51 protein-coding genes and 1 pseudogene (2 of these 52 cut by a window edge) are annotated in these 56,275 nt (G+C 72.2%); 26 read left to right on the top strand and 26 right to left on the bottom strand.

Annotated features, from left to right (window positions below; genetic code table 11):
- Positions 1–836, bottom strand: the 5' portion of a protein-coding gene (locus KM933_RS00755) for a sigma-70 family RNA polymerase sigma factor (protein ID WP_221347759.1). It extends 178 nt beyond the left edge of the window; 836 of the gene's 1,014 nt are visible here — the first part of the coding sequence; the start codon lies at positions 834–836; its stop codon lies beyond the left edge, outside the window.
- A gap of 233 nt (positions 837–1,069) precedes the next feature.
- Entirely contained in the window at positions 1,070–2,386 is a 1,317-nt protein-coding gene (locus KM933_RS00750; protein ID WP_221347758.1) for an MFS transporter, read from the bottom strand.
- Between the two features lie 62 nt (positions 2,387–2,448).
- On the opposite strand from KM933_RS00750, the gene KM933_RS00745 reads away from it, so the two are divergent.
- The gene (locus KM933_RS00745; protein ID WP_430727257.1) at positions 2,449–3,402 is read left to right on the top strand and encodes a LysR family transcriptional regulator; all 954 of its coding nucleotides are present in this window, start codon (positions 2,449–2,451) and stop codon (positions 3,400–3,402) included.
- A gap of 129 nt (positions 3,403–3,531) precedes the next feature.
- Here KM933_RS00745 and KM933_RS00740 read toward each other — a convergent pair.
- Both KM933_RS00740 and KM933_RS00735 read right to left on the bottom strand, forming a co-directional pair.
- Positions 3,532–4,091 (bottom strand): annotated as a pseudogene (locus tag KM933_RS00740) (DUF5753 domain-containing protein); the annotation flags it as partial.
- A gap of 95 nt (positions 4,092–4,186) precedes the next feature.
- Positions 4,187–4,798: a TetR/AcrR family transcriptional regulator gene (locus tag KM933_RS00735; protein WP_221347757.1), complete on the bottom strand. Its 612-nt coding sequence runs from the start codon at positions 4,796–4,798 to the stop codon at positions 4,187–4,189.
- 135 nt (positions 4,799–4,933) lie between these two features.
- Between KM933_RS00735 and KM933_RS00730 the strand changes: the two genes are divergently transcribed.
- Entirely contained in the window at positions 4,934–5,722 is a 789-nt protein-coding gene (locus tag KM933_RS00730; protein WP_221347756.1) for an SDR family NAD(P)-dependent oxidoreductase, read from the top strand.
- Positions 5,723–5,918: 196 nt separating this feature from the next.
- Here KM933_RS00730 and KM933_RS00725 read toward each other — a convergent pair whose 3' ends face one another.
- On the bottom strand, positions 5,919–6,680 hold the full coding sequence (locus KM933_RS00725) for an alpha/beta hydrolase family protein (protein WP_221347755.1): 762 nt from the start codon (positions 6,678–6,680) through the stop codon (positions 5,919–5,921).
- Positions 6,681–6,793: 113 nt separating this feature from the next.
- Between KM933_RS00725 and KM933_RS00720 the strand changes: the two genes are divergently transcribed.
- Positions 6,794–7,909: an adenosine deaminase gene (locus tag KM933_RS00720; RefSeq protein ID WP_221347754.1), complete on the top strand. Its 1,116-nt coding sequence runs from the start codon at positions 6,794–6,796 to the stop codon at positions 7,907–7,909.
- 163 nt (positions 7,910–8,072) lie between these two features.
- Entirely contained in the window at positions 8,073–8,423 is a 351-nt protein-coding gene (locus KM933_RS00715) for an ATP-binding protein (protein ID WP_221347753.1), read from the top strand.
- Between the two features lie 110 nt (positions 8,424–8,533).
- Here the strand turns inward: KM933_RS00715 and KM933_RS00710 are convergent, their stop codons facing one another.
- From KM933_RS00710 to afsQ1, 5 genes are all read right to left on the bottom strand, one after another.
- Complete coding sequence (locus KM933_RS00710; RefSeq protein WP_221347752.1) at positions 8,534–8,737, bottom strand: PspC domain-containing protein; 204 nt, start codon at positions 8,735–8,737, stop codon at positions 8,534–8,536.
- Between the two features lie 83 nt (positions 8,738–8,820).
- Positions 8,821–9,417, bottom strand: a complete 597-nt coding sequence (locus KM933_RS00705; protein ID WP_221347751.1) for a VanZ family protein — start codon at positions 9,415–9,417, stop codon at positions 8,821–8,823.
- 277 nt (positions 9,418–9,694) lie between these two features.
- Positions 9,695–10,384, bottom strand: a complete 690-nt coding sequence (locus tag KM933_RS00700; RefSeq protein ID WP_260332845.1) for a hypothetical protein — start codon at positions 10,382–10,384, stop codon at positions 9,695–9,697.
- Positions 10,384–11,985 (bottom strand): ATP-binding protein, encoded by a 1,602-nt coding sequence (locus KM933_RS00695; RefSeq protein WP_221347881.1) that lies wholly within the window; start codon positions 11,983–11,985, stop codon positions 10,384–10,386. The genes KM933_RS00700 and KM933_RS00695 overlap by 1 nt, the downstream gene beginning before the upstream one ends.
- 50 nt (positions 11,986–12,035) lie before the next feature.
- A complete protein-coding gene (gene afsQ1 / locus KM933_RS00690) occupies positions 12,036–12,713 on the bottom strand; it encodes a two-component system response regulator AfsQ1 (protein ID WP_099505496.1) in 678 nt (225 codons plus the stop codon).
- Between the two features lie 349 nt (positions 12,714–13,062).
- Here afsQ1 and KM933_RS00685 point away from each other — a divergent pair, with 349 nt between their 5' ends.
- Positions 13,063–13,839: a SigE family RNA polymerase sigma factor gene (locus KM933_RS00685; RefSeq protein WP_221347750.1), complete on the top strand. Its 777-nt coding sequence runs from the start codon at positions 13,063–13,065 to the stop codon at positions 13,837–13,839.
- Between the two features lie 404 nt (positions 13,840–14,243).
- On the opposite strand, the gene KM933_RS00680 is transcribed toward KM933_RS00685, so the two are convergent.
- A complete protein-coding gene (locus tag KM933_RS00680; protein ID WP_308013191.1) occupies positions 14,244–14,960 on the bottom strand; it encodes a uridine kinase family protein in 717 nt (238 codons plus the stop codon).
- Between the two features lie 127 nt (positions 14,961–15,087).
- Between KM933_RS00680 and KM933_RS00675 the strand changes: the two genes are divergently transcribed.
- On the top strand, positions 15,088–15,513 hold the full coding sequence (locus KM933_RS00675; protein ID WP_221347749.1) for a hypothetical protein: 426 nt from the start codon (positions 15,088–15,090) through the stop codon (positions 15,511–15,513).
- Positions 15,514–15,608: 95 nt separating this feature from the next.
- Here KM933_RS00675 and KM933_RS00670 read toward each other — a convergent pair whose 3' ends face one another.
- From KM933_RS00670 to deoC, 3 genes are read right to left on the bottom strand one after another with little or no spacing between them, the layout of a single operon-like run.
- Positions 15,609–16,553 carry an aldehyde dehydrogenase family protein gene (locus KM933_RS00670; RefSeq protein ID WP_221347748.1) on the bottom strand — a complete coding sequence of 315 codons (945 nt, stop codon included), beginning with the start codon at positions 16,551–16,553 and terminating at the stop codon, positions 15,609–15,611.
- Positions 16,546–17,982 carry an aldehyde dehydrogenase family protein gene (locus KM933_RS00665; RefSeq protein ID WP_221347747.1) on the bottom strand — a complete coding sequence of 479 codons (1,437 nt, stop codon included), beginning with the start codon at positions 17,980–17,982 and terminating at the stop codon, positions 16,546–16,548. Before KM933_RS00665 ends, KM933_RS00670 begins: the two co-directional genes overlap by 8 nt.
- Positions 17,983–17,988: 6 nt before the next feature.
- Positions 17,989–18,948 carry a deoxyribose-phosphate aldolase gene (deoC, locus tag KM933_RS00660; protein WP_221347746.1) on the bottom strand — a complete coding sequence of 320 codons (960 nt, stop codon included), beginning with the start codon at positions 18,946–18,948 and terminating at the stop codon, positions 17,989–17,991.
- A 240-nt stretch (positions 18,949–19,188) separates the two neighbouring features.
- Between deoC and KM933_RS00655 the strand changes: the two genes are divergently transcribed.
- From KM933_RS00655 to KM933_RS00645, 3 genes are all read left to right on the top strand, one after another.
- Positions 19,189–19,863, top strand: coding sequence for a PH domain-containing protein (locus KM933_RS00655; RefSeq protein WP_221347745.1), 675 nt, complete (start codon positions 19,189–19,191; stop codon positions 19,861–19,863).
- A gap of 222 nt (positions 19,864–20,085) precedes the next feature.
- Entirely contained in the window at positions 20,086–21,804 is a 1,719-nt protein-coding gene (locus tag KM933_RS00650; RefSeq protein ID WP_221347744.1) for a hypothetical protein, read from the top strand.
- Positions 21,805–21,949: 145 nt separating this feature from the next.
- Positions 21,950–22,813, top strand: a complete 864-nt coding sequence (locus KM933_RS00645; RefSeq protein ID WP_221347743.1) for a hypothetical protein — start codon at positions 21,950–21,952, stop codon at positions 22,811–22,813.
- A 46-nt stretch (positions 22,814–22,859) separates the two neighbouring features.
- Here KM933_RS00645 and KM933_RS00640 read toward each other — a convergent pair whose 3' ends face one another.
- The 3 genes from KM933_RS00640 to KM933_RS00630 form a co-directional block, all read right to left on the bottom strand.
- Positions 22,860–24,509: a phospho-sugar mutase gene (locus KM933_RS00640; protein ID WP_221347742.1), complete on the bottom strand. Its 1,650-nt coding sequence runs from the start codon at positions 24,507–24,509 to the stop codon at positions 22,860–22,862.
- 73 nt (positions 24,510–24,582) lie between these two features.
- A complete protein-coding gene (locus KM933_RS00635) occupies positions 24,583–25,407 on the bottom strand; it encodes a purine-nucleoside phosphorylase (protein WP_221347741.1) in 825 nt (274 codons plus the stop codon).
- 150 nt (positions 25,408–25,557) lie between these two features.
- Entirely contained in the window at positions 25,558–25,995 is a 438-nt protein-coding gene (locus tag KM933_RS00630) for a gamma-glutamylcyclotransferase family protein (RefSeq protein ID WP_221347740.1), read from the bottom strand.
- Positions 25,996–26,149: 154 nt separating this feature from the next.
- Here KM933_RS00630 and KM933_RS00625 point away from each other — a divergent pair, with 154 nt between their 5' ends.
- Both KM933_RS00625 and KM933_RS00620 read left to right on the top strand, forming a co-directional pair.
- On the top strand, positions 26,150–27,598 hold the full coding sequence (locus KM933_RS00625) for an NAD(P)H-quinone dehydrogenase (RefSeq protein WP_221347739.1): 1,449 nt from the start codon (positions 26,150–26,152) through the stop codon (positions 27,596–27,598).
- A 189-nt stretch (positions 27,599–27,787) separates the two neighbouring features.
- Positions 27,788–28,750: a DeoR/GlpR family DNA-binding transcription regulator gene (locus KM933_RS00620; protein WP_221347738.1), complete on the top strand. Its 963-nt coding sequence runs from the start codon at positions 27,788–27,790 to the stop codon at positions 28,748–28,750.
- A gap of 99 nt (positions 28,751–28,849) precedes the next feature.
- Here the strand turns inward: KM933_RS00620 and KM933_RS00615 are convergent, their stop codons facing one another.
- Both KM933_RS00615 and KM933_RS00610 read right to left on the bottom strand, forming a co-directional pair.
- Complete coding sequence (locus KM933_RS00615) at positions 28,850–29,428, bottom strand: TetR/AcrR family transcriptional regulator (RefSeq protein WP_260332843.1); 579 nt, start codon at positions 29,426–29,428, stop codon at positions 28,850–28,852.
- A gap of 236 nt (positions 29,429–29,664) precedes the next feature.
- Positions 29,665–31,437: an acetyl/propionyl/methylcrotonyl-CoA carboxylase subunit alpha gene (locus KM933_RS00610; protein ID WP_221347737.1), complete on the bottom strand. Its 1,773-nt coding sequence runs from the start codon at positions 31,435–31,437 to the stop codon at positions 29,665–29,667.
- Positions 31,438–31,810: 373 nt separating this feature from the next.
- On the opposite strand from KM933_RS00610, the gene KM933_RS00605 reads away from it, so the two are divergent.
- Positions 31,811–32,311: a hypothetical protein gene (locus KM933_RS00605; RefSeq protein ID WP_221347736.1), complete on the top strand. Its 501-nt coding sequence runs from the start codon at positions 31,811–31,813 to the stop codon at positions 32,309–32,311.
- A gap of 82 nt (positions 32,312–32,393) precedes the next feature.
- Here the strand turns inward: KM933_RS00605 and KM933_RS00600 are convergent, their stop codons facing one another.
- Together KM933_RS00600 and mmpB are read right to left on the bottom strand one after the other, a co-directional pair.
- Entirely contained in the window at positions 32,394–33,014 is a 621-nt protein-coding gene (locus KM933_RS00600; protein ID WP_221347735.1) for a nucleoside triphosphate pyrophosphatase, read from the bottom strand.
- 76 nt (positions 33,015–33,090) lie between these two features.
- Positions 33,091–33,219, bottom strand: a complete 129-nt coding sequence (gene mmpB, locus KM933_RS38920; protein ID WP_260332841.1) for a morphogenic membrane protein MmpB — start codon at positions 33,217–33,219, stop codon at positions 33,091–33,093.
- A gap of 150 nt (positions 33,220–33,369) precedes the next feature.
- Here mmpB and KM933_RS00595 point away from each other — a divergent pair, with 150 nt between their 5' ends.
- The gene (locus tag KM933_RS00595; RefSeq protein ID WP_221347734.1) at positions 33,370–34,500 is read left to right on the top strand and encodes a GDSL-type esterase/lipase family protein; all 1,131 of its coding nucleotides are present in this window, start codon (positions 33,370–33,372) and stop codon (positions 34,498–34,500) included.
- A 96-nt stretch (positions 34,501–34,596) separates the two neighbouring features.
- Here KM933_RS00595 and KM933_RS00590 read toward each other — a convergent pair whose 3' ends face one another.
- Positions 34,597–34,806: an acyl-CoA carboxylase epsilon subunit gene (locus KM933_RS00590; protein ID WP_221347733.1), complete on the bottom strand. Its 210-nt coding sequence runs from the start codon at positions 34,804–34,806 to the stop codon at positions 34,597–34,599.
- 23 nt (positions 34,807–34,829) lie between these two features.
- Positions 34,830–36,428, bottom strand: coding sequence for an acyl-CoA carboxylase subunit beta (locus tag KM933_RS00585; protein ID WP_221347732.1), 1,599 nt, complete (start codon positions 36,426–36,428; stop codon positions 34,830–34,832).
- Between the two features lie 173 nt (positions 36,429–36,601).
- Here KM933_RS00585 and KM933_RS00580 point away from each other — a divergent pair, with 173 nt between their 5' ends.
- Positions 36,602–37,486, top strand: coding sequence for a biotin--[acetyl-CoA-carboxylase] ligase (locus KM933_RS00580; protein ID WP_221347731.1), 885 nt, complete (start codon positions 36,602–36,604; stop codon positions 37,484–37,486).
- Positions 37,487–37,765: 279 nt separating this feature from the next.
- Entirely contained in the window at positions 37,766–39,073 is a 1,308-nt protein-coding gene (locus KM933_RS00575) for an adenylate/guanylate cyclase domain-containing protein (protein ID WP_221347730.1), read from the top strand.
- Positions 39,074–39,203: 130 nt separating this feature from the next.
- Here the strand turns inward: KM933_RS00575 and KM933_RS00570 are convergent, their stop codons facing one another.
- Positions 39,204–40,040: an enoyl-CoA hydratase/isomerase family protein gene (locus KM933_RS00570; protein WP_221347729.1), complete on the bottom strand. Its 837-nt coding sequence runs from the start codon at positions 40,038–40,040 to the stop codon at positions 39,204–39,206.
- A gap of 122 nt (positions 40,041–40,162) precedes the next feature.
- On the opposite strand from KM933_RS00570, the gene KM933_RS00565 reads away from it, so the two are divergent.
- The 4 genes from KM933_RS00565 to KM933_RS00550 all read left to right on the top strand — a co-directional run bounded on the left by KM933_RS00565 (position 40,163) and on the right by KM933_RS00550 (position 45,155).
- On the top strand, positions 40,163–41,329 hold the full coding sequence (locus KM933_RS00565) for a GGDEF domain-containing protein (protein ID WP_260332840.1): 1,167 nt from the start codon (positions 40,163–40,165) through the stop codon (positions 41,327–41,329).
- 64 nt (positions 41,330–41,393) lie between these two features.
- On the top strand, positions 41,394–42,932 hold the full coding sequence (hutH, locus tag KM933_RS00560; RefSeq protein ID WP_221347878.1) for a histidine ammonia-lyase: 1,539 nt from the start codon (positions 41,394–41,396) through the stop codon (positions 42,930–42,932).
- 189 nt (positions 42,933–43,121) lie between these two features.
- Positions 43,122–43,325: a cold-shock protein gene (locus tag KM933_RS00555; protein ID WP_006126182.1), complete on the top strand. Its 204-nt coding sequence runs from the start codon at positions 43,122–43,124 to the stop codon at positions 43,323–43,325.
- 165 nt (positions 43,326–43,490) lie between these two features.
- On the top strand, positions 43,491–45,155 hold the full coding sequence (locus tag KM933_RS00550; protein WP_221347728.1) for a DEAD/DEAH box helicase: 1,665 nt from the start codon (positions 43,491–43,493) through the stop codon (positions 45,153–45,155).
- 112 nt (positions 45,156–45,267) lie between these two features.
- Here KM933_RS00550 and KM933_RS00545 read toward each other — a convergent pair whose 3' ends face one another.
- Positions 45,268–45,726 carry a hypothetical protein gene (locus KM933_RS00545; RefSeq protein WP_308013190.1) on the bottom strand — a complete coding sequence of 153 codons (459 nt, stop codon included), beginning with the start codon at positions 45,724–45,726 and terminating at the stop codon, positions 45,268–45,270.
- Positions 45,727–45,836: 110 nt separating this feature from the next.
- Between KM933_RS00545 and KM933_RS00540 the strand changes: the two genes are divergently transcribed.
- The 6 genes from KM933_RS00540 to KM933_RS00515 all read left to right on the top strand — a co-directional run bounded on the left by KM933_RS00540 (position 45,837) and on the right by KM933_RS00515 (position 54,415).
- Positions 45,837–46,178: a hypothetical protein gene (locus KM933_RS00540; protein ID WP_221347727.1), complete on the top strand. Its 342-nt coding sequence runs from the start codon at positions 45,837–45,839 to the stop codon at positions 46,176–46,178.
- A gap of 209 nt (positions 46,179–46,387) precedes the next feature.
- Positions 46,388–47,656 carry a L,D-transpeptidase gene (locus KM933_RS00535; protein ID WP_221347726.1) on the top strand — a complete coding sequence of 423 codons (1,269 nt, stop codon included), beginning with the start codon at positions 46,388–46,390 and terminating at the stop codon, positions 47,654–47,656.
- A 133-nt stretch (positions 47,657–47,789) separates the two neighbouring features.
- Positions 47,790–49,274: an ABC transporter permease gene (locus tag KM933_RS00530; RefSeq protein WP_221347725.1), complete on the top strand. Its 1,485-nt coding sequence runs from the start codon at positions 47,790–47,792 to the stop codon at positions 49,272–49,274.
- A 114-nt stretch (positions 49,275–49,388) separates the two neighbouring features.
- Complete coding sequence (locus tag KM933_RS00525) at positions 49,389–50,072, top strand: ABC transporter ATP-binding protein (protein ID WP_221347724.1); 684 nt, start codon at positions 49,389–49,391, stop codon at positions 50,070–50,072.
- Positions 50,073–50,222: 150 nt separating this feature from the next.
- A complete protein-coding gene (locus tag KM933_RS00520) occupies positions 50,223–53,540 on the top strand; it encodes a S8 family peptidase (RefSeq protein WP_430727256.1) in 3,318 nt (1,105 codons plus the stop codon).
- A gap of 104 nt (positions 53,541–53,644) precedes the next feature.
- A complete protein-coding gene (locus KM933_RS00515) occupies positions 53,645–54,415 on the top strand; it encodes a group II truncated hemoglobin (RefSeq protein WP_221347723.1) in 771 nt (256 codons plus the stop codon).
- Between the two features lie 112 nt (positions 54,416–54,527).
- Here the strand turns inward: KM933_RS00515 and KM933_RS00510 are convergent, their stop codons facing one another.
- Positions 54,528–55,460 (bottom strand): helix-turn-helix transcriptional regulator, encoded by a 933-nt coding sequence (locus tag KM933_RS00510; RefSeq protein ID WP_221347722.1) that lies wholly within the window; start codon positions 55,458–55,460, stop codon positions 54,528–54,530.
- A gap of 181 nt (positions 55,461–55,641) precedes the next feature.
- Here KM933_RS00510 and KM933_RS00505 point away from each other — a divergent pair, with 181 nt between their 5' ends.
- Positions 55,642–56,275: the 5' portion of an NAD(P)-dependent alcohol dehydrogenase gene (locus tag KM933_RS00505; RefSeq protein WP_221347721.1), read on the top strand. Its footprint extends 407 nt past the window's final position; the window shows 634 of its 1,041 coding nt (coding positions 1–634); its start codon is at positions 55,642–55,644; the stop codon falls past the right edge of the window.

The following is a 56,275-nucleotide window of genomic DNA, read 5'->3' as shown; positions in this document are numbered from 1 at the left end:
CCCGGCAGGCCGTTCACCGCGACCGGGACCAGGTGGGAGTGCGCACAGGGCGCGCCGAGCGTCGTCATGAAGCCCGTGATGTCGTCGGCACCGGCCAGCCACAGGTCGAACGGCGGCATCGTCATCACGGCGTCCTCGTGCAGGAGGGCCGTCAGCGCCGTCATGTCGTACCCCTCGAAGGCGGCCACGTAGCGCTCCAGGAGCTTCTGCTGCTCCGCGTCGAGCGGGTCGGAGGTGGCGGCCCGGGCCGCCGCGCTCCTGTTCTCGCTCTCGCCGAGCGTCGCACGGGCCCGCTGGAGCGCGCTGTTCACGGAGGCGACCGTGGTGCCGAGCAGCTCGGCCACCTCGCTCGCCCTCCACGCCAGGACCTCGCGCAGGATGAGCACGGCCCGCTGCTTGGGCGGCAGCTGCTGCAGGGCCGCCATGAAGGCCAGGCGCACCGACTCCTTGGCCACGGCGGCCTCGGCCGGGTCGGCGACCGTCGGCAGCACGCGCGCGTCCGGCATCGGCTCCAGCCAGGTGTGGTCCGGGCGCGGGTGCAGAGCGGCCTGCGCGAGCGGTGTGGGGTCCGTCAGGTCCATGGGGCGGGCCCGCTTGTTGCCCGCGGTCAGCATGTCGAGGCAGACGTTCGTCGCGATGCGGTACAGCCACGAACGCAGCGAGGAGCGGCCCTCGAACCTGTCGTAGCTGCGCCAGGCACGCACCAGCGTGTCCTGCACCGCGTCCTCCGCCTCGAAGGACGAGCCGAGCATGCGGTAGCAGTACCCCGTCAGCTCGACCCGGTGCTTCTCCAGCCGGACGTCGAGGTCCTCCACCGTCGCCGTACCGTCGCTCATAGCCAACCCACCCCTGTGGCCTTGTCCGTCGTGCGGGCACCGCCTCGTTGCGGCCCAGCACTCCGGAAGCTATCGCAGCCCACTGACAACGGCCCCTCAAGATGAAAAAGGTGCAGGTCAGGACTGTTCCTGTCCTGGCCTGCACCCGCATGTGCGCCAACTACCCCCCGTGGGCCCGGGGTCGGCGCCGGTGGGTCGGCGGGGAGTCACCGGCGGACGTCCGCCGTGAGCGGTCAGCGGTGGACGGGCACGAGCCGCCGCCGCGTCCGGGCCGCGTGCGACCCGACCGCCGTGATCCCCACGACCCCGACGACCGCCAGCAGCCCGAGCGCCACCGTCCCGGCCCAGCCGCCCGAGTGGTAGGCGACCGCACCGAGCGTGCCGCCCGCGCTGGAGCCCAGGTAGTAGGCGGACTGGTACAGCGCCGAAGCCTGTGCGCGGCCCTCCTTCGCCGTGTGGCTGACCGCGGAGGACGCCACCGCGTGACCGGCGAAGAAGCCCGCGGTGATCAGTACCAGGCCGAGCAGCACGAGGGGCAGCGGTTCGGCCAGCGACAGCAGCAGGCCCGCGGCCGTCGTGCCGCCGCCCAGGTACAGCGCGCCGCGCCGGCCGAGCCGGTCCACCAGCTTCCCGGCAGCCGAGGCCGAGACCGTACCGACCAGGTAGACGAGGAAGATCGAGCCGACGATGCCCTGCGGCAGGGAGAAGGGGGCGTCGGTGAGGCGGTACCCGATCACCGTGTAGACGGCGCCGAACACGGTCATGAACAACGCGCCGATCGCGTACAGCCTGCGCAGCAGCGGGTTCGCGAGGTGGCCGCGGACGGCGCGGACCAGCACCGCGGGGCGCAGCGAACCGGCCCTGAAGTGCTTCGGCGCCGGGAGCAGCAGCCGGAAGGCCACCGCGCAGCCCACCGCGATCACGCCGATCGTCCCGACGGCCACCCGCCAGCCCCACTCCTGCGCCACCCAGCCGGTGATGACACGGCCGCTCATCCCGCCGACGCTGTTGCCCGCGACGAACAGGCCGATGGCGGTGATCAGCGCCTTCGGGCGGACCTCCTCCGCCAGGTAGGCCGTCGCCGAGGCCGGCAGTCCGGCCAGTGCCGCGCCCTGCACGGCGCGCAGCGCGATCAGCCAGCCGACCGACGGGGCGAAGGGCACGAGCAGCCCGACGGCCACGGCGACGGCCAGGGACGCCGTCATCAGCGTGCGCCGCCCGAACCGTTCCGAGAGCGCGCTCAGCGGCAGGACGAACAGGGCCAGTGCGCCGGTCGCCGCCGACACCGTCCAGCTCGCCGTGGCCGCCGTCACCCCGAAGTCGGCGGAGACCAGGGGGAGCAGGGCCTGCGTGGAGTAGAGGAGGGCGAAGGTCGCGACCCCCGCGAGGAAGAGCGCGAAGCTCATCCGGCGGTAGCCGGGCCCGCCGGGGGTCAGCCGGGTGTCGGCGGAGACGGCTTCGGCGGGAGCGGTTTCGGCGGGAGCGGCATCGGGGGCGGCGGCGGAGGAGGCGACCACCCTGGTGGACGCCCCGGTACTGGCGGAAGGCATGTTTCGAACCTAAAGTCCCCCTCCTCATCCGTCCAATGCATGAAACGTCCATAATCGTTCCCGTGATGCATCAGCAGAGGCCAGAGGGTCACCTGTCACCGCCCAGTGACACAGAAGACATCGTCACGGTGCTCGCCCCACGCCTGGCGTACTTCGCCGGCGTGGCCCGCACCGAGCACGTCACGCGCGCCGCGCAGGAGATGCAGGTCCCGCAGTCGACGCTGTCGCGGGCGATGGTCCGCCTCGAACAGGACCTGGGTGTCGACCTCTTCGCCCGCCGCGGCCGCACGGTCTCCCTCACCCCCGCGGGCCGCACGTTCCTCGGCTCCGTCGAACGGGCCCTCGCCGAGATCGAGCGGGCCGCCGACGAGGTACGGGCCGACGCCGACCCGGCCACCGGCAAGGTCGCCTTCGGCTTCCTGCACACCATGGGCTCCGAGACGGTCCCCGCCCTGATCCGCGCCTTCCGCGCCGACCATCCGCGCGTCCGCTTCAGCCTCGTCCAGAACTACGGCGAGGCGATGATCGAGCGCCTGCGCTCCGGCGAACTCGACCTCTGCCTCACGTCTCCGGTGCCGGACGCGCCCGACCTGGTGGGCCGCCGCCTGGACGAACAGAAGCTCCGCCTGGTCGTCCCCGCCGACCACCGGCTGGCCTCCCGTCGCCGCATCCGCCTCGCGGAGGCCGCCGACGAGACCTTCGTCACCCTCGAACCGGGCTACGGCCTGCGCCGCATCACCGACGACCTGTGCCGGCAGGCGGGCTTCCGCCCCCGGGTCGCGTTCGAGGGCGAGGAGGCGGAGACCCTGCGGGGCCTGGTGGCGGCGGGCCTGGGAGTGGCCCTCCTGCCCCCACCGGCGGTCCCGCGCCCGGGAGTGGTGGAACTGACGGTCACGTCCCCGCGCGCGGCCCGGGAGATCGGGGTGGCCTGGCTGGACGGCCACCCGGACACACCCCCGGTGGCGGCGTTCAAGAAGTTCCTGCTCTCGAAGAGGGGAACGCTGCTCCCGGAGTGACCGACGCGCACGGGAAGGAGGAGGATCAGCCCCGGAAACCGGACACGCGGACCGCGCCGCCGTACGTGTGCGGATCCGCTTCCTCGACCTCGAATCCCGCTGAGATCAGGACTGCCAGGAGGGCATCCCTCATATGCCGGTGGACGGTCCCGTAATGACGGAAGACTGCTCGGCCCGGATGATGCCACAACGCAGCTCCAGCACCCTCAGCTGCTTCGGGTCCGAGACCGGCCGACCGCCGAACTCATCGTCCATGCGCCCGATCGCCGTGCCATCCAGAAATTTCAGCACCTGAATCCGTCCCCCTGTTCCGGGATGATCCCAGCGCTCGGAGGGCATCGCCTGAACTTCGACGTTCCGCAACTGAGCAACTTTGAGCAGGTGTTCGAGCTGCTTGCGCATCACCATCCTGCCTCCGACCGGGCGAGTCAGTGTCACCTCTTCCTGAACGAAACTGAATTCAGGCGCCGACGGTCGTTCGTAGCTCCCGCTGCGAGCCGTGCGCGCAGCCACCGCTTGCTCCAGCTCGTCTTCCGTGAGTGCGGGCGACGCGTCTTCAACAGCGCCGGTGCGAACTCCTCGGTCTGCAGCAAGCCGTGAAGGTTGTGGTTGGCGTACGAGAGGATCTCGACCGCCTGCGCTTCCAGCTTCGCCAGATCCCGGACCTTTTTCGGATACCTGACCCTCGCCCCGCGTCGTCACTGCGCACGCTGGGCACGCGTGACCACACCGAGTGGCGCAAGTCGGGGAAAGTCCACTCGATGGGGCTTCCCGGGAGGGGAGGTCAGCGACCGCTGGGCGAGAGGGCCGCCGTGTCGTGGCTGCCGCCCAGCGCGCCGAGCGTGGTGCGCACGAGCAGGTCGGCCTTCGCCGCGGTCTCGTCCGCGGCGGCCCCGGGGCCCAGCGCCGCGGAGTCCGCGGGCAGTTCGTACACCTCGCACAGGAGGGCCAGGTAGACCCGGCGGCTCCAGGCGGGCTCGGCCGCGGTGACGGCCCCGGTGTCGCGCAGGCGGGCGAAGAGCGTGTCGAGGCCGTCGAGGACCTCCGGCGTCCGGGCTTCGGTGAGCTGGAGGGCGAAGCGGTGGTCGGACCGGAGGCCGAGGACGAATTCCGTGACGCGGTGCAGCGCGACCAGGGGAGGCGCGGTCTTCACCCGTGCTTCGGCCAGGCCGAGCAGATACCGCCCGCTGAGCTGCTCGGCCAGGGCCTCCAGCAGCGCGGCGCGGGTGGCGAACCGGCGGTGGACGGTGGCGCGGGCGAGCCCCGCGGCGTCCGCGATCCGCTCCAGGGACGCGGTGGAGTCCACCGCCAGCACGGCCTCGGCCGCCTCCAGGATGCGGGCCGTGCTGCGCTCGGCGTCCGCCCGGACCCGCCGGGACGGGCTGTCGTCGCCCATGACACCTCCTTCTTCGCCGGCCCCAGCCTACCCTTCCCGACCTTAGGTGAGACAGCTATGAATCATTTATTGACAGAAGTGAGTCACCCTTGTTTCATTTGTCGTGCTTGAGTCCTTCCAGCACAGGAGCACGTCATGGATCTCGAACTTGCCGGCAAGCGCGTCCTCGTCACCGGCGCGAGCAGGGGCATCGGCCTCGCGATCGTCCGGGCCTTCCAGGAGGAGGGCGCGTCGGTGACCGCGACGGCGCGGAGCACCACGCCCGAACTCGAAGCCACCGGAGCCGCCTTCGTCCCCGCCGACCTCTCCACGGCCGACGGCCCCCGGCGCATGGTCGAAGCCGTCCTGTCCGCCGACCCGCGGCTCGACGTCCTGGTCAACAACGCCGGTGGCGGCGCCATGCCGCAGGAAGCCCTCGGTGATCCGCTGGACGGCGGGGACGAGGTCTGGGCGGCCGGGTTCGCCCTCAACTTCGAAGCGGCCGTACGGACCGTCCGCGCCGCGCTGCCCTCCCTCACCGAGGCCAGGGGCGCCGTGGTCAACATCAGTTCCGACAGCGCCCGGCGGCCGGGGTCGGAGCCCCTGCCCTACACCGCCGCCAAGGCGGCCCTCAACGCCTTCACCCGGCAGCTCGCCGAGCGCGTGGCGCCCTCCGGGGTACGCGTCAACGCGGTGTCGCCGTCGGCGACGCGCACGAGCGTGATCACGGGCAAGGACGGCTACGTCGCACAGGTGGCGGACAGCATGGGCGTCCCCCACGACGCGCTGGTGGCGGCCCTGCCGAAGCAGAACGGGATGCTCACCGACACCCTGATCGAGCCCGCCGAGATCGCCCGCGCGGTGCTCCTGCTGGCCTCCCCGACCATGCCCAGCGCGATCGGCGCGAACTGGTTCGTCGACGCGGGGTCGACCAAGACCACCTGAACTGGCTCCCGGTCCGAATGCCCTTCGCGGCTCGCACGCGCTTCCCGGCTCGCACATGCCTCCCGGCCGGGAGCAGCCGCCGGGGACGCCGGGCGGGCCGCGGGGTCACCCCCTGCCGCACCCGCACCGGTGACAGCGCGTCCACAGGCGGCCGGTCGGAAGCGGCCCCCACGGGCGGCCGGTCGGAGGCGGCCCGCTAACGCCGCAGCGACCGTCCGAAGCCGGAGGCCAGCGGCATGCGCAGGCCCAGTGGCGGCGGGGCCGCCAGCGCGTCCTCGACGGGCCGGGCGAAACGCCGCCCGAACAGCGTTCCCATCACGAAGTCCTCCGCCAGCGCGTGCACCTCGTCCCGGAAGGCGTGCAGCGCGTGCCGGTCCGAGTGCACCTCGAACCGGCAGATGTCCCGGTTCGCCTTCTTCGCCCGCGCCGCGAGCCGGAACGACAGCTCGGGGTCGGTCCGCTGGTCGTTGGTCCCGTGCACGATCAGCACCCGCCGCCCCGCGAGCTGCTTCACCGGCTCGGGCTCCACCGCGACGTCGTCCTCGGGCAGCCAGGGGGACAGCGCCAGCACGGAGCTGACGGCGGTGTGGCCCCCCGCGTGCACGGCGGCCCGCCCGCCCATGTCCACCCCGGCGAGGCACACGGGCACGTCCCCGTAGCGCCGCACGACCTCGTCCGCCGCCCACGCCGCGTCCTGCGCGGGATGCGCCGCGCTCCCGTTCCAGCCGCGGAAGCGGTAGTGCACCACGTGCACGGCCAGCCCGTCCGCGCGTCCCGCGCGGGTGAGCCGGCGCCCCAGCGCCCGTACGGACGCGGCCGCCATCATCGGTGACGGCCTGCGGACGGAGGTCTCCTCGCCGCCCGGCAGCAGCAGCACCACACCGCTCACCGCCGCCGGCTCCGTACCGAGCGCCCGCCCCAACCGGGCCGCGCGAAGCGGCATCGCTTGCTGTGCCATGACAAAACAGTGTCAGAAGTAATGGTGTACGCCATCCGTCCGCACGGTCACCGTTACATATCGGCGGATCCGCGCGAAGAGATATCTACGCGCGTAGGCGTTAGAGTGCGGAGATGACGAGCCAGCCCAAGAACACCCCGAGCTCGGAGCAGATCCGCCGGGCGCCGAAGGTCCTGCTGCACGATCACCTCGACGGAGGGCTGCGCCCCGGGACGGTCGTCGACCTCGCCCGCGCCACGGGCTACACGGGGCTCCCCGAGGCGGACGCCGACAAGCTGGGCATCTGGTTCCGCGAGGCGGCCGACTCCGGTTCCCTGGAGCGGTACCTGGAGACCTTCGCGCACACCTGCGCCGTCATGCAGACCCGTGACGCACTGGTCCGCGTCGCCGCCGAGTGCGCCGAGGACCTCGCCGAGGACGGCGTCGTCTACGCGGAGGTGCGCTACGCGCCCGAGCAGCACCTCGAAGCCGGACTCACCCTCGAAGAGGTCGTCGAGGCCGTCAACGAGGGCTTCCGCGAGGGCGAGCGGCGGGCCCGCGAGAACGGGCACCGGATCCGCGTCGGCGCCCTGCTGACCGCCATGCGGCACGCGGCCCGCTCGCTGGAGATCGCCGAACTCGCCAACACCTACCGTGATCTGGGTGTCGTCGGCTTCGACATCGCCGGTGCCGAGGCGGGCTTCCCGCCCACCCGCCACCTGGACGCCTTCGAGTACCTGAAGCGGGAGAACAACCACTTCACGATCCACGCGGGCGAGGCATTCGGGCTCCCGTCCATCTGGCAGGCGCTCCAGTGGTGCGGCGCCGACCGGCTGGGCCACGGCGTGCGCATCATCGACGACATCGAGGTGCGGGAGGACGGCTCCGTGGAACTGGGCCGCCTCGCCTCGTACGTGCGCGACAAGCGCATCCCCCTGGAGATGTGCCCGAGCTCCAACCTCCAGACGGGCGCCGCCGCCTCGTACGCCGAGCACCCCATCGGACTGCTGCGGCGACTGCAGTTCAGGACCACCGTGAATACTGACAACCGTCTGATGTCCGGCACCAGCATGAGTCGGGAATTCGAGCACCTTGTCGACGCCTTCGATTATTCGCTCGACGACATGCAGTGGTTCACAGTCAATGCGATGAAATCAGCATTCATTCCTTTCGATGAACGACTGGCCATGATCAACGATGTGATCAAGCCCGGCTATGCCGAGCTGAAGTCCGAATGGCTGTTCCAGTAGACCGCCTTCACCAGCGCTTTCGTGTGTGACGAAGGCTGATTCAAAAGAAAGGGAAGCGGTCGGGCGGCGACGACCCGGCCGCTTTTCGATGTTTGCGGGCTGCGCTCGCACGTGATTACCGTTTCGGACCGCTCGAATCCCGTCACAGCATGCAAGGACGAAGATGAAGCAGTCTGCTGCCAAGACCCTCGGCGTCACCGCTCTCGGTGCCGCCTTCGCCGCCGCCGGTGCCGGAGCCGCCAACGCCGCCCCCGCAGTCCCGGACGCCCTCCCGGCGCTCGGCGCCGTCAGCGGTGTGCTGCCGGCGGACGCGGCCAAGTCCCTGCCCGGCGCGGGCGAGGCGGTCACGCAGGGGCAGGGCGCGCTGGGCAACGCTGTCACCGCTGCCCAGCCGGCCCTCACGAACGCCCTCGCCGCGAGCCCGGCCGCTCCCGTCGCCGGTCTGCTCGGCGGCCTGCCCGTCCAGGGCCTGCCCACGCACGGCCTGCCGGTGAACGGCATCCCGGTGGGCTGATCCCTGCTCCCACCGCCCTCGTACGCGCCGGTGGGGCGCACCCCGGCCGGGGTGCGCCCCACCGGCGTACTCGCGTGGGGCCACCGGGCGTGGGGCCACCGGGTGCGGGGTCACCAGGCGGTGCGGGCCGCCTTGCCCTCCGAGGGGAAGAGGACCCACAGCGCTATGTAGAGCAGGAACTGCGGGCCCGGCAGCAGGCAGGACACCAGGAAGATCACCCGCATCGTGGTCGCGGAGGTGCCGAAGCGCCGGGCCAGCGCTGCGCACACTCCGCCGATCATCCGGCCGTCGGTGGGGCGGGCGAGGCGGTTCATGAGGGCTCCTTCGTCAGCGTCGTCGGACGGTGCGGTCAGACGGTGCGGGGCTTCCGGTGCGGCTGCCCCGTCTGACATCAAAGCTACGGAGACGAAGGGGATGAAGCATCACTCCAAGGGGCGATCCCGACCCTGGGAATCGTCGGGGTCAGACCCTGAGCCGACTCCTCCGCCGCGTCCCTGCGGCGCAGCGCGGCGGCCCGGTCGCGCGTCTCGGCCCGGCGGCACAGGACACGCCGGGCGGCGGGCACGACGGCGAGATGGGCCAGCGCCACGCCCACGGTGTTCAGCAGCAGCGAGTCGACGTCGACGACCTGGCCGGGCACCCCGGTCTGCAGGAGCTCGATGCCCAGCGACAGCAGCGCCCCGGCGGTGACCGTCCGCAGCAGGGAGAACAGCGGGGAGGCGGCGAGTCTGCCGCCCGCCATCGGCAGCAGCACCCCGAGCGGGGCGAGCAGCAGCAGGCCCTTGCCGATGGCGCAGAGCGCCGCCTCGGGACCCATCGCCAGATCGGCCCTGATGCTGGCGAACGGGCGCAGGTTCGCGGCGCTCACCCAGGGCACGTCCAGGGGCCGCAGCGTGCACCAGGCAACAAGCGCGAGATGTGCGACCAGGAGGAGACCTCCTGTCGCACGGACGCGGATCACGGCTGTTCCGCCGTCGGAGCCTTGACGCTGCACGATCCCCAAGACGCGGGCACCGGCAGGATCGGTTCCGTGTGACGGCGGCGCTTGGCCCGCACGGGTGAGGCATGCGCCACAACCACTTGCCGGCGGGGCGCCACGGCAAGACACCGACAGGGCGCCCAGAGGGCGCCCACAGGCCACCGACGGGGCACCGGCAGGTCGTCGGCGGGTCGTCGGCGGGTCGTCGGCGGGGTGCTGATGGAGCGTCAGCAGGGCTCCGGCGGAGCGGCGGGCAGGGCGCCGGCCGGTCCCAGGTCCCGTCGGGCCGGTTTCAGGTCCCCTCGGCGCTCGTCGACGGCGGTGTCTCCGTGCCCGGCCGGGTGCGTACGGCCTCCGTGCACTCGTAGCGCCGCGCCGCGTCCGTACCGGGGCCGCCCAGGGTCACGGTGCCGTCGTCGGAGGCGGCCCCCGAGTCGCTGAAGGTGCAGATGACCTGTGCCAGCGCGTACGGCGACAGTTCGGCGGGCGCCGTGCTCAGCCGGAGCGCGTCGGCCGGGTCGTCCGGCCGCGGACCGGTCACCGTCAGTCCCTCGGGCACGGTCGTCGTGTAGTTCGCCTGCTTCTCGCCGGCCGGCGGGGACGTGGAGAGCTCGTCGAGGAGCGCCTGTCCCGCCCGCACCCGGTCCGTCTCCGCGGTCCCGGCCCCGATGCGTACGGTCCGGTCCACCGGAGCGAGCTGGGAGGAGCAGACGAGGAAGACCTGGACGAGGATGCCGCGGGAGGACTGCGTACCGAGGTCGGACCCGGACAGCGCGCACGGCACCCGGGAGGGCGCGGGCCCGAAGTCGGTCGGCACCTCCGTCGCCCGGATGCCGCAGCCGCCCAGCGCCAGCGCGAGCAGCGGCACGGCGAGCGCCAGACGGGCCGCGCGCGCCCCGCGTATGCCCCAGGTGTTCCGGACGCGCCGGGCATCCCGGGCATCCCGCGCGTCCCGCGCGCCCCGTATGTCCCGCGCGGACATCACGCGCCCCCCTCGGTGCGGCCGGTGTCGATGTCGGTGTCAGCGCCGATGTTGCTGTTGCCGTCGCTGTCGCCGTCGTGGTCGCTGCCGGACCGGTCCGCCCGGCCGGTGTCCCCGGAACCGGCGTTCCCCGCGTCCTTCGGCTCACCGGCGTCGCGCGGCAGCCGCAGGGCGAAGACCGCGCCGCCCTTCGGCGAGTTCGAGGCGGTGATCTCGCCGCCGTGGATGTGGGCGTTCTCCAGGGCGATGGACAGGCCGAGCCCGCTGCCCTCGGAACGCGGCCGGGAGGCGCTCGCCTTGTAGAAGCGGTCGAAGACGTGCGGCAGGACGTCCTCGGGGATGCCGGGACCGTGGTCCTGGACCTCGATCACCAGGTCGGCACCCTCCTCCCGCACGCGCACGCACACCGGGGAGCCGCCGTGCTTGAGGGCGTTGCCGATCAGGTTCGCCAGGATGACGTCCAGGCGGCGCGGGTCGACGTGCGCCATGATGCCGCGCCGAGCGTCCAGTTCCACCGCGTCCAGCCAGGCGCGCGCGTCGATGCACGCCGTGATCTGGTCGGCGATGTCGACGGTGTCGGAGACCAGCCGGGCGGTGCCCGCGTCGAAGCGGGTGACCTCCATCAGGTTCTCCACCAGGGTGTTCAGCCGCCGGGTCTCGCTGACGACGAGCCGCACCGCGGGCTCGATCATCGGGTCCACGCTGCCGGTCTCGGCGTCGAGTTCCTCCTCCAGCACCTCGGTCACCGCCGTGATGGCGGTCAGTGGCGTCCGCAGCTCGTGCGACATGTCCGCCACGAAGCGCCGGGACGCCTCGTCGCGCGCGCTCATGTCCGCGACCCGTTTCTCCAGCGCCTCCGCCGTGCGGTTGAACGTCCGTGACAGGTCGGCGAGTTCGTCCGTGCCCGACACCCGCAGCCGGGTGTCCAGCTTGCCCTCCCCGAGCCGCCGGGCGGCGATGCCCAGCCGGTGCACCGGCTTCAGCACGGTCGTCGCGGCCGCCTGCGCCAGCAGCGCCGAGCCGATCAGCGCGAGCCCGGTCGCGATCCCCAGCGACCAGGCGAGCGAGTTGAGGTCCTTGGCCTCCGGCTCCAGCGACTTGAGCATGTACCCGGTCGGCCCGCCGCCGATCACCTTCGCGCCGCCCACCAGGTAGGGCGTGTCGTCCTGCACGGTCCGCTGCCAGTACAGGTGGTACGCGTACTCGTTGTTCGAGGAGATCTTCTGTTCCTTGTTCACGGCCTTCTGGAGGGACCGCGGTACGTCCGCCAGCGTGAAGGTGTCCAGGTCGGAGTTGCCGCGGACGGCCCTGCCGTTCTCGTCCTCGGCGATCAGCAGCACGCTGAAGCGCTGGCTGCTGTTCGCCATCTGCCCCGCGGCACGCTGCAGTTCCCCCTGGGTGGGATGGCGCCGCAGGGTGCTGGCGCGGGTCTGCATCGCCTGCTGGAAGTCGCCCAGCACCGCGTCCTGCGTACGGGTCAGCACGGCCTCGCGGTTGAGCCAGTACGCGATCCCGGACGCCGACACGGCGGCGGTGAGCGCGACCAGCCCGAACACCACGACCAGCCGCAGCCGCAGACTCGTGAAGCGCAGCCCCGCCATGACCGTCCTGCGGGCCGCGGCCCAGCCGCGGAGCTTGTCCTGCGGTTTGGTCACTGAGGGTTGTCCAGCCGGTAGCCGACTCCGCGCACGGTACGGATCAGTGTCGGCGAGGACGGCACGTCCTCCACCTTCGCGCGCAGCCGCTGCACGCACGCGTCGACGAGCCGCGAGTCGCCGAGGTAGTCGTGCTCCCACACCAGCCGCAGCAACTGCTGTCTGGACAGCGCCTGCCCGGGCCGCCTGCTCAGTTCGAGCAGCAGCCGCAGCTCGGTGGGCGTCAGCTGCAGGTCCTCGCCGTTCTTCGTCACGGTCATCGCCGCGCGGTCGATCACCAGCGAGCCGAACGTCGCCGAGTCGTTCGCCTCGCGCTCGCCGCGCCGCAGCACGGCCCGGATACGGGCGTCGAGCACCCGCCCCTGCACGGGTTTCACGACGTAGTCGTCGGCCCCGGACTCCAGCCCGACCACCACGTCGATGTCGTCGCTGCGCGCGGTCAGCAGGATGATCGGCAGCTGGTCGGTCCGCCGGATGCGCCGGCACACCTCGAATCCGTCGATGCCTGGCAGCATCACGTCGAGGACGATCAGATCCGGCCGCTGCTCGCGCAACAGCTTCAGACCGTCCTCGCCGGTGGCAGCGGTGGCCACCCGGTGTCCCTGGCGCGTCAGTGAGAGCTCCAGGGCCGTCCGGATGGCGTCGTCGTCCTCGATCAGCAACAGGGAAGGCACGGACGTCATTCTGTCCCATGACATGGGCGGGTATCGACTGTTGGGCCGCTCCCTCACACGTCCCCCCTACAAGAGCGTGCCGGGAGCGCGCCGAGAACATGCCGGACGAGTGCGGACGAGCACCGGGTGAGCACCCGGCGAGCACCGTGCGTGCCGGGTTCGTGACCGTGCGGAGTTACCGCCCGACCAGCCCCTGAAGTGCCCGTTCCGGCCCCTGTGACAGGCCTGTGACAGTCGGGGGACACCGTCATGAAGTGCCCCCGGCAAGCTTCTGGTCACAGGCAGGGAAGCACCACAGCGAAGTGTCCGAAGTACCGGAGAACCGGAACTCAACGACGGGGGGCGCGAGATGAACACGCTGCACAGCACCAGCACTGGCGCAGTTGTCACGCGGCTCCACGACGTCACGAGGAGCACCGAGAAGTCCGGTGCCGTGAGCGGGCGGGGGTGCGCTCGCGGCACCGGGCGTCAGCACACCGGGTCGTACATGACGGTGGTTGACGCACGTACGGGGGGAAGCGGCACGGGGGCCGTCCACGGGGGGACCGGGACGGCGTACGGGGAGGCCACGGGGGAGCGGCGCCCGGGGGCGGAGACGGTGGACGCCGAAGCGGCGTTCACCGCCTACGTCCAGGAGCGCCGCGCCTCCCTGTACGCGACCGCCTACCACCTGACCGGTGACCGCTTCGAGGCCGAGGACCTGCTGCAGAGCGCCCTGTTCTCGACGTACCGGGCATGGGACCGCATCAGCGACAAGGCCGCGGTCGGGGGATACCTCCGCCGCACCATGACCAACCTGCACATCAGCGCGTGGCGCCGCCGCAAGCTGAACGAATACCCGACCGAGGAGCTGCCGGAGACGGCCGGCGACACGGACGCGATGCGCGGCACCGAACTGCGCGCGGTCCTGTGGCAGGCGCTCGCCCGGCTCCCCGAACTCCAGCGCACGATGCTGGTCCTCCGGTACTACGAGGGCCGCACGGACCCGGAGATCGCGGAGATCCTCGACATCAGTGTCGGCACGGTCAAGTCGAGCATCTGGCGGTCGCTCCGCCGGCTGCGCGAGGACGAGGTCCTCAGCTTCGGCCGTGACGAGGAGGAGTCCTTCGGGGAGCTCGTCGCCTGAAGGCTGTGGGGGGATGTCCGTCGGCTCGGGGGATACGGCGGACATCAGGAAAAAAGTTCGTCACTTCGGGGGAGGTGACGGACGGCAGGGAAAAGGTTCGCCATCCCGGGGGGAGGCGGCGGACCGCACGGGGGAAAGGTTCGTCACTCCGGGGGGAGGCGGCGGACCGCACGGGGAAGTCCGCCACTTCGGGGGAGGCGGCGGACGGCCCGGGGGAGTAACACCCGGGGGGAACCACGGGGTCACGGGGGAACACAGAGGAGAGCGGGACCGGAGGGCCGGGGGGCCGTCCGATCCCGCTCTTCCTGCTTACCTCGCGCCGGTGTACGGGCTTGCCGCGCGCACCGGTGTACGGGCCGCCCGCCTTCTTCGTGGCCGCACGGCCGTACGCGGACCGCCTGCTCTCAGGGGCGCGGGGAACTGCGCGGCCGGCTCCCGCGCACCCGCATCCGCACCTCGTCCCCCTCGTCCATGACGTCCATGACGTCCACGACCTCCCGCGTGGAGCGCTCCGCGGCGACGGCCAGCCGCTCCAGCGCCTCCTCCCGCCCGCACGCGTACGCCCCGAGCGACGTCTGCCGGGACACGATCGACCGCTCGTCCCGCATCAGCCGCCACCCCCGCCGGAGGAGGAACGGCACGGACTTGCGCCCCTCGCGCAGATCCCGCAGGAACCGCCGCCGGAACGTGGTCAGGGCCCCCCGGCTGAGACACAGCGCGTCGGCCAGCATCCCCGCCTCCCGGCACCGCTGCACGATCTCCGCGGCGAAGATGCCCTCGGCGATGAAGACCGGCGTGCCCCCGAAGTCGACGGTCTCCGACCCGGTCCGCGCGCTCAGGGAGATGTCGTACACGGGAACGTCCGTGCGCCCCGTCCCGCACAGCTGCGCTATCGCGGCGACGGCCGCGTCACCGTCCCAGGACAGCGGGTGGTCCCAGTCGATGTCCGGGCTCCCCGCCACCTGCGGCAGCGTCGGGTCGTCGCCCTCCTTGTAGAAGTCGTCGAGCCGCAGCACCGGAAGGCCGGAGCGGGCCGCGAGGAGGGACTTGCCGGAGCCGGAGGGACCGCACAGCAGTACGACGCGCGCGGTTGTCGCGGAATTCAGGGGTGGGGAACTCACGAGACACCAGTGTGCGGCATCATCCGCCCCCGGCCGAGCCCGCGGGTCGTCTTTGGAGTGTGCGTCACACGTCAACTACCCTGTGTGTCGACCTCATTACCTTGCGCAGCAGAAGGCGGCAGCAGCCATGGCACGACACTCGGCCCCCAAGACCCCGACCGTCCGGCGCGGGGCTCCGACCGTCCGGCGCGCCTTGCTGGCCCTCACGGGCGCGGGGATCGCGGTGGGCGCGGCCGCCGCGTCGGCCGCGGCGGACACCGATCCCGTACTGGAGCCGATCAGCAAGCGGCCGACCTCGCTGGGGAAGATCGATCCGCAGGCGGGTCTCCAGGCGACGACCGGCATCGTGGGGTACGTGACCGGACCGGTCGCGGGCCTGAAGCCCAACCCGCTGGCCGGCACGGGCGTCGACCCGCTGGACAACGGACTCGGCACGCAGGTGGCCGACTTCCCGCCGCTGGCGACGACCATGCTGACGGGCCCGGTCGCGCAGGCCCCGTCGCTGGGCAGCGTCCCGGTGGTGGGGGAGGCGACGAAACTGCTGGGGGCCTGAGCCGTACGGCCGGCCTTGAAGGCCGGCCGTACGACAGTCCTGAGGGCCGGCCGTACGACAGCCGTGAGGGTGCCGGTGCGGCAGCCCCGCGGGCGTCAGTACGACGAGCCGGACGCGCCCAGCGCGCCCGTCGGGTGCCAGACGGTCTTCGTCTCCAGGAAGGCCGTGAGGCGCTCGATGCCCGGCGTGGCGAGATGATCCACAGGCTGTGGACGGACGACCCGCTTGAGATTGTCCGCGGCCGCGATCTCCAGTTCCTTCGCGAGCGCCTCGCCGGCGCCCGCCAGGTCGATCGCGTTGACGTCCTGGTGCGCGGCCAGCGGGGCCGCGATCTCCGCCGTCCCACCGGTCAGGATGTTGACCACGCCGCCCGGCAGGTCGGAGGTGGCCAGCACCTCGGCCAGCGACAGCGCCGGGAGCGGGGACCGCTCGCTCGCGATCACGACCGCTGTGTTACCGGTCGCGATCACGGGGGCGATCACCGAGACCAGGCCCAGGAAGGACGACTCCTGGGGGGCGAGGACCGCGACCACGCCCGTCGGCTCGGGGGTGGAGAGGTTGAAGAACGGGCCCGCCACCGGGTTGCCGCCACCGACCACCTGGGCGATCTTGTCGGTCCAGCCCGCGTACCAGACCCAGCGGTCGATCGCGGCCTCGACCTGCTCGGCGGCCTTCGCCTTCGACAGGCCCTCGGCGTCGGCGACCTCGCGGGCGAACTGGTGCGTGCGGCCCTCCAGCATCTCCGCGACGCGGTAGAGGACCTGGCCGCGGTTGTACGCGGTCGCGCCGGACCAGCCGCCGAACGCCTTGCGGGCGGCGACGACCGCGTCACGGGCGTCCTTGCGGCTCGCACGCGGCGCGTTGGCCAGCCATGTGCCCTTCGAGTCGGTCACCTCGTACACCCGGCCGCTCTCGGAACGCGGGAACTTCCCGCCGACGTACAGTTTGTAGGTCTTCAGGACGCCCAGGCGCCGGGACCCGGCGCTCTCGGCCCTGTCGTCCTTCCCGCCCTTGTGCGTCTTCTTCGGCTTGTCAGACATCGAGGTACGCCTCCAGGCCGTGGCGACCGCCCTCGCGGCCGTAGCCCGACTCCTTGTAACCGCCGAACGGCGAGGTCGGATCGAACTTGTTGAACGTGTTGGACCAGACGACGCCCGCGCGCAGCTTGTTCGCGACCGCCAGGATCCGGGACCCCTTCTCGGTCCAGATGCCCGCGGAGAGGCCGTACTGGGTGTTGTTGGCCTTCGCGACCGCCTCGTCCGGGGTGCGGAAGGTGAGGACGGACAGGACCGGGCCGAAGATCTCGTCGCGGGCGACCGTGTGCGCCTGGGTGACGTTCGTGAACAGCGTCGGGGCGAACCAGTAGCCGGCCGACGGCAGTTCGCAGGACGGGGACCACCGCTGCGCGCCCTCGGCCTCGCCCTGCTCGACGAGCGTGGTGATGCGCGAGAGCTGCTCGGCGGAGTTGATCGCGCCGATGTCGGTGTTCTTGTCGAGCGGGTCGCCCAGGCGCAGGGTCGAGAGCCTGCGCTTCAGGGAGTCCAGCAGCTCGTCGTGGATCGACTCCTGGACCAGCAGGCGGGAGCCCGCGCAGCAGACCTGGCCCTGGTTGAAGAAGATGCCCGTGACGATGCCCTCGACGGCCTGGTCGATCGGCGCGTCGTCGAAGACGATGTTCGCGCCCTTGCCGCCCAGTTCGAGCGTGACCTTCTTCCTCGTGCCCGCGACCTGGCGCGCGATGGCCTTGCCGACCGCGGTGGAACCGGTGAAGGCCACCTTGTCCACGTCCGGGTGCGCGACGAGCGCCGCGCCCGCGTCGCCGTATCCCGGGAGGATGTTGACGACGCCCCGGGGCAGGCCCGCCTGACGGCAGATGTCCGCGAAGAACAGGGCCGACAGGGGAGTGGTCTCGGCGGGCTTCAGGACGACCGTGTTGCCGGTCGCGAGCGCCGGGGCGATCTTCCACGCCAGCATCAGGAGCGGGAAGTTCCAGGGGATGACCTGGCCCGCGACGCCCAGCGGGCGCGGGTCCCCGCCGAGGCCGGCGTGGTCGAGCTTGTCCGCCCAGCCGGCGTAGTAGAAGAAGTGCGCGGCCACCAGGGGGAGGTCGGCGTCCCGCGTCTCCTTGATGGGCTTCCCGTTGTCCAGGGTCTCCAGGACGGCCAGCTCACGGCTGCGCTCCTGGATGATCCGGGCGATGCGGAACAGGTACTTGGCGCGCTCGGAGCCGGGCAGCGCGGACCACTTCACGAAGGCCCTGCGGGCGGCGCCCACGGCCCGGTCGACGTCCTCGGTGCCCGCCCGGGCGACCTCGGAGAGGACCTCCTCGGTGCTCGGGCTGACCGTCTTGAAGACCTTGCCGTCGGCGGCGCCCGTGAACTCGCCGTCGATGAAGAGCCCGTACGACGGGGCGATGTCGACGACGGAGCGGGACTCGGGCGCCGGTGCGTACTCGAATGCGGAAGCCATGATGGATCAGTCCACCGTCACGTAGTCGGGGCCGGAGTAGCGGCCGGTGGTCAGCTTCTGGCGCTGCATCAGCAGGTCGTTCAGGAGCGAGGACGCGCCGAAGCGGAACCAGTGGTTGTCCAGCCAGTCCTCGCCCGCGGTCTCGTTGACCAGGACCAGGAACTTGACGGCGTCCTTCGTGGTGCGGATGCCGCCGGCGGGCTTCACCCCGACCTGGACCCCGGTCTGCGCGCGGAAGTCGCGGACGGCCTCCAGCATGAGGAGGGTGTTCGCGGGCGTCGCGTTGACCGCGACCTTGCCCGTCGAGGTCTTGACGAAGTCCGCGCCCGCCAGCATGCCGAGCCAGCTCGCCCGCCGGATGTTGTCGTACGTCGACAGCTCGCCGGTCTCGAAGATGACCTTCAGACGGGCGGCGCCCGAGACCTCCTTCACGGCGGTGATCTCGTCGTACACCTTCAGGTACCTGCCCGCCAGGAACGCCCCGCGGTCGATGACCATGTCGATCTCGTCGGCGCCCGCGGCGACGGCGTCCCGCACGTCGGCCAGTTTCACGTCGAGCGCGGCGCGGCCGGCCGGGAAGGCGGTCGCCACGGAGGCGACCTTCACCCCCGAGCCGGCGACGGCCTCCTTCGCGGTGGCCACCATGTCGGGGTAGACGCAGACGGCGGCGGTCGCCGGGGTCGCACGGTCCGTGGGGTCCGGGTGGACGGCCTTGGCGCCGAGCGCCCGGACCTTGCCGGGGGTGTCCGCGCCTTCCAGCGTCGTCAGGTCGACCATCGAGATGGCGAGGTCGATCGCGTACGCCTTCGCGGTGGTCTTGATGGAGCGGGTGCCGAGCGAGGCGGCACGCGCCTCCAGGCCGACCGTGTCGACGCCGGGCAGCCCGTGGAGGAAACGGCGCAGCGAGCTGTCCGAAGCGGTCACGTCCGTGAGTGCGTGGGCTGCGGAGGATGCAGTGATGGGCATGGTCACCACCCGAGCATATCTACGCGCGTAGCGGCTGTACACCCCCGGCGACGGCTCCCCATGAGGAGCCCCCGTCAGGGGCGCGGAGATCTGCGCGCGCAACCCCCATGGACCTGCACGGGGCATCGGGGCGGGCCCCCGTCAGGGGCGCGGGGAACGGCGCGCCCGGCGTCACGCACCCGCAGAGGACAACGCCGCCCCCGCAGAGCACCCCACCCGTCGTCGGGCAGAATCGGGGCCATGACGACCCCGGACCCCCAGCCGCCCACCCCGAACACCCCGCACACCCCGGAACCCCAGTTCAAGGACCGGGTCTACCGGTCCCCCTCCGGCATCGCGGGCGGAGTGCTGCTGCTGGCGATCATCGCCTGGCTCGGCATCGACGCACTGATCACGGGTGAGGGCCGCACGCCCTGGATCTCCCTGGCCACCCTGCTCCTCCTGGTACCGCTGGTCACCGCCTTCACCCTGCGCCCGGCCGTGTACGCGAACGAGCAGCGGCTGCGCATCCGCAACCCCTTCCGGGTGATCACACTGCCGTGGGGGACGGTCGGGACGTTCAAGTCCGGCTACTCCAACGAGGTGCTCGACAAGGACGGCACCAAGTACCAGGTGTGGGCCGTGCCGGTCTCCCTGCGGGCGCGCAAGAGGGCCGCCCGCAAGGAGGCCCGCGGGGAGACGGCGGGCCCCCGCCGCGGACGCTCCCCGTACCCCTCCCCGCGTCCTTCGCCGGTGCCCGAGGGCCCCGTCCGCGCCCAGGGCGACCGGATCGTCGACGAGTTGCGCGAACTCCTGGAGGCCCGCGGCAAGGACCCGCGGGCCCAGGGGGAGGCGTCGGTGCGCTGGGCGTACGAGATCGCGGCCCCGGCGGCGGCCGGAGCCGTACTCCTGGCGATCCTGCTGGCGCTGGGCTGAGCCGGTCCGCCACCGCCCGGCACCACGGGCCGCCGCACACGAAAGCGGGCCCGCCTTGAGGCGATGGACGCGCCGGTCCGTACGAGAGGGCGGCACCTGTCACCGGGGGCCGGGCGTGCGCCGGCCCGGACGGCACGTTCCGGTCGCCACCGTCACCACCGGTGCCCGCGCCGGTGCCCGCACCGGCGTCCCCCCTCCCCCCCCGGCGATCCAGGAGTGCATGTGTCGTACGACGAGCCGCTGCGGCTGCCCGCGGCAGCGATACCCGGCGACTGCCGGGACTGGACGGCCGGCCGGGCGGCGGACTGGTCGGCCGCGCTGGCGCCGCGCTGGACGTTCCCGCGGGTGCGCAGGTCGATCGCCGGCGCCGTGACGACCCTCGCCCTCTGCGCCGGAGCCTGGGCGTCGATGATCGGCGGAGTGTGGCCGCCCGTCGCGGCGGGCTTCGCCGTGTACGTCCTGTGGGTGCTCGCGCACCCCGAACTCGTCCGGGCCGGCGCGCCCGCGCTGCTCCTCGCGCTCGCCGTGGAGGCACCGGCGCAGCCCTGGGCCGTGACGGCCGCCGGAGCGCTGGTCGTGGTGGCCTCCTGGGCCGCCGTCGCCGTACGCCTGCGGGCTCGCGGCATCCAGCTGGAGCGGGCGCTGGAGGCCGCCGGGGGCGGCGCGGCACGCGTTCCGGACGCGGACGCCCCCGTACGGCGCGGCCGCTTCCTGTTCCCGCTCGGCGCCGCGGTGCTCGCGCTCGGTGTGCTCACCGGCGCCACCGCGGACCGGTGGGGGACGGCCGACGACCACCGCGGCTCCTGGGTCATGGCCTGCTACCTGGCCGGGCTCGGTGCGACCGCCCTGGCCTCGGCGTGGCTCGGCCGCCACCGGGCCCTCGCGCTGCGCGGGGCCCCCGTACCCGTACTGCGGGTGCTCGTGCGCGACGACGCGCGGGGCACCACGGAGGTGTACGCGGCGGACGACCTCGCGGCGGCGCGGCCGCTCTTCACGGTGGACCTGACCTCGTACGACAGCGAGGCCGAGACGGATACGGATACGGATACGGCTACGAAGGCGTACACGGAGGCGGAGGCGGACGACCACGAGGACGCCCCCGAACCCGGTGCCGGCACCGTCGCCGGTGCCGCCGGGGAGCTGGAGCGGCTCCTCGACGCGGCGGACGACGACACCCCCGGGCCGGTCCGCGAAGCGGTCCTCTTCGGCGCCCCCTTCGACGGCGCCGAGGTGGTGGTCCTGAGCGCCGACGAGGACCCGGACCAGCCACCGCTGGCGGAGTGGTCGGCGGGACCGGTCCGCCCTCTGTCGCCGAGCGCCGGTGTGCGGCGCGCCGCCGGGGAGAAGGCGCGCGAGGAGCGGAACCGCCGGCTGGAACGGCGGGCACGGCAGGCGGTCGCCGACCGCGCCCCCGCCCCGGTGCGCCGCTGGCGTGCGGGCTGGCCGGACCGGCTGGCCGCCGTACTGCTGGTGCAGTGGGGCGGCTGGCTCATCTGGACCGGGTTCACCGAGTCCGAACGGTCCGTGGGGACACTGGGCCTGGTCGCGGCCCTCGGCCTCTACGGAGCCGTCCGCGTCCCCGTGAAACTCGCCTGGCGCATCACGGCGGACCGCTCGGGCCTGTGGATCACCGGACTGCGCGGCCCCCGGCACGTTCCCTGGGACGACATCCGCTCCGTACGCCGCCGGTCCTTCGAGCTGAAGCTCCGCTGGCGCGACGACGACTGGTCGGTCGCGGCGCCGCGCTGGGCGTGGTTCGAACGGCGGCGGGGCCTGGTCCACCCGTACGACGCGCTGGCGGCCGAGCTGTCGGCCATGCGCAGGGACCCGGCGCTGCGGCCCACCGGGGAGAGCACCGCACCCGAACGCGGGCGTCCGCTGTGGCCGTTCGCCGTGGTGCTGGCGCTGCTGTGGGCGGCGGTGCTGGTGGTGTGGGGCTGAGCGGTGCCGGCCGGAGTCCTCCACTCACGGCCGGAGCCCTCCGCGCCGTGCACGGCTGAAGTCGTGCCCGTCCGGTGGGCAACCCGCGCCCGTGCCGGTGGCGACCTGAGGGGGAGATCCCGTCCCCCCACTCAGGGAGTTCACCGTGCACAGACACCTGGCACGTCTGATCACCGTCCTCGTCGCGCTGGCCGCACTGGTCGTCTCACCCCTCACTTCCCCCTCCTCCTCGGCGTCCTCCGCGAGGGCGGCCGACCAGTGGAACCCGCCCGCGCACCTGGTGCAGCCGCTGAACGAGGTGTGGAACCACGTCTCGTCGACCTACCCCGACCTCCACGGCTTCCGGAACTACGGCTGGGACCAGGTCATGGCCAACCGCGGCAGCATCAACTACTGCGTCCGCTGGGAGTCCGACGCCCCGGTCGACGCGGCCCTGCGCGACCGGATCCACGCCGCCCTGAAGAAGCAGTTCGGCAAGTGGAGCGCGGCCATGGTCGACAACGGCACGGGCCACAACGCCTGGCCGTACACGAACGTGCCGGTCGACATCGTCGGCTGGGCGGTGAAGAACCGCTCCACGCTCCGGTGGACCGACAACTCCGTCGACGTCTACGCCGGGAACCTCGACAGCGGGGGAGCCCCGCAGTGCGCGCCCGACTGCGGCCGCTTCTTCCACCAGGACGGCGACTACTCCAGGTGTCCGGGCGGCGCGGCCCGCCACTACGACCAGTCCCTCTGGCTGACCGAGGGCTTCCAGGGCGGGGCCGGCGGGGACTGGGGCCAGCGGGTCGGCCGGGAGTACTTCACGGGCGCGCTGTCCCAGGAGGACATCCACATCTACCTGCACGAGGTGGGCCACACCTTCGGCCTGGACGACTTCTACGACTGGACGCCGACGGGCCAGTGCTGCTTCCTCATGAAGGCGGGCAGCGCCGCGCGGATCACGGAGTTCGACCTGTGGATGTTCCGCGACTTCTGGCGCCACCTGAAGAGCCGGTACGGCCTGTAGGACGGCTGTCCGGGCGGGGAGCCGATGGGCCCCTCGCCCGGACGGGTCAGATGCCCGCGGCGGCCGACAGGTCCCGCTTGATCGCCGACAGCAGCTCCGCCGCCTTCGCGCGCGCCGCCGGGAGGCCGTCGTGGCCGGGGACCGGCACCACCACCTCCAGGTAGCACTTCAGCTTCGGCTCCGTACCGCTGGGGCGGACGACGACCCGGGCGCCGTCCAGCGTGTAGCGCAGGCCGTCCGTGGGCGGCAGCCGGTCCGTCCCCCGCGTGAGGTCCTCGGCGGCGGTGACGGGCAGGCCCGCCAGGCGCGTCGGAGGCCGCTCGCGCAGGCGGCGCATCGCGTCCGTGATCAGGGAGAGGTCGTCCACCCGGACCGAGAGCTGGTCCGTGGCGTGCAGCCCGTGCTCGACCGCGAGGTCGTCCAGCAGGTCCAGGAGCGTGCGGTTCTCCGCCTTGAGCTCCGAGGCCAGCTCCGTGACGGCGAGGGCCGCCGTGATGCCGTCCTTGTCCCGTACGCCGTCGGGGTCGACGCAGTAGCCCAGCGCCTCCTCGTAGCCGTACCGCAGGCCCTCCACCCTGGCGATCCACTTGAAGCCCGTCAGGGTCTCCTCGTACGGCAGGCCCGCCTTCCCGGCGATGCGGCCGAGGAGGGAGGAGGAGACGATCGACTCCGCGAAGGTGCCCCGCGCGCCCCGGCGGACCAGGTGCGCGGCGAGGAGCGCGCCCACCTCGTCGCCGCGCAGCATGCGCCAGTCCCCGCCGTTCCCGCCGTTCCCGCCGACCTTGACGGCCACGGCGCAGCGGTCCGCGTCCGGGTCGTTGGCGATGATCAGGTCCGGGTCGCTCTCGCGGGCCTTCGCGAAGGCCAGGTCCATCGCGCCCGGCTCCTCCGGGTTCGGGAACGCAACCGTGGGGAAGTCCGGGTCCGGCTCGGCCTGCTCGGCGACGAGGACGGGGGCGGGGAAGCCGGCCCGCGCGAACGCCGCCAGGAGGGTCTCCTTGCCGACGCCGTGCATCGCCGTGTAGACCGTGCGGGCACCGCGCGGCGAACCGGCGGCCAGTACCGCGTCCGTGCGCTCCAGATAGGCGTCCAGGACGCCGTCGTCGAGGATCTCCCAGCCGGAGTCCGGGCGGGGGACGTCGGCCAGGCCGGTGATCGCGGCGATCTCGGCGGCGATCTCCGCGTCCGCCGGGGGGACGATCTGGGAGCCGTCGCCGAGGTAGACCTTGTAGCCGTTGTCCCGCGGGGGGTTGTGGCTGGCCGTGACCTCCACGCCCGCCACCGCGCCCAGATGCCTTATGGCGTACGCGAGCACGGGGGTGGGGAGGGGGCGGGGCAGCACGGCGGCGCGCAGACCGGCGCCCGTCATGACCGCGGCGGTGTCGCGGGCGAAGTCGGCGGACTTGTGGCGGGCGTCGTAGCCGATGACGACGAGGCCGTCCGCCTGCCCCCGCGCCCTCAGGTACGCGGCGAGACCGGCGGCGGCGCGGATGACGACCGAGCGGTTCATGCGCATCGGGCCCGCGCCCAGCTCGCCGCGGAGGCCGGCCGTGCCGAACTGCAGGGTGCCGGCGAAGCGCGCGGTGAGCTCCGCGGTGTCCTCGGTGGCGATGAGCTTGGCGAGTTCCTCACGGGTTTCCGCGTCGGGGTCCTCGGCCAGCCAGGCCCCGGCCCGCGCGATGAGTTCGTCCTGCACGAGGGTCGACCTCTCTTCGTCGTCTCTTCGTCGTCGTTCTGCGTGGTGGTGTGCCCCGGCGGGGCGGGGAGACCTACAGCCGGTCCAGCACCCGGGTGAGGAGCGCTCCCATGTGCGTGGCCGAGTCGCGGCCCGCCTGGAGCACCTCCTCGTGGTTCAGGGGTTCCCCCGTCATACCGGCGGCCAGGTTGGTGACGAGGGAGATGCCCAGCACCTCGGCCCCCGCCTCCCGCGCGGCGATCGCCTCCAGGGTGGTCGACATCCCGACCAGGTCCGCCCCGATCGTCCGGGCCATCCGGATCTCCGCGGGCGTCTCGTAGTGCGGCCCGGGGAACTGCGCGTACACCCCTTCTTCGAGCGAGGGGTCGATCTCCTTGCACAGCGCCCGCAGCCGCGGCGAGTACAGGTCCGTCAGGTCGACGAAGTTCGCGCCGACGATCGGGGAGGTCGCCGTCAGGTTGAGGTGGTCGCTGATGAGGACAGGCTGCCCGGGCCGCATGCCCTCGCGCAGCCCGCCGCAGCCGTTGGTCAGCACGACGGTCTTGCAGCCGGCGGCCACGGCCGTCCGGACGCCGTGCGCGACGGCGGCGACCCCGCGGCCCTCGTAGTAGTGCGTACGGCCCAGGAACACGAGCGCGCGCTTGTCGCCGATCCGGTACGAGCGGACCTTGCTGCCCTGTCCCTCGACCACCGGCGGCGGGAAGCCGGGCAGGTCGGTGACCTGGAACTCGGCGGCGGGGGAGCCGAGGGCGTCCACGGCCGGGGCCCAGCCGGAGCCCATCACGAGGGCGACGTCGTGGGTCTCGGCGCCCGAGAGTTCCCGCAGGCGCGAGGCGGCGGCGTCGGCGGCGGCGTACGGGTCGCCCTGGATGTCGTCCGGAAGAAGAGATGCGTTCACGCGCATGAGGGTAGCCGGTTCGGGCCTACGCGCGTAGATGTTGATGCCCGCCGGTCGGCGATCGTTGTCCCGTCGTTTCCGCCGGAGGCCGCTCCGCTCCCGCCGGAGGCCGCTGTTCCCGTGTCGGCGTGTCCCGCGGGCCGGCGCGGGTCAGCAGGGGCGCTTGCGCAGTTCCATCACGTAGTCGTGCGGGGCTCCCGCCGACTCGGCCGCGTCCGCCAGCTCACCGAGGTAGCGGGCGGAGGGCAGTCCTCCCTCGTACCCGTTGAGGACGTACAGCCAAGCCGACTCCTCGCCCTCCAGCGTGTGGATCCGTACGCGCATCCGCCGGTAGACGTCGAGGCCGACGCCCTCCCAGCGGTCCATGGACTCCTCGTCCGGGGGAGCGATGTCGTACAGGGCCACGAAGACCTGGGAGCGCGGGGCCTCGACGATGGTCGCCAGCGCGCCCTCCCAGCCCATGTGCTCGCCGCCGAACGTCAGCCGCCAGCCGTTGAGCCACCCCGTGGCGCGCAGCGGCGAGTGGGGGGCGCGGCGCGTCATGAGCCGCGGGTCGAGATTGCCGGCGTACGCGGCGTAGAGCGACATGGGACCGAGGGTACGGCAGCGGACGCGTGTGACTCCCCAGCGACGGCGGCCCCTGATCGCGCGTCCGTGACGCGCGTCCGTGACACGTGTTCCGGCGCCCGGACGGAACCCCGGACGGAACCCCGTGCGGAAGCACCTTGAAGCGTGCGGGACAATGGAGTACGTGACTCGGATCGTGATCATTGGTGGCGGACCCGGCGGATACGAGGCGGCCCTCGTGGCCGCCCAGCTCGGCGCGGAGGTGACTGTCGTCGACTGCGACGGTCTGGGCGGGGCGTCGGTGCTCACCGACTGCGTCCCGTCGAAGACCCTGATCGCGACGGCCGAGGTGATGACCACCTTCGACTCGTCGTACGAGGAGCTGGGGATCATCGTCGCCGACGACACCCCGCACATCGACCAGCCCGCACGGGTCGTCGGTGTCGACCTCGGCAAGGTCAACCGCCGGGTGAAGCGGCTCGCGCTCGCCCAGTCCCACGACATCACGGCCTCCGTGACGCGTGCCGGGGCGCGGGTGCTGCGGGGCCGCGGACGGCTCGACGGGCAGCAGGGCACGGACGGCTCGCGCAAGGTCGTCGTACGGGCCGCGGACGGCAGCGAGGAGACGCTCGCCGCCGACGCCGTACTCGTCGCCACCGGCGCGCACCCCCGCGAGCTGCCCGACGCGCAGCCGGACGGCGAGCGCATCCTGAACTGGACGCAGGTCTACGACCTGGACGAACTCCCGGACGAGCTGATCGTGGTCGGGTCCGGTGTCACCGGTGCCGAGTTCGCCGGTGCCTACCAGGCCCTCGGGTCGCGCGTCACGCTGGTCTCCAGCCGCGACCGCGTGCTGCCGGGCGAGGACCCGGACGCGGCGGCCGTCCTGGAGGACGTGTTCCGGCGGCGCGGCATGAACGTCATGGCCCGTTCGCGCGCCCAGTCCGCCAAGCGCGTCGGGGACCGGGTCGAGGTGACGCTCTCCGACGGCCGCGTCATCACCGGCTCGCACTGCCTGATGGCCGTCGGCGCCATCCCGAACACCGAGGGCATGGGCCTGGAGGAGGCGGGGGTCAAGGTCCGGGAGTCCGGGCACATCTGGACCGACAAGGTCTCCCGCACCACGGCCCCCGGCGTGTACGCCGCCGGTGACGTCACCGGGGTCTTCGCGCTCGCCTCCGTGGCCGCCATGCAGGGCCGGATCGCCATGTACCACTTCCTCGGCGACGCGGTGGCCCCGCTGGACCTGAAGACGGTGTCGTCGAACGTCTTCACCGACCCCGAGATCGCCACCGTCGGGTACACGCAGGCCGACGTCGACGGCGGGGCCATCGACGCCCGCGTCGTGAAACTGCCGCTGCTGCGCAACCCGCGCGCCAAGATGCAGGGCATCCGGGACGGCTTCGTCAAGATCTTCTGCCGTCCGGGCACCGGGATCGTCGTCGGCGGCGTGGTCGTCGCGCCGCGCGCCTCGGAGCTCATCCACCCGATCTCGCTCGCGGTCGACAACAACCTCACGGTCGAACAGATCGCGAACGCCTTCACCGTGTACCCGTCCCTCTCGGGCTCGATCGCCGAGGTGGCGCGACAGCTGCACACCCGTAAGACGGCCGGCGAGGACTGAGGCGCGGGTGGTCCCGCGCCGGTCACGGGGCCGCCCTCGCCACCGGGGCACGGGAGGTGTCGACCATTCGTGCGGCATAGGCGGGGCGATTAGGCGCGTATACCACTTCGCACACCCCCATGCGAACAACTTCTGTTATTCGGCGCAAACTGCTGAAAGCAGACGGTCGTTGGGGTTACTGTCAGTTTCGTGTTCGCTGCAGAACGTCGCCAATTGATCCTCGAAATGGTGCGAGCAAATGGAGCCGTGTCGCTCCGTGAGCTCGCACGCGTCGTCCAGACCTCCGAAGTGACCGTACGGCGGGACGTGCGCGCACTGGAGGCAGAAGGACTCCTCGACCGCCGGCACGGCGGTGCGGTATTGCCGGGCGGGTTCACGCGGGAGTCCGGCTTTCCGCAGAAATCTCATCTCGCGACCGCCGAGAAGACGGCCATCGCCGATCTCGCCGCGGGTCTCGTCGAAGAGGGCGAGGCCATTGTGGTGGGGGCGGGAACCACCACACAGGAGCTGGCCCGCCGGCTCGCGCGGGTGCCGGGGCTGACCGTCGTCACCAATTCCCTGCTGGTGGCCCAGGCGCTGGCCCATGCCAACCGGGTGGAAGTCGTGATGACGGGCGGCACCCTGCGCGGTTCCAACTACGCCCTGGTGGGCAGCGGGGCCGAGCAGTCCCTCCAGGGGCTGCGGGTCTCCCGTGCCTTCCTGTCGGGGAGCGGGCTGACCGCGGAGCGCGGCCTGTCCACCTCCAACATGCTCTCCGCCTCCGTCGACCGCGCGCTCGTCCAGGCCGCGGCCGAGGTCGTCGTGCTCGCCGACCACACCAAACTCGGCACCGACACGATGTTCCAGACGGTGCCGACCGATGTGATCACCCGACTGGTCACCGACGAGCCGCCGGCCCAGGACGACCGCGCGGCCACCGAACTGCAGGCCCTGGCCGACCAGGGCGTACAGATCGCGGTGGCCGGAACCGGCGGTGCGGGCGGCGATACGGTCCCGGCGGGGCGCCAGCCGTCACGCCGGGACGTGCCGCTGCCCGGTCCCCGCCGCGGTCAGGTGCCCGGTGCGGGACCGCAGTTGCGCAGTGCCGCGTCGGTCCTGGGGGAGCAGCCCCAGGGCGAGCGGGCTCGCGTCGCGGACCTGCGCAGGCGGTGACGCGACCGGCTCCGGACCTTCGGGTATTTGGGCATTTGGGCATTTGGGCTTTGAGGTTCTCAGGCTTTCGGGTTTCAGGTCTTCGAGCCCTTCGGGCCCTCAGCCTTCCGCCTTCAGGCCGCGCAGGGTCAGGGTCAGCAGGCGGTCGGCCAGCTCCGGGTCGTCCGGGGTCTCCTCGGCGGCCAGCGCGATCGCGCTGGTCAGCTGGAGCAGGTCACCGATGGAGACACCGGGGCGTACGGCGCCCGCCTCCTGCGCACGCGTGAGGAGGGCGCTGCCCGCCTCGCGCATCGGGCCGCTGCACCGCGCGAGCGCCGAGGCGTCGTCGTGCGAGGCCGCCATGAGCGCCCGCGACAGCCCGCGGTACTCACTCGCCTGGGTGATGACGGCGCGCAGCCAGGTCACGAGCGCCGTACAGGGGCGGGGGTCGTCGAGGAGTTCGCGTGAGCGGGTCAGCAGATCGCTCACCGCGTCCGCGAAGATCGCGCTCAGGAGCGCGTGGCGGTTGGGGAAGTGGCGGTACAGGGTGCCGATGCCCACGCCCGCGCGTCGTGCCACGTCCTCCAGGGGCGCGTCCGCGCCGTGCCGGGCGAACGCGGTGCGCGCCTCCGCCACCAGGCGGGCGCGGTTGCGACGGGCGTCGGCTCGCATGCGGGGGCCTGCCGGCGGGGTGGTCATGGGGTTCGCCCGACCTCTCTTGCGTCCTGCGGGGGCCGCCTCCGACGGGGGCCGCCTCCGGCGGGGCCGGCGGGGGAGGGGGCCGGCGTTTCGTGGCCTGGTGACCGCCGGAGTGTGGTTGCTCGCGCAGTTCCCCGCGCCCCTTCGGGGCACGTTCTCCGGGGTGCCCGGTATGCCGAGGCGCCCGGCGGACAGGGCATCCTGTCCGCCGGGCGCCTCGTGACGACGGGGCGGGGTCAGTCCTTGATCTCGCAGATCACCGCGCCGGACGTGAGGGACGCGCCCACCTCGACGGCCAGGGCCTTGACGGTGCCCGAGCGGTGGGCGTTGAGGGGCTGCTCCATCTTCATGGCCTCCAGGACGACGATCAGGTCGCCCTCCTTGACCTCCTGGCCCTCCTCCACGGCCACCTTCACGATGGTGCCCTGCATGGGGGAGGCGAGGGTGTCGCCCGAGGCGGCCGGACCGGACTTCCTGGCCGCGCGGCGCTTGGGCTTGGCGCCCGCCGCGAGCCCCGTACGGGCCAGGGACATGCCCAGCGAGGTCGGCAGGGAGACTTCGAGGCGCTTGCCGCCGACCTCGACGACGACCGTCTCGCGGCCCGGCTCCTCGTCCGTGTCGGTGTCCGCGGAAGCGGTGAAGGCGGGGATCTCGTTGACGAACTCGGTCTCGATCCAGCGGGTGTGGACCGTGAACGGATCGGTGGAGCCGGTCAGTTCGGGAGCGAAGGCGGGGTCGGTGACCACGGCGCGGTGGAAGGGGATGGCGGTGGCCATGCCCTCGACGGTGAACTCCTCCAGCGCACGGGCGGCCCGCTGGAGCGCCTGCTCGCGGGTGGCGCCGGTGACGATCAGCTTGGCGAGCAGGGAGTCCCAGGCCGGGCCGATGACACTGCCGCTCTCCACGCCCGCGTCCAGGCGCACGCCCGGACCGGACGGCGCGGCGAAGGCGGTGACGGTGCCGGGGGCGGGCAGGAAGTTGCGGCCCGGGTCCTCGCCGTTGATGCGGAACTCGAAGGAGTGGCCGCGCAGCGGCGGGTCGTCGTAGCCCAGTTCCTCGCCGTCGGCGATCCGGAACATCTCACGGACCAGGTCGATGCCGGAGACCTCCTCGGTGACCGGGTGCTCGACCTGCAGACGGGTGTTGACCTCCAGGAAGGAGATCGTGCCGTCCGCGCCGACCAGGAACTCCACCGTGCCCGCGCCGACGTACCCGGCCTCCTTGAGGATCGCCTTCGAGGAGGCGTACAACTCGGCGACCTGGGCCTCGGAGAGGAACGGCGCGGGCGCCTCCTCGACCAGCTTCTGGTGGCGGCGCTGCAGGGAGCAGTCACGGGTGGAGACGACCACCACGTTGCCGTGGCTGTCGGCCAGGCACTGCGTCTCCACGTGGCGGGGCTTGTCGAGGTAGCGCTCCACGAAGCACTCGCCGCGGCCGAAGGCGGCGACGGCCTCGCGCACCGCGGAGTCGAACAGTTCGGGGACCTCTTCGAGGGTGCGGGCCACCTTCAGACCGCGGCCGCCACCGCCGAAGGCCGCCTTGATCGCGATGGGCAGGCCGTGCTCGCGGGCGAAGGCGACGACCTCCTCGGCGCCGGACACCGGGTCCGGCGTACCGGCGACCAGCGGCGCGCCGGCGCGCTGGGCGATGTGACGGGCCGCCACCTTGTCGCCCAGGTCGCGGATCGCCTGCGGCGGCGGGCCGATCCAGGTCAGGCCCGCGTCCAGGACGGCCTGCGCGAATTCGGCGTTCTCGGAGAGGAAGCCGTATCCGGGATGGATCGCGTCCGCTCCGGAGTCCTTGGCGGCCTGCAGCACCTTCGCGATGTCCAGGTAACTGCTCGCGGGGGTGTCACCGCCCAGCGCGAACGCCTCGTCGGCGGCCCGCACATGCAGCGCGTCCCGGTCCGGCTCGGCGTACACCGCCACGCTCGCGATACCGGCGTCTCGGCACGCTCGGGCGACACGAACAGCGATTTCGCCACGGTTGGCGATCAACACCTTGCGCACGTTGGCTCCCTCTCCTTGAAACAAGCCGAGTTTAGGGACTGCCGACACGAAGCATCGACCCGTCCCTGATGGTGAGCTTGCCCACACGGAGCGTGATACAAGGCCCGCTCGCCGGTGAAATCCCTTGTCGCACCTCGGTACGCAGGGCGCTTGCCATGAACCCTAGCCTTCCGGTGTGGTCAGGGTCTCTGTGAGAGCGTGCTGCGCGCCACTGCGTTTCTTTGTGGAGACCCTACGAACGGCCCAATGATTCTTTGCCCCCCGCCGATCCCTTGTCCCTGGGTTTACTCGTTAGTAGCGTGCTCGCTGTCTCGAACATACTTGGGGTAACAGCGGCCCCGCTCGGGTGGAAGTCGAAGGTGGGTGGGGGCGGGTGATCCGCAGACCGGTGGCGTGGGTGACCGCGATCGTGCTCTTCGCGGAGGCGGTGGGCGTCGCGTGGGTCAACTGGTTCATGGGCGTCGTGGTCGACCGGCAGGACATGTCCCTGGCGGGGCTCGACCCCGAGGTGATGGCCACGTCCTCGAAGGTCGCCGGGCTGGTCTTCGGTCTCTGGTTCGCGCTCTGCGGCCTCACCGCGCTGCGCGTCGCCCTGCGTGACCGCGCGCCCGCCGGCCTCGGCCGCATCCTGCTGATCAGCGCGGCGGTGGTGCATGCCCTGCTCGGTGCGTTCGCCGTAGGGCTGGTGGGCTGGGGCGCGTTCGCCTTCATGATGGCCGTGCTCGGTCTGATCGTGCTCATCTTCATGACGTACGACCGCCGGGACGCCGCGGCGGGGCCGGGCGGCGACCCCGCGGACGGCGGCGCGGCACCGGTCCTGTCACCGCCGACGTCACCGTCACCGCCGTCACCACCGGCGCCCTCGGTCTCCTGACGGCCGTCTTCCGTGTCACCGCCGGCCGTGGTGCGTCACCGCCGGCTGCCCCCTCTGTCGCCCTCTCCCCCCGCCGCCCGTGTCACTTCTCGCGCGGGGTCCACAGGTCCGTGATGCCGACGCCCAGTTCGGCCAGCAGCCGGCGCAGCAGCGGCAGTGAGAGCCCGATGACATTGCCGTGGTCGCCGTCGATGCCGTCGACGAACGGGGCGGAGCGGCCGTCGAGCGTGAACGCCCCGGCGACGTGGAGCGGCTCGCCCGAGGCGACGTACGCGGCGATCTCGGCGTCGGTCGGTTCGCCGAAGCGGACCACGGTGGAGGCGACCGCCGACGTGTGACGGCCGGCCGCGGTGTCCCACACGCAGTGGCCGGTCTGCAGGACGCCCGTCCGGCCGCGCATCGTCTTCCAGCGCGCGGTCGCCTCCTCGGCGTCGGCCGGTTTGCCGTACGCCACGCCGTCCAGTTCGAGCACCGAGTCGCAGCCGATCACCAGGGCGCCCCCGGCCTCGGGGCGGGCGGCCACCACGGACGCCTTCGCCTCGGCGAGCGCGAGCGCCAGGTCGGCGGGGGTCGGGGCGGTCACGGCGTCCTCGTCGACCCCGCTGACGACGACCTCGGGGGAGAGCCCGGCCTGCCGCAGCAGTCCGAGCCGGGCGGGGGACTGGGAGGCGAGGACGAGCCGGCGGTGTGGCTGATCAGTCATGCGGTCAGCGTATCGGCGGTGCCCCGCCCGCCCCCGCCCGCCCGCGCCCGCACCGGCCCGCACCGGGAGCCCGCCCTCACATCAGACCGAGGATGACCATCGCGAACACGACGGCCAGTGCGATGAGGACGCCGAGCCGCCGCAACATGTCCTGCATGTCGCGCAGCTCCTTCGACGGCTCGTTCTCCGGATCGGACCACAGCATGTCTCCGATCGTCACTCCGGTACGGCTCCGAAAGCCTGAGTACGCGTACTCATCTTACCAAAGGGGACTGAAGTTCCATTAGCCGGTCCGCTCCTGCTACCGTTCCCGTCATCATTAAAGGGACGCCTGTCCCATTAGGAGGGAACTGCTGTGTTCACCACCGCCTGGACCGCCTCTCCGCAGGCGCCGAGCACCGGCTTCACCCCCAACTGGTCGCAGGAGGGCTTCTGGCGCCACTCCCTGCGCCAGGTCGTCCGGGTGACCGCGGGCGGCGACCGCGTCCGGATCCGCCTCTCGAACGCGTACGGGACCTCGCCGCTGCGGATCGCGGGGGCGACCCTCGCCCTTACGGCCTCGGGGGCGGCCGTAAGGCCCGGTTCGGTCCGGCGGGTCACCTTCGCCGGGGCCGGGTCCACCGCGATCCCCGCGCGCGGGGCGGTCGTCGGCGACGCGGCCGAACTCGCCGTGGAGGCCGGGGACCGGGTGACCGTCACCCTCCACCTCGACGCCGTCACCGGGCCCGCCACCTTCCACGCGCAGGCATTCGCGACCAGCTACCGGGGCGCGGGGGACCTGCTGGACGACACCGGCGGAGCGGGCTTCGACCAGGTCACCGAGTCCTGGTACCTCCTGTCCGGCGTCGACGTCCGCGCCGGGCGCACCGACGCGGTGGCGCTCTTCGGCGACTCGGTCACCGACGGGTTCGGGTCCACGCCCGGCGCGGACCGCAGATGGTCCGACGCCCTCGCCGCGCGCACCGGCCGGCCCGTGCTCAACGCCGGTATCGGCGGGAACCTGCTGCTCAACGACTCGGCCTGGTACGGGGAGAAGGGACTTCACCGGCTGGAGCGGGACGTGCTGGACCTGGCCGGCGTCGACACGGTGGTCGTGCTGCTCGGGCTGAACGACATCGGGTTCAGCGAGGCGCCTGCGGAACCCACGTACCGGCCCGCGCCGCATGTCGGGGCGGATGAGCTGATCGCGGGGCACCGGGAGCTGATACGGCGGGCGCGGGCGCGCGGGGTGCGGGTCGTCGGGGCGACGCTGCCGCCGTTCGGGGGGTCCGACCACTGGGGGGAGCGGGCGGCGGAGGTGAGCCGTGCGTTCGACGACTGGGTCCGTCGCGCGGGGGAGTACGACGCGGTGGTCGACCTCCACCGGGCGCTGGGCCGTCCCGGCGACCCGGACGTGCTGCTCCCCGCCTACGACTTCGGCGATCACCTGCATCCGAACGACGCCGGGTACGAGGTGATGGCCGGGGCCGTCGCCGACGTCCTGTGACCGCGGGCGCGCGGGAACCGGACGTGCGGGGACCGGAGGAGGAGCGCCGGAGGAGGGGGCCGGAGGAGGGGCCCCGCGCCCTCGCGGGACCCCTCCTCAGACGGGCCGGAAGGTGTTGGTCCAGCTCTGCGGGCCCGGGGCCGGCAGGCGGGTCCGGGTGATGCGGGACGGGTCGGACCACGCGTCCCGGCCGCGGGCCGCGCCGGGCGGGGACGCAGCCACCGCCGCGGCGCGGGCCCGGACCACCGCCAGTGCGGCGGCCAGCTCCTCCGGGGTCGGGTTGCCCCGTACGACCTTGATCGTCATATCGGCTCCGGGTTCCTGGTGTCCTAGAGGGGGATGTTGCCGTGCTTCTTCGGCGGCAGGGACTCCCGCTTGGTGCGCAGCGAGCGCAGGCCGCGTACGACGTGGGAGCGGGTGTCGGAGGGCAGGACCACGCCGTCGAGGTAACCGCGCTCGGCCGCCGTGTAGGGGTTGAGCAGCGTGTCCTCGTACTCCTGGATCAGCCGGGCGCGGGTGGCCTCCCGCTCGCTCTCGGGAGCGGCGGCGATGGTGCGCCGGTGCAGGATGTTCACCGCGCCCTGGGCGCCCATGACGGCGATCTGGGCGGTCGGCCAGGCGAGGTTGAGGTCCGCGCCGAGGTGCTTGGAGCCCATGACGTCGTAGGCGCCGCCGAAGGCCTTGCGGGTGATGACCGTGATCAGGGGGACGGTCGCCTCGGCGTACGCGTAGATGAGTTTGGCGCCGCGGCGGATGATGCCCTCGTGCTCCTGGCCGACGCCCGGCAGGAAGCCGGGGACGTCCACGAAGGTGAGGACGGGCAGGTTGAAGGCGTCGCAGGTGCGCACGAAGCGGGCGGCCTTCTCGGAGGCGTCGATGTCCAGGCAGCCCGCGAACTGCATCGGCTGGTTGGCGACGACGCCCACCGGACGCCCCTCCACGCGGCCGAAGCCGGTGAGGATGTTCGGCGCGAACAGCGGCTGCGTCTCGAAGAACTCGGCGTCGTCCAGGACGTGTTCGATCACCGTGTGCATGTCGTACGGCTGGTTGGCGCTGTCCGGGATCAGCGTGTCCAGCTCGCGGTCCTCGTCCGTCGTCGTCAGGTCCGCCTCCTCGGGGAAGGCGGGCGGCTCACTGAGGTTGTTCGACGGGAGGTAGGAGAGCAGCGACTTGACGTACTCGATCGCGTCCTTCTCGTCCCCTGCCATGTGGTGGGCCACGCCCGAGGTCGTGTTGTGGGTGCGCGCGCCGCCCAGCTCCTCGAAGCCGACGTCCTCACCGGTGACCGTCTTGATGACGTCCGGACCGGTGATGAACATGTGCGAGGTCTGATCGACCATGACCGTGAAGTCGGTGATGGCGGGGGAGTAGACCGCGCCACCCGCGCACGGTCCGACGACCAGGCTGATCTGCGGGATCACGCCCGAGGCATGGGTGTTGCGGCGGAAGATCTCGCCGTACATGCCCAGCGCCGCCACACCCTCCTGGATGCGGGCGCCGCCCGAGTCGTTGATGCCGATGACCGGACAGCCGGTCTTCAGCGCGAAGTCCATCACCTTCATGATCTTCTGGCCGAAGACCTCGCCGAGCGCGCCGCCGAAGACCGTGAAGTCCTGGGAGAACACGGCGACCGGGCGCCCGTCCACCGTGCCGTAGCCGGTCACGACCCCGTCCCCGTACGGGCGGTTGTCCGCCAGGCCGAAGTCCGTCGAGCGGTGCCGCGCGAACTCGTCGAACTCGACGAAGGAGCCCTCGTCCATCAGCAGCTCGATCCGCTCACGGGCCGTCAGCTTGCCCTTGGCGTGCTGCTTCTCGACGGCGCGTGCCGAGCCGGCGTGCGTCGCCTCGTCGATGCGGCGCCGCAGGTCCGCGAGCTTGCCCGCGGTGGTGTGGACGTCGGTCTCGTGCTGCTGTTCCGGCTCGGACATCGGGATGCGGCTCCCTGCCTGCTCAGTGGGGACGTGCGGGGGACGTACGGGGGATGTGCGGGGACGTACGGGGAGAGGGGCGTGCTCGGAGGAGGGGTTGGCTACCCATCCGTAGCGTAGTGGTGCGCCTACCGTTCGGCAGTGCGGCGTTTACCACACCTAGGGTGGGTTGCATGACGCCGCGAGATGACTCAGACGCGAACAGCAGCCGGTGGTCCGACCTGGATCGTCCGCCTCTCGATGCCAGGGCGCTGCGCCGCGCGCTCGTGCGGGACGGCGGGCTCTGGTCCGACGTCCAGGTGGTGGCCCGCACCGGTTCCACCAACACCGACCTCGTCGCCCTCGCCACCGACGGCAAGGCGGAGGAGGGCGCGGTCCTGGTCGCCGAGGAGCAGGACGCCGGACGGGGCCGCCTCGACCGGCGGTGGACGGCGCCCGCCCGCTCGGGCCTCTTCTTCTCCGTCCTGCTGAAGCCCGCCGGGGTACCGGTCGAGCGGTGGGGCTGGCTGCCGCTGCTCACCGGGGTCGCGGTGGCGACGGGGCTGTCACGGTCGGCCGGTGTGGACACGGCCCTGAAGTGGCCCAACGACCTGCTGGTGACGGTGGGGGGCGAGGAGCGCAAGGCGGGCGGCATCCTCGCCGAGCGCGCCGGGGCCGACGCGGTGGTCGTCGGCGTCGGCGTCAACGTCACGCTGCGCGCCGACGAGCTGCCCGTGCCGGGAGCCGGCTCGCTCGCCCTCGCCGGGGCGACGACCACGGACCGGGACACGGTCCTGCGCACCGTTCTGCGGTCGCTCGAACAGTGGTTCGTGAAGTGGCGGAGCGTGGCGGGCGACCCCGCCGCGTCCGGCCTCCAGGACACGTACGCCGCGGGGTGCGCGACGCTCGGGCGGACGGTGCGGGCCGAGCTGCCCGGCGGCACATCGGTCTCCGGGGAGGCCGTGGCCGTCGACGGCGACGGCCGGCTGGTGCTCGCCACGGCGGAGGGTGTCCAGCGGCCCGTGGGCGCGGGCGACATCGTGCACCTGCGGCCGGCGGGCCCCGCGGACGGCGGCTGACGGCCGGCGAGCGGGAGCCGGGGGACGAACGGGGGGACGAAAGGGTTGTGAGTGACGAACGGGCCCAGAGGGGTACGCGGGGTGTCCGCACCCGTTCGTGCCGGTGGTGAGCAGGGGGCGCGCCCGGCCCGTACGACAGTGAGTGGTCCGCCGGACGTACGCGTACGGAGAGGTCCACGGGCCGTCCGGCCCCGGCAGTAGGGAGTGAGCCAGAGCACACCTGCCGTAGAGTTGAGGCCGGTCGGTACCTGACCGCGGCGAATCGGAAGGGCAGCAGGCGTGACGGTCGACGACAGCGGTTCGGGCACGGGCGGCCCCGCCTCCGGCGGTGGGCCGGGTCGTACGGCCGGGCCCGTCGCCGGCACGGATGCCGCGCGGGTCGACCGCGCCGAGGCGCATGCGCGCGTGGAGCGCGTGAGGGAAGAGGAACAGCACGCAGTGGACGCGCAGGACGGCCGGGTCCCGGCCGCTGACCGGACGGATCCGCGGGGCCGGACGGACGCGCAGGACAGCCGGACCGACCAGGACGCCGCCGAGTCCGACGGGGACCCGCTCGCGCTCCGGCTCGAACAGCTCATCCTCGGCGCCGAGCGGCGCTACACCCCCTTCCAGGCGGCCCGCAGCGCGGGTGTCTCCATGGAGCTGGCCTCCCGTTTCTGGCGGGCCATGGGCTTCGCCGACATCGGCCAGGCCAAGGCGCTCACGGAGGCGGACGTCCTGGCCCTGCGGCGGCTGGCCGGTCTCGTCGAGGCGGGGCTGCTCAGCGAGGCGATGGCGGTCCAGGTGGCGCGTTCCACCGGCCAGACCACGGCCAGACTGGCCGAGTGGCAGATCGACTCCTTCCTGGAAGGGCTCACCGAGCCCCCGGAACCGGGCATGACGCGCACCGAGGTCACCTATCCCCTCATCGAGCTGCTGCTGCCCGAGCTGGAGGAGTTCCTGGTCTACGTCTGGCGGCGCCAGCTCGCCGCCGCGACCGGCCGTGTCGTGCAGGCCGCGGACGACGAGGAGATGGTGGACCGTCGGCTGGCCGTCGGCTTCGCCGACCTCGTCGGCTTCACGCGGCTGACCCGGCGGATGGAGGAGGAGGAGCTCGGCGAACTCGTCGAGGCGTTCGAGACCACCGCCGCCGACCTGGTCGCGGCGCACGGGGGACGGCTCATCAAGACCCTGGGCGACGAGGTGCTGTACGCGGCCGACGACGCGGGGATCGCCGCGGAGATCGCGCTGCGCCTGATCGAGACGATGGCCAACGACGACACGATGCCCGAACTGCGGGTGGGCATCGCGTTCGGCACGGTCACCACGCGCATGGGCGACGTGTTCGGCACAACCGTGAACCTCGCGTCCCGGCTGACGTCGATAGCTCCCAAGGACGCGGTCCTGGTCGACGGGGCGTTCGCGGAGGAGCTCATCCGCACGGGGGACGCGCCCGCCTCCGAGGCGGTCGCCGCGGAGGAGGCCATCGCGGCGGAGAAGGAGGGCGAGGAGCCGCCGGCGTACCGCTTCGGCCTCCAGCCGATGTGGCAGCGGGCGGTGCGGGGTCTGGGCGTGGTGGAGCCGTGGCTGATGAGCCGGCGGGGTTGACGCTCCGCGTGCGCCGGACCGGTTCCAGGGTGCGGGCCGGCCGTGGCTGGTCGCGCAGTTCCCCGCGCCCCTGAAAAGCGGGGCTGCGCCCCGGCTTTTCAGGCCGGCTTCCGTTCCGGCCGCGCGGAAACTACTCCCCAGGCCACTCCGGGCGTCGCTTCTCGTTGAATGCCGCGACCCCCTCCGCCCGGTCTCCCGAGAACGCCACCGACCGCCAGGCCGCGTCCTCGATCTCCAGCCCCGCCGGCAGGTCCAGCCCGTGCCCCAGCCGTAGTGCCCGCTTCGCCGCCCGGAGCCCCACGGGCGAGTTCCCGGCGATGCGCGAGGCGAGGGCCAGCGCCGACGCCCGGTCCTCCCCGTCGGCGACCAGCTCGTCCACCAGCCCCAGCCGCCGCGCCTCCGCGGCCTCCACCCGCCGCGCCGAGAAGATCAGCTCGGCCGCCCGCGCCGCACCGACCCGGCGCGGCAGCAGCTGCGTACCGCCGCCCCCGGGGATGACGCCGACCGACACCTCGGGCAGACCCACCACGGCCGTGCCGTCCGCGACGATCAGGTCGCAGGCGAGCGCCAGCTCGAAACCGCCGCCGAGCGCGAACCCGTGCACGGCCGCGACGGTGGGCACCGGAAGCTCCAGCACCCCGGTGTACGCGGCCCGCGCCACCGGCCGTTGCCGGACCAGCTCGGCGTCCGTGAGCGAGTTGCGCTCCTTGAGGTCGGCGCCGACGCAGAAGGCCCGCTCGTGGGTCGAGGTCAGCACGACCACGCGTACGTCCCGGTCGGCGGCCAGCGCCTCGCAGGCGGCGGCGATCGAGCGGGCCATCGCGGACGACACGGCGTTCATGGCCCCGGGCCGGTCCAGGGAGAGCTCCGCGACGTACGGGGTGTGCCGCCGCACCACCACGTACTCCCCGAACCGCCGCTCCGTGCCCTGCCCGGCCTGCTCGTCCTTCCCGCCCTGCTCCGCCATGGCGCCCTCCCGGTTAACGTGGGTTAACTTCCGGCCCGATCATTCCAGTCGGCCGCCTCCGGGGAAAGCCCTCTCCCGGCTTCGACGTCTCAAAATCGTACAAAACTACCTAACCTGGTGTGATGGGTGGTGACGATGTGCGGCTACGGGCCGTAGTGGCACTGGCGCAGGGCATGGCGGCCGCGCACGCCCCGCAGGAGTCGTGGCGCGCGGCGGCGGACGGGGCCCGCCGGGCGCTGGGCGGCAGCTTCGCCGCGCTGTCCGTGTGGGAGCGGGACCTGGGGCGGCTGCGCGTCCTGGTCAACACGGGGGAGCTGACCCGGGACGAGGAGGAGTTCCCGGAGTGCGAGGCGTACCCCGTGCACCGCTTCCCCGAGATCACCGAGTTCCTGCACGAGCGCTGGGTGGGCGGGGGCGAGTCCAACGCCTGGGTGGAGACGGTGCAGGGGTCCGCCGCGGGGCGTGCCGGGTACTGCCCGGGGGCACCTCCCGGTGACAGCTGGGGGCGGGTCGCCGCGCTGCGGCGGCGCGGGCGCGGCTGCTGCGTCGTCGCGCCGGTCGTCCTGCACGGGCGCGCCTGGGGCGAGCTGTACGTCGCCCGCCCAGCCGGCGCCCTCCCCTTCGGGCCCGCCGACGCCGACTTCGCGACCGTCCTCGCCTCCGTGGTGGCCGCCGGGATCGCGCAGACCGAACGGCTCGAAGAGGCCCGGCGGCTCGCCTTCACCGACGCGCTCACCGGCCTCGCCAACCGCCGGGCCGTGGACGCGCGCCTGGACGAGGCCGTCGAGTGCCACCGTGCCCGGGGGGTCGTCGTCAGCCTCGTCGTGTGCGACCTCAACGGCCTCAAGCGCGTCAACGACACCCAGGGGCACGCCGTCGGCGACCGGCTCCTGGAACGCTTCGGGTCGGTGCTGTCCCTGTGCGGCGCGATGCTCCCCGGCACGCTCGCCGCCCGCCTCGGCGGTGACGAGTTCTGCCTGCTCGCGGTGGGTCCCACCGCCGACGAGGTGGTCCGCGTCGCCGACGAGCTCTGCCGCCGCGCCGCCGGGCTCGAACTCGGCGAGGGGGTCGCGTGCGGGGTCGCCTCCACCGGGGACCCGCTCGGGCCCGTCCACTCGGCCCGCCGCCTCTTCCGCCTCGCCGACGCGGCCCAGTACCGCGCCAAGGCCGTACGTGCCGCCGAGCCCGTCGTCGCCGGCCGTGAAGGGCCCGACGACCCCGTCGTGCGCCTCGCCGACGCGCCCCCGTCCCCGGCGGCCGACCGCCGGAGGTTCCGCGGCCGCCGGTAAGGACCGTGACCGGTCCCCGGTAGTGACATCATCACATTCACTGCGTACGCTCCTGAATATGGATATGCACACTGTGGTGGTGGGGACGGCCGGGGTCACCGCGTCCGACGTGCTGGCCGTGGCGCGCGGCGGCGCGCGGGTCGAGCTTTCCGGCGAGGCCGTGGCGGCACTCGCCGCGGCCCGCGAGATCGTGGAGGCGCTGGCGGCCAAACCCGAGCCCGTGTACGGGGTCTCCACCGGCTTCGGAGCCCTCGCCACCCGGTCCATCGGCCCGGAGCTGCGGGGCCGGCTGCAGCGCAACATCGTGCGGTCGCACGCCGCCGGGATGGGGCCGCGCGTCGAGCGCGAGGTCGTCCGGGCCCTGATGTTCCTGCGGCTGAAGACCGTCTGCTCCGGCCGCACCGGCGTGCGCCCGTCCGTCGCGCAGGCCATGGCGGACGTCCTGAACGCCGGCATCACCCCGGTCGTCCACGAGTTCGGGTCCCTCGGCTGCTCCGGCGACCTCGCGCCGCTCTCGCACTGCGCCCTGGCACTGATGGGCGAGGGGGACGCCGAAGGTCCGGACGGCACGGTCCGCCCGGCCGGTGAACTGCTCGCCGCGCACGGCATCGAACCCGTCGAGCTGCGCGAGAAGGAGGGCCTGGCCCTCCTCAACGGAACCGACGGCATGCTCGGCATGCTGCTCATGGCCCTCGCCGACCTCGGCACCCTCTACACGTCCGCCGACATCACGGCCGCCCTCAGCCTGGAGGCGCTCCTCGGCACCGACAGGGTCCTCGCGCCCGAGCTGCACGCCATCCGGCCGCACCCCGGCCAGAGCGCCAGCGCCGCCAACATGCTGGCCGTCCTGAAGGGCTCGGAGCTCACCGGCCACCACCAGGACGACGCCCCGCGCGTCCAGGACGCGTACTCGGTACGCTGCGCCCCGCAGGTGGCGGGCGCCGGCCGCGACACCATGGCGCACGCCCGGCTGGTCGCCGACCGCGAGCTGGCCGCGGCCGTCGACAACCCGGTGGTGCTGCCCGACGGGAGGGTCGAGTCCAACGGGAACTTCCACGGGGCGCCGGTCGCGTACGTGCTGGACTTCCTCGCCGTCGCCGCGGCCGACCTCGCCTCCATCGCCGAGCGCCGCACGGACCGGCTCCTCGACAGGAACCGCTCGCACGGCCTGCCGCCCTTCCTCGCGGACGACGCGGGCGTCGACTCCGGCCTGATGATCGCCCAGTACACGCAGGCCGCCCTGGTCAGCGAGATGAAGCGGCTCGCCGTCCCGGCCTCCGCCGACTCCATCCCGTCCTCCGCCATGCAGGAGGACCACGTCTCGATGGGCTGGTCGGCCGCCCGCAAGCTCCGTACGGCCGTCGACGCCCTGGCCCGTGTCGTCGCCATCGAGCTGTACGCCGCCGCGCGCGCCCTCGAACTGCGCGCCGGACTCGCCCTGGCGCCCGCCTCGCGGGCCGCCGTCGACGCCGCCAGGGCCGCCGGGGTGGCCGGCCCGGGACCGGACCGCTTCCTCGCCCCGGACCTGGCCGCGGCGGAGGTCTTCGTGCGCGGCGGCCACCTGGTCGCGGCGGTCGAGTCCGTGACGGGACCGCTGGCCTGAGAGATTCCGTCGAAGGAGGAGCGGGGCTGTCGTGTCCGTCACAGCGGCCCCTGCTCCTCCTGTGCTAGAGTTCTCAACGAAACGTTTTTGGTACCCATTAACTTGTGCGCCTGAAAGGATTCTCTCTCAGGCGCGTTTTGTTTTTCCGGTCATTTCCGGATGGGAGCCACCTATCCAAGGAGAAATGACATGGCTACTGGCACCGTGAAGTGGTTCAACAGCGAAAAGGGCTTCGGCTTCATCGAGCAGGACGGCGGCGGCGCCGACGTCTTCGCCCACTACTCCAACATCGCCTCCTCGGGCTTCCGTGAGCTGCAGGAGGGCCAGAAGGTCTCCTTCGACGTCACGCAGGGTCAGAAGGGCCCGCAGGCGGAGAACATCGTCCCCGCCTAATTCCGGGACGCGCACCACGCGAGCCGGGGCCCACACCTTCGGGTGCGGGTCCCGGCTCGTGCTGTCCGTGTGTCCGTGTGTCCTTGAGCACGGAGAGCCGTGAGAACACGGAAACCGTGACAGCACGGGCAACCGTGCGGCCCAGGAAGGAATTCCAGATCCAGCATGACTCGATCCGAACGTCCTGAACGACCCGCCGGCGCACGCCCGGCGAATTCCCGGGGTACCCGCGGCTCCCGTGGCACACGCGGCACAGGCCCGGCGGCCGCCGCGAACAACGGCGGCAGGAACGCGCGCAGGAAGCCGTCCCCGCAGTCCACCGCGCCGCAGGAGTTCGCCCTCCCGCAGACGCTCACGCCCGCGCTGCCCTCCGTCGAGTCCTTCGACGCGCTGGACATGCCGGCCGCGCTCGGCAAGACCCTCGCCGCCCAGGGCATGACCGAGCCCTTCCCGATCCAGGGCGCGACCCTCCCCAACTCCCTCGCCGGCCGCGACATCCTCGGCCGGGGCCGCACCGGCTCGGGCAAGACCCTCGCCTTCGGCCTCGCGCTGCTCGCCCGCACGGCCGGCCGGCGCGCCGAGCCCAAGGCGCCGCTCGCCCTCGTCCTGGTGCCCACGCGCGAACTCGCGCAGCAGGTCACCGACGCGCTCACGCCGTACGCGACCGCCGTGAACCTGCGGCTCGCGACCGTCGTCGGCGGACTGTCCATCGGCAAGCAGTCCGCACTGCTGCGGCGCGGTGCCGAGGTGCTCGTCGCCACGCCCGGACGGCTCAAGGACCTGATAGACCGGGGCGACTGCACCCTCGCACAGGTGCGGATCACCGTCCTCGACGAGGCCGACCAGATGGCCGACATGGGGTTCATGCCCCAGGTCACGGCGCTCCTCAACCAGGTCGAGCCGGACGGTCAGCGCATGCTGTTCTCGGCGACCCTGGACAAGAACATCGACAAGCTCGTGCGGATGTTCCTCACGGACCCCGTCGTGCACTCCGTGGACCCCTCGGCGGGCGCGGTGACGACGATGGAGCACCACGTGCTGCACGTCGCCGACGAGACGGACAAGAAGGCCGTCGCGATGCGGATCGCCGCCCGCGACGGGCGCGTGATCCTCTTCGTCGACACCAAGCGCTCGGCCGACCGCTTCACCAAGCGGCTGCTCGCGAGCGGCGTACGGGCCTCCGCCCTGCACGGCGGACGCTCCCAGCCGCAGCGCAACCGCACGCTCGACCAGTTCAAGACCGGTCTGGTGACCGCCCTCGTCGCGACCAACGTGGCGGCGCGCGGGATCCACGTCGACGACCTCGACCTCGTCGTGAACGTCGACCCGCCCACCGACCACAAGGACTACCTGCACCGCGGCGGCCGCACCGCCCGCGCGGGGGAGTCCGGCAGTGTCGTCACGCTGGTCCTGCCGGAGCAGAAGCGGGAGATGACCCGGCTGATGGCCGACGCGGGGATCAGCCCGCGGACGGCCCGCGTCCGGTCGAGCGACGACGAACTCGTACGGATCACCGGCGCGCGGGAGCCGTCCGGCGTCCCGGTCGTCATCCCCGTACCGGAACCCGCGGTGGCCCAGCCGTCCCAGGGCAGGCCCCGGACCCGGCGCGGTGGCGGGAACGGCGGCGCGGGCGGTCGCGGCGCGGCGGCGGCCGGCACGCGGTCGGGTGGCGGCGCCAGGACCGGTAACGGTACCGGCACGCGGTCGGCCGGCGGCGTCGGCGGAGGTACGCGTGGCCGGGGCGGTGCGGGCGCGGGGACGCGCTCGGGCGCCACGGGAGGCAACCGCGGTACGCGGGGCGGGCAGGGCGGCGGACGCAGGTCCGCCTAGGAGGTCACCGCCGGGCGCCGGCGGGCTGCCGGACTCCGGTGGCCCGCCGGCGCCCGTGCGCGGTCCCGCCCGGGCGGGGAGGCGGACCCGCCCCCGCCCGGGCGCGGGTCGCTCAGTGGGCGGTCGTGCGCTCCCGGCGCACCGAATACGCCACGAACCCCGCCCCCAGGCTCAGAAACAGTGTGCCGCCGGCCACGTACGGGGTGGTGTCGAAGCTTCCCGTGTCGGCCAGCCGGGTGTGCGTCCCGGCGGAGGTTCCGTCGTCAGACCCGGAGGTGTCGGCCGTCCCGGAGACGTCGTCCGTCCCGGAGACGTCGGTCGACGTGGCGGTGCCGGTCGACGTCGAGGCGTCGGCCCGGCCGGTCGTGCGGGCGACGGTCCCTTCGGACGCGCCCGCGTCGGTGCGCGCCGTGGTACGGAGCACCGCGGTGGTCGTCGTCTGTGTTCTGTACTCCCGTGTTCTGTGCTCCGTGGGCATGTCGTCCGTCGCGTTGGCGGACGGGACGAACCACAGGGCGCCCAGCAGGGCCCCCGCGGCGCTGGCTGTCAGCAACGATCGACGTGCGGACACGGAATATCGATCCCCTTGCGACGCTGGCGAATTGGCCGTGCAGGGCGATGTTAGTGAAAGGTGCGGGTCACAGGAAAGTCACGGTGGTCATGAGCCGTAGGCTCCGGGGTATGAGCACACCCGAGGCATCGCGATTTGTACGGTTGCGTGTGGAACTGGTCATCGAGGTCGACGACGAGGACGCGCTCACCAAGGCGGCGCTGGGCCGTATCGCCGAGGACCCCGAGATCCCGGCCGGTGAGAAAGTTCACGCCGAGAGCACGGTGGCGGACGACACGGCCGAGGCCCTCGCCTATCTCGTCGACCCGTTCGACCTGGTCGGGGACGTGCCCGGGGTCGACCTCGCCCAGGCGTCCTGGAGCAGTGAGGAGATCGACTACGACCCCGATTCGCCGGATTGGGATCTGGACGAGGATGATGACGCCTCGGACGGGGAAGACGTCAACGGCTGACACCGCTCGGATAAATCGTGGCCCCGGGCGGCAACCGCCACCCGGGGTTCTGTCGTCTCACGGGACGCAGTGACCGACACCCGCACCAGGCGTATCCCGTGGACTGACGTGGCGTGCCCCACACCTGTGACGGATGTGGAACGGGACGAAGCGGTCGTAGCGTTTGAAGGTGTTACGGGGACTCCCGGGCTTTTGGGGATTCGGCAACGATGGAGAAGCGTGTGATGACGGACGGTAAGCGGCGCAGGGGCCTCTCGGTCGCGTCCGCACTGCTCGGCGGGGTGCTGGTGCTCTCCGCGTGCAGCGGAGGGAGCGACGACAACCCCAAGGCGGAGAGCGGTGGTGGCGGCTCGCAGGCGAAGGCCGACGAGGCGGCGGCCAAGGAGAACTCCGAGGCCCAGATCAAGATCACGCCCAAGGACGGCTCGAGCAACGCCTCCATCAACAACGACGCCAAGGTCACCGTGGCCAAGGGCACACTCACCCAGGTGACCATGAAGACGGCGGCCGGTGCCGCCGTCGCGGGCGAGATATCCGCCGACAAGAAGAGCTGGGAGCCCAGCGGCCAGCTGGAGCGCGGCACCGTCTACAAGGTCGCCGCGACGGCGAAGGACTCGGAGGGCCGCGCCGCCCACGAGAACGCGTCGTTCACGACGGTCTCCCCGGACGACAGCTTCATCGGCAACTTCACGCCGGAGGACGGTTCCACCGTCGGCGTCGGCATGCCGGTCTCGATCACCTTCAACAAGGCGATCACGAACAAGGCGGACGTCCAGAAGGGCATCACCGTCTCCTCCACGAGCGGCCAGGAAGTCGTCGGGCACTGGTTCAGCGCGAACCGCCTGGACTTCCGCCCCGAGGAGTACTGGAAGGGCAACTCCACCGTCACCCTGAAGCTGAAGCTCGACGGTGTCGAGGGCGCCGACGGCGTGTATGGCGTGCAGCAGAAGACGGTCACCTTCAAGATCGGCCGCAACCAGGTCTCCATCGTCGACGCCAAGACCAAGACGATGAAGGTCACGCAGGACGGCAAGACCATCAAGACCATCCCGATCTCCGCCGGCTCGCCCGAGAACAAGACGTACGAGGGCAAGATGGTGATGTCGGAGAAGTTCAAGGAAACCCGGATGAACGGCGCGACGGTGGGCTTCACCGACGACGACGGCAAGGGCGAGTACGACATCAAGGACGTACCGCACGCCATCCGGCTGTCGACCTCCGGCACGTTCATCCACGGCAACTACTGGGGCGCCGACTCCATCTTCGGCAGCGTCAACACCAGTCACGGCTGTGTGGGCCTGAACGACACCAAGGGCGCCAACGACCCGGACACCGAGGGCGCCTGGTTCTACAACAACTCGATCATCGGTGACGTCGTGGACGTGCGGAACACCGGTGACAAGACGATCGCCCCGGACAACGGCCTCAACGGCTGGAACATGGACTGGGCGGCGTGGAAGGCCGGTTCGGCCGTCTGACCCCGGACACCCCGCGTCCCGAGGGCGGCTGCTCGTCACGAGCAGCCGCCCTCGGCGTTTCCGCGGGGTGCTTCTCATCCTTCTCCTATGCGGGGCTTATCCCCCCATCACATGCCGTCCCTAGCTTGCGGCCATGTTCTTCACCTACCTCAGGCGCGAACTGCGCCGCCGCAGAAAGGCGGCGCTCGTCGTCGCCTCCGGACTCGCCCTGGGCATCGCCCTGGTCATCGTGGTCGGCTCCGTGTCGTCCGGCATGGAGAAGGCGCAGGGCAAGGTCCTCCAGTCGCTGTACGGGCTGGGCACGGACATGACGGTCACCAAGGCGGCCCAGGCGCAGTCGGGCACGGGCGAGCGCCCGCGCTTCCGGTTCGACGCCCGGGACGGCGATTCCAGGGAGGAGCAGAGCAGCGACCGCGTCATGGTGCAGGGCTTCCAGACCCTGGCCGCCGACACGGTCTCGAAGGTCGGCACGCAGAAGGGCGTCTCCGACGCCGTCGGCGGGCTCAGCCTCCAGGTCGTCAAGGTCAGCGGACAGTTCCGGCAGGGCCAGTTCCAGCAGGACCAGCAGCAGGACCAGCGGCAGGGCGGCGACCAGCAGGGCGGCGGCCCCGGTGCCCAGCAGTCCCCGCAGGGCCGCGTCGAGGGCGGCGGCGCCGACTTCGACGTCAACAACTACTCGGTCTACGGCACGGACGTCACCGAGCCGGACCTGGGCCCGCTGACCTCCTCGAAGATCACCAGCGGCCGTACCTTCAGGACCTCCGAGACCGACGCGGAGGTCGTCGTCGCCGACGCGTCCTACGCCGAGGAGAAGAAGCTCGCCGTCGGTGACACGGTCACCGTGAAGAGCGTCGAGTACGAGGTGATCGGCATCGCGACCCCCGACAGCGGGGACGCGGCGGCCGACCTCTACCTCCCGCTCAAGCAGGCGCAGACGCTCGGCGACGCGGAGGACGAGGTCACCACGATCTACGTCAAGGCGTCCGACTCGCAGCAGCTCGACACCGTCGAGTCGGCCATCCAGGAGAACATCGACGGTACGACGGTGACGACCTCCGCCGACCTCGCGGACACGGTCTCCGGCTCCCTCTCCACCGCCTCCGACCTCGCCTCGAACGTGGGCAGATGGCTGTCGGTCGCGGTGCTCGTGGCCGCGTTCCTGGTCGCGGGCCTGCTCACCTCGTCGGCCGTCTCCCGCCGGGTACGGGAGTTCGGCACGCTGAAGGCACTCGGCTGGACGTCCGGCCGGGTGACCCGGCAGGTCGTGGGGGAGGCCGTCGTCAACGGCCTCGTCGGCGGCGTCCTCGGTATCGCGCTGGGCCTCGGCGGCGCGTACGCCGTCACCGCGGTCAGCCCGACGCTCCAGGCCGAACTCGGCTCCACCGGCGGGGGCACGGGCGGCCCGGGAGGCGGCGGGGGCCCCGGCGGCGGTACGGGCGGCCCGGCCCGCCAGGCGGCGGCCAGGGCCCTCGACGTGACGCTGACCGCGCCGGTGGCCCTCGGCACGATCGCGGTGGCCGTCGCCCTGGCGGTGGCGGGCGGCCTCGTCGCGGGAGCGTTCGGCGGCTGGCGGGCCTCCCGCCTCCGCCCGGCGGACGCCCTGCGCCGCGTCGAGTAGACCGCCCGGCCCGCACCCCCGCCCCGACAGGGGCGCGGGGAACCGCGCGCTCGGCCACAGCCGGCCCGCACCCTCCCACCGCATCCCCGCGGAGCGACCCCCAGGAGTCACACCATGTACGAACTAAGAGGCATTACCAAGCAGTACAAACGCGGCAGGGAGACCGTGGACGCCCTGGCGGGCGTGGACCTGACCATCGGGAACGGTGACCGCCTGGTGATCCAGGGCCCCACCGGAGGTGGAAAATCCACCCTGCTGCAAATGCTGGGAGGTCTGGACCGCCCCACCTCGGGAAGCATCGAACTGGACGGAACGGATCTGGCCGGGCTGTCCGAGAACAAACTCACCGAAGTCCGCAGCGGGACCATCGGATTCGTTTTCCAGAGTTTCAACCTCATTCCCACCCTTACCGCCCAGGAGAACGTGGAGACCGCCCTCGTCCCCCTGAGGGTGAAGGCGGGGGAGCGCCGGGAGAGGGCCGCCGCCGCACTGGAGTCCGTCGGCCTGGCCGAGCGGCGCGGCCACCTGCCGGCCGAGCTCTCCGGCGGCCAGCAGCAGCGCGTGGCCATCGCCCGTGCCCTGGTCAAACAGCCCAAGGTGCTGCTCGCCGACGAACCCACGGGAAACCTCGACGAGTCCATGCGCGACGAGATCATGGACGTACTCGACACCATGTGGAAGGAGTACGGGCTCACTTTCGTCATGGTCACGCACGATTCCGCGATCGCGCGGAAAGCGCCGCGGGTCGCCACGATCCGAAAGGGGAGGATCACCGTCAAGGAGAACGCCAACTCCTGACCCTCCCAACGCTGTTGAGCGACTGATCACCCCCCGGCATACTGAGTATTCCGGGGGGATGCGCGCGAGCATGCGCAAGGAATGCCCCCTGGCCGGATGAACGGGGATTCATCCCGGACCTGCTCTCCAGGGGGAGACTTGCGCAGACAAGTGAAAAGAGCGTGCGCGGCCACGATCGCCACGGCGGCAGCCGTGGCCCTGACGGCGGGCATGACCGGCCCGGCGTCGGCGCAGGCGGAGCACGCGGACACCGCATCGGCCCCGGTCGCGCGGACCGCGCCCAAGCACCGCATCCCCCTCATCACCGGCGACCGTGTCGTCGTCGACGCCGAGGGCCGCGTCACCGGCCTGGAGCGGGCCGAGGGCCGTGAGGGGATACCCGTCCAGATCCGCAAGGCCGGCGGACACACCCTCGTCGTGCCGGCCGACGCCGCGCGGCTCATCGCCACCGGCAAGCTCGACCAGCGGCTCTTCGACGTCACCGAACTCGACAAACCCGGCAACCGCAAGGCGCAGAAGCGGGGCCTCAAGCTGATCGTCGGCTACAGCGGCACCGCCGCGCGGGCCAGGGCGGACGTCCGCGACGCCGGTGACACCGAGGTCCGCAGGACCCTGCGGACACTGAACGCGGACGCGGTCCTGACGCCCAGGGCCGACGCGTCCGACCTGTGGGCCGCCGTCACGGACTCCCGGGCGGGCGGCGCGAGGACCGCCTCCGGCATCGCCCACGTGTGGCTCGACGGGATCCGCAGGGCCAGCCTCGACACGTCCGTCCCGCAGATCGGCGCCGACAAGGCGTGGGCCGCCGGGTACGACGGCAAGGGCGTCAGGATCGCCGTCCTCGACACCGGTGTCGACGCGACCCACGCCGACCTCAAGGGCCAGGTCGTCGCCGAGAAGAACTTCTCCACCGCGCCCGACGCCACCGACAGGTACGGCCACGGCACGCACGTCGCGTCCATCGCCGCCGGTACGGGCGCCAAGGCCGCGGGCAGGTACAAGGGCGTCGCGCCCGGTGCGAAGCTGCTCAACGGCAAGGTGCTCGACGACGACGGCTTCGGCGACGACTCGGGCATCCTCGCCGGCATGGACTGGGCGGCCGAGCAGGGCGCCGACGTCGTGAACCTCAGCCTCGGCGGCGGGGACACCCCCGCCATCGACCCGCTGGAGGCGCAGGTCAACAAGCTGTCCGAGGAGAAGGGCATCCTCTTCGCGATCGCCGCGGGCAACAGCGGCGAGGCCGGCGAGCAGACGATCGGCTCCCCGGGCAGCGCCGAGGCCGCGCTCACCGTCGGCGCCGTCGACGGCAAGGACACCCTGGCCCCCTTCTCCAGCACCGGCCCCGGCCTCGACGGGCAGATCAAGCCCGACGTGACCGCGCCCGGCGTGGACATCACGGCCGCCTCGGCCCCGGGCAGCGTCATAGCCCAGGAGGTCGGCGAGAAGCCGGCCGGCTACGTCTCCATCTCGGGCACGTCGATGGCGACCCCGCACGTAGCGGGCGCCGCCGCGATCCTCAAGCAGCAGCACCCCGACTGGACGTACACCGAGCTCAAGGGCGCCCTCACCGGCTCCGCGAAGGGCGGCAAGCACACGCCGTTCCAGCAGGGCTCGGGCCGCGTCCAGGTGGACAAGGCGATCAAGCAGACCGTGGTCGCCGTCCCGTCGTCGGTGAGCTTTGGCATCCAGCAGTGGCCGCACACCGACGACACCCCGGTCACCGAGAAGGTCACGTACCGGAACCTCGGGACGGCCGACGTCACGCTGAACCTCTCGGTGACGACCGCCGATCCGAAGGGGCAGGCCGCGCCGGCCGGCTTCTTCACGCTCGGCGCCAGGAAGCTGACCGTCCCGGCGGGCGGCACGGCCTCCGCCGACCTCACGGCCGACACCAGGCTGGGCGGCACGCTCGACGGCGCCTACTCCGCGTACGTGACGGCGACCGGCGGCGGCCAGAGCGTCCGCACGGCGGCGGCGGTGCAGCGCGAGGTGGAGTCGTACGACGTCACGCTCAAGCACATCGGCCGCGACGGCCGGCCCGCGCCGGGCCACCTCACGGACCTGTTCGGGTACGCGGGGCCCGGCAAGGACCGGAGCTTCTCCGCGCCGGAGAGCGACGGCACGGCGACCGTGCGCGTGCCCAAGGGCACGTACCTGCTGGACTCCTGGATCGTGAAGGACTTCCAGACCTTCGAGGGCGGCCTCGACTGGCTGCTCCAGCCCAGGCTGAACGTCACGAAGGACGTCTCGGTGACCCTGGACGCCCGTACGGCCCAGGCGGCCGACATCACGGTGCCGGACGCCGGGGCGAAGCCGCTGTCCGCGATGGTCTCCTACTTCTACGACCCCGCCGAGATGGGCGTCACGGCCGGCTTCACCTCGTTCGCCGACCTGCGCATCGCGCACCTCGGCGCGGACGTCACCGGTCTCGTCCAGACCTGGGGCGGCCAGTGGACCAAGGGGGCGGACGCCGAGTACGACGTGGCCACCACGGCGGAGGTCAAGCGGTTCCAGGGGGACAAGGTCCGGCACTTCAAGGCGGGTGAGCTCGCCACGGTGAAGAACAACCTCGGCGCCTCGGCCCCCGGCAAGACCGGTGCGCTCGTCCCGGCCGGCGAACTGCCCGGGTCCTTCACCTTCGGTACCGCCTTCGAGCAGAAGCTGCCCGGCGCCAGGACGCTGTACCTGTCCACGAGCGACAAGATCAAGTGGGGGCTGGAGTTCGAGCAGTACGGCCCCGCCGACGAGGACGGGTTCCCGACCCTGGAGGCCTACTACACGCTGGGCAACCCGCAGACGTTCGCAGCGGGCAAGAAGTACGAGAAGACCTTCAACACGGCGGTCTTCGGCCCGCGTATCGGCTCGGACTTCGGCATCTACCGCGAGGGCGACGACATCTACGGCTCCCTGCCGCTGTTCGCCGACGGCAAGACCCACGCCGGCTCCTCGCTCCACTCGTCGGCCACCACGAAGCTCCTGCGCAACGGCGTCGAGGTCGGCTCCAACAGCGACCCGCTGACCGGGGACGGCTTCTTCAGGGTCCCGGCCGGTGACGCCTCGTACAAGCTGACCACCTCGGTCAAGCGCAGCGTCAAGATCGCCGCGGCCTCCACCCGCGTCGACGCCAGCTGGACCTTCCGCTCCAAGAGGGCCGACCTGGCCAGGCTGCCCGCGTCCTCGGTCCGCTTCGACGCGGCCGTCGGCCTGGACAGCAGGGCACCGGCGGGCGAGAAGGTCTCCGTCCCGGTGACCGTCCAGGGCTCGGCCGCGGGCAAGAACCTCAAGTCGCTCGCGGTGTACGTGTCGTACGACTACGGCCAGACCTGGAAGAAGCTCACCGTGAAGAACGGCAAGGTCGCGGTCACGAACCCGGCCAAGGGCAAGGGGATCTCCTTCCACGCCAAGATCGCCGACAAGAAGGACAACAAGTCGACGATCTCGATCTACAACGCGTACTACGGGAAGTAACCCCGTGTGCTACGGGAAGTGACCCCGTCTCGCTGAACGCACACGCGCGCGGACGGCCCGCCGGAAGCAGAGCTGCCGGCGGGCCGTCCGGGTAGGCGTGGGGTATGACCGCGCACACCGTTGAGTACATCCGGTACCTCATTCCCGAGCAGCAGTCGGCACAGTTCCTCGCCGCCTACAACCGGGCCGCCGCGCAACTCGCGGCGGCCCCGCAGTGCGTCGACTTCGAGCTGGCCCGTGCCGAGGACGACTTCGAGCACTTCGTGCTCCGCGTCACCTGGACGTCCACCGAGGACCATGTCGAGGGTTTCCGCGAGTCCGAGCTGTTCACCGACTTCATCGCCGAGATCGGCCCCTTCTCCGGATCGATCGAGGAGATGCGCCACTACCGGCCGACGGCCGTACGGGGCACGGGATCGGCCGTGCCCACGCTGTACGCCCGGGCCGGGGGCGCCGATGCCTTCGCCCGGCTGACCGAGGTCTTCCACGGCATGGTCCGTGAGGACGAGGTCCTCGCCCCGGTCTTCGAGGGGCTCTCCACCGAGCACGCGTCCCGGCTCACGTCCTGGTTCGGCGAGGTCCTCGGCGGGCCGCCGGCCTCCTCCGAGACGCAGGGGGGCCACGGGCACCTGGTCGCCAGGCACCTCGGCAGGGGCATCACGGAGACCCAGCGGCGCCGCTGGGTCAACCTCCTGCAGGACGCGGCGGACGCGGCGGACCTGCCGACGGACGCCGAGTTCCGCTCGGCGTTCGTCGCGTACGCGGAGTGGGGGACGCGGGTGGCGGTGCAGTTCTCGGCGCCGGACGCGGTGCCTCCGGCGGAGCAGCCGGTTCCGCGGTGGACGTGGGGTGCGGAGCAGCCTCAGCGGGGCTGACCGCCTGACCGCCCGTTCCTCGTCCGCGGCCCGGTGGGGGCCGGTCGCGCGGTTCCCCGCGCCCCCAGGTGGTCCCCGGGCCGGGGCGCGGGGACCACCTGGGAGCGCAGGACTATGTGTGCGGCGTCGTCGCCGAGCCCGCCCGGGTCGCGTCCGCCCCCCAGCTCGCGAGCAGCCGCAGCCCCTCCGCCGAGGCCGAGCCCGGCTCCGCGTGGTACGTGACCAGCGACAGCTCCTCGTCGTCGACGAGCCGGAAGTTCTCGAAGGACAGCGCCAGCTCGCCCACCAGCGGATGGTGCACCCGCTTCATCCCGTGGCTCTTCTCCTTGACGTCGTGCGTGGCCCAGAGCCGCCGGAACTCCTCGCTCTTCACGGACAACTCCCCGACCAGCGAGGACAGCCGCGGATCGTCCGGGTGGCAGCCCGCGTCCATCCGCAGATAGCTCACGATGTCGGACGCCTTCTGCTCCCACTCCACGAACAGCTCGCGGTACTCGGGCCTGAGGAACACCATCCGCGCCCAGTTCCGCTCCTGTGCGGGCATCCGGGACCAGTCCCCGAAGACGGCCGCGGCCATCCGGTTCCAGGCGAGGACGTCCGAACGCCGCCCGACGACGTACGCCGGCACACCGTCGAAGCTGTCGATCAGCTGCCGCAGCGCCACCCGCACCTGCTGCGGCCGGGCCGACGGTTTCCTCCTGTGCTGCCTGGGCTTCGCGAGATGCGTCAGATGCGCGTGCTCGGCCCCGCTCAGCCGCAGGGCGCGCGCGATCGAGTCGAGCACCTCCGCCGACACGTTCCGTCCGTTGCCCTGCTCAAGACGCGTGTAGTACGCCACGGACACCCCGGCCAGCTGCGCCAGCTCCTCGCGGCGCAGCCCCGGCACCCTGCGGTGCCGCCCGAAGTCCGGCAGCCCCACGTCCTCCGGCTTCAGCCGTGCCCGTCGGGTGCGCAGGAACTCGCTGAGCTCGGCGCGCCGGTCCAGCGGCCGTCCCGGCTCCCGGCCGGCCGGGCCCGTGTGTCCGTGAAAGGGCTGCTCGTCCATATGTCCAGTATTCACGGTCGTACGCACATGAACCTGCCCCCGCCAGTAGTAGGACCACTGGACGTACGAAGGACCGTGGCCTGGGTGGCACGCGTCGGTCGGGGCACTCTGGACGATGTACCCGGCCGGAGGACCGGCCGGGCGCAGGACCCGCAGGACCACTCCCTAGGAGACCCCCCGCATGACCACTGTCGCCGCATACGCCGCTCCCGCCGCCAAGGCTCCGCTGGAGCGCACGACCGTCGAGCGTCGCCCGGTCGGCGAGCACGACGTCCTCATAGAGATCAAGTTCGCCGGCATCTGCCACTCCGACATCCACCAGGCCCGCGAGGGCTGGGGCGAGGCCATCTTCCCGATGGTCCCCGGCCACGAGATCGCCGGTGTCGTCAGCGAGGTCGGCTCCGCCGTCACGAAGTTCGCCGTCGGCGACCGTGTGGGCGTCGGCTGCATGGTCGACTCCTGCCGCGAGTGCGAGAACTGCAAGGCGGGCCTGGAGCAGTACTGCGCCGAGGGCATGACCGGTACGTACAACGCGATCGACAGGAACGGCGAGCCCACCTACGGCGGCTACTCGACCCACATCGTGGTCGACGAGGCGTACACCGTCCGCATCCCCGAGGGCCTGGCCCTGGACGAGGCCGCGCCGCTGCTGTGCGCCGGCATCACCACGTACTCCCCGCTCAAGCACTGGAACGCCGGTCCCGGCAAGAAGGTCGCGGTCCTCGGCATGGGCGGCCTCGGCCACCTGGGCGTCAAGATCGCGCACGCGCTCGGCGCCGAGGTGACCGTCCTGTCCCAGTCGCTCCGCAAGAAGG

This window comes from Streptomyces beigongshangae, assembly GCF_019710745.1.
In the GTDB taxonomy this organism is placed as follows: Bacteria; Actinomycetota; Actinomycetes; order Streptomycetales; family Streptomycetaceae; genus Streptomyces; species Streptomyces beigongshangae.
This window is presented reverse-complemented; position numbering and strand designations above follow the sequence as displayed.

Coding starts and splice junctions, on each gene's coding strand:
- KM933_RS00750 (WP_221347758.1), bottom strand. CDS start 2,386: ATGCCTTCCGCCAGTACCGGGGCGTCCACCAGGGTGGTCGCCTCCTCC.
- KM933_RS00735 (WP_221347757.1), bottom strand. CDS start 4,798: ATGGGCGACGACAGCCCGTCCCGGCGGGTCCGGGCGGACGCCGAGCGC.
- KM933_RS00730 (WP_221347756.1), top strand. CDS start 4,934: ATGGATCTCGAACTTGCCGGCAAGCGCGTCCTCGTCACCGGCGCGAGC.
- KM933_RS00725 (WP_221347755.1), bottom strand. CDS start 6,680: ATGGCACAGCAAGCGATGCCGCTTCGCGCGGCCCGGTTGGGGCGGGCG.
- KM933_RS00720 (WP_221347754.1), top strand. CDS start 6,794: ATGACGAGCCAGCCCAAGAACACCCCGAGCTCGGAGCAGATCCGCCGG.
- KM933_RS00715 (WP_221347753.1), top strand. CDS start 8,073: ATGAAGCAGTCTGCTGCCAAGACCCTCGGCGTCACCGCTCTCGGTGCC.
- KM933_RS00710 (WP_221347752.1), bottom strand. CDS start 8,737: ATGAACCGCCTCGCCCGCCCCACCGACGGCCGGATGATCGGCGGAGTG.
- KM933_RS00700 (WP_260332845.1), bottom strand. CDS start 10,384: ATGTCCGCGCGGGACATACGGGGCGCGCGGGACGCGCGGGATGCCCGG.
- KM933_RS00695 (WP_221347881.1), bottom strand. CDS start 11,985: ATGGCGGGGCTGCGCTTCACGAGTCTGCGGCTGCGGCTGGTCGTGGTG.
- KM933_RS00685 (WP_221347750.1), top strand. CDS start 13,063: ATGAACACGCTGCACAGCACCAGCACTGGCGCAGTTGTCACGCGGCTC.
- KM933_RS00675 (WP_221347749.1), top strand. CDS start 15,088: ATGGCACGACACTCGGCCCCCAAGACCCCGACCGTCCGGCGCGGGGCT.
- KM933_RS00670 (WP_221347748.1), bottom strand. CDS start 16,553: ATGTCTGACAAGCCGAAGAAGACGCACAAGGGCGGGAAGGACGACAGG.
- KM933_RS00665 (WP_221347747.1), bottom strand. CDS start 17,982: ATGGCTTCCGCATTCGAGTACGCACCGGCGCCCGAGTCCCGCTCCGTC.
- deoC (WP_221347746.1), bottom strand. CDS start 18,948: ATGCCCATCACTGCATCCTCCGCAGCCCACGCACTCACGGACGTGACC.
- KM933_RS00655 (WP_221347745.1), top strand. CDS start 19,189: ATGACGACCCCGGACCCCCAGCCGCCCACCCCGAACACCCCGCACACC.
- KM933_RS00630 (WP_221347740.1), bottom strand. CDS start 25,995: ATGTCGCTCTACGCCGCGTACGCCGGCAATCTCGACCCGCGGCTCATG.
- KM933_RS00625 (WP_221347739.1), top strand. CDS start 26,150: ATGGAGTACGTGACTCGGATCGTGATCATTGGTGGCGGACCCGGCGGA.
- KM933_RS00615 (WP_260332843.1), bottom strand. CDS start 29,428: ATGACCACCCCGCCGGCAGGCCCCCGCATGCGAGCCGACGCCCGTCGC.
- KM933_RS00600 (WP_221347735.1), bottom strand. CDS start 33,014: ATGACTGATCAGCCACACCGCCGGCTCGTCCTCGCCTCCCAGTCCCCC.
- mmpB (WP_260332841.1), bottom strand. CDS start 33,219: ATGCTGTGGTCCGATCCGGAGAACGAGCCGTCGAAGGAGCTGCGCGAC.
- KM933_RS00590 (WP_221347733.1), bottom strand. CDS start 34,806: ATGACGATCAAGGTCGTACGGGGCAACCCGACCCCGGAGGAGCTGGCC.
- KM933_RS00585 (WP_221347732.1), bottom strand. CDS start 36,428: ATGTCCGAGCCGGAACAGCAGCACGAGACCGACGTCCACACCACCGCG.
- KM933_RS00580 (WP_221347731.1), top strand. CDS start 36,602: ATGACGCCGCGAGATGACTCAGACGCGAACAGCAGCCGGTGGTCCGAC.
- KM933_RS00570 (WP_221347729.1), bottom strand. CDS start 40,040: ATGGCGGAGCAGGGCGGGAAGGACGAGCAGGCCGGGCAGGGCACGGAG.
- KM933_RS00565 (WP_260332840.1), top strand. CDS start 40,163: ATGGGTGGTGACGATGTGCGGCTACGGGCCGTAGTGGCACTGGCGCAG.
- hutH (WP_221347878.1), top strand. CDS start 41,394: ATGCACACTGTGGTGGTGGGGACGGCCGGGGTCACCGCGTCCGACGTG.
- KM933_RS00555 (WP_006126182.1), top strand. CDS start 43,122: ATGGCTACTGGCACCGTGAAGTGGTTCAACAGCGAAAAGGGCTTCGGC.
- KM933_RS00550 (WP_221347728.1), top strand. CDS start 43,491: ATGACTCGATCCGAACGTCCTGAACGACCCGCCGGCGCACGCCCGGCG.
- KM933_RS00540 (WP_221347727.1), top strand. CDS start 45,837: ATGAGCACACCCGAGGCATCGCGATTTGTACGGTTGCGTGTGGAACTG.
- KM933_RS00535 (WP_221347726.1), top strand. CDS start 46,388: ATGGAGAAGCGTGTGATGACGGACGGTAAGCGGCGCAGGGGCCTCTCG.
- KM933_RS00530 (WP_221347725.1), top strand. CDS start 47,790: ATGTTCTTCACCTACCTCAGGCGCGAACTGCGCCGCCGCAGAAAGGCG.
- KM933_RS00525 (WP_221347724.1), top strand. CDS start 49,389: ATGTACGAACTAAGAGGCATTACCAAGCAGTACAAACGCGGCAGGGAG.
- KM933_RS00515 (WP_221347723.1), top strand. CDS start 53,645: ATGACCGCGCACACCGTTGAGTACATCCGGTACCTCATTCCCGAGCAG.
- KM933_RS00510 (WP_221347722.1), bottom strand. CDS start 55,460: ATGGACGAGCAGCCCTTTCACGGACACACGGGCCCGGCCGGCCGGGAG.